This is a genomic window from Streptomyces sp. NPDC031418, assembly GCF_055581605.1.
In genome coordinates this window covers 1-57,671 of sequence record NZ_JBVIJC010000031.1, presented here as the reverse complement: position 1 = coordinate 57,671, position 57,671 = coordinate 1, and the positions used below count along the sequence as shown (strand labels likewise).

Genomic DNA, 57,671 nt, shown 5'->3' with positions numbered 1-57,671 from the left:
CGGTGAGCCCCAACTGGCAGTGCGGGACGGCAAGTTGCTGGTGCCTCGGTTGGTGCGGGTGACGGAGGCGGCGCCCGAGTCGACGCCCTGGTCGGCGGATGACACGGTGCTGGTGACTGGGGCGAGTGGCACGCTCGGCCGGCTGGTGGCGCGGCATCTGGTGGAGCGGCACGGGGTGCGTGCCCTGGTGCTGGCGTCCCGGCGGGGCGGTGACGCGCCCGGCATGGGTGAGCTGCTCGCCGACCTCGCGGAACTCGGCGCCTCGGCGCGGGCTGTGGCCTGCGATGTGGCCGACCGGGACGCGGTGGCCGCGCTGCTGGCCGAGCACCCGGTCACGGCGGTGGTGCACGCGGCCGGGGTGGTGGACGACGGTGTGGTCACCGGTCTCACCGAGGAGCGGTTGCGGGCGGTGCTGGCGCCGAAGGTGCTGGGTGCCCGCTGGCTGGACGAGCTGACCCGCGACCGGGACCTCACCCGGTTCGTGCTGTTCTCCTCCGCCTCGGCGACCCTCGGCAACGCCGGGCAGGCCGCCTACTCCGCCGCCAACGCGGCACTCGACGCCCTGGCCGCCCGGCGCCGCGCCGCCGGACTCCCCGCGCACGCGCTCGGCTGGGGCCTGTGGGAGCAGCGCAGCGGCATCACCGGAACATTGGCCGATGCCGACCTCGCCCGCATCGCCCGCAACGGCATCGCCCCGCTGCCCACCGAGGAGGCGCTGGCGCTGCTGGACACCGCCGTCGGGCTCGGCGATCCGGTCGTCCTGCCGATGCGGCTGGACACCGCCGCCCTGCACCGGATGGACCCGCTGCCCCCGGTCTTCGCGGGCCTGGTCCGGCGCCGCCGCCGCACCCGGCGGCAGCAGTCCGGCTGGGCCGACCGGCTGCGCGCCCTGCCCGCGCCGGAACGCCGCCGGGCCGCCCTGGACCTCGTCCGCACCCAGGCCGCCGCGGTCCTGGACCTGGCCGGGGCCGGGCAGGTCGGCGACGGCCAGTCCTTCGCCGACCTCGGCTTCGACTCGCTCACCGCGCTGGAACTGCGCAACCGGCTCGGCACGGCCACCGGACTGCGGCTGCCCGCCACCCTGGTCTTCGACCACCCCACCCCGGCCGCGCTGGCCGCGTTCGTGCTCGCCGAGGCCGGGGACCTGGACACCGCACCACTCGTGGCACCGACGGCCCCCGCGCCCGCGGCCGCGGCGGACGAGCCGATCGCCATCGTCGGCATGGCCTGCCGCTACCCCGGCGGGATCACCACCCCCGAACAGCTGTGGGACCTGGTCGCCGCGGGCCGGGACGGGATCTCCGGGTTCCCCGCCGACCGCGGCTGGGACCTCGGAACCCTGCCGGTCGGACGCGGCGGATTCCTGGCCGGCGCCGGTGACTTCGACCCCGGCTTCTTCGGTATCTCGCCGCGCGAGGCGCTGGCGATGGACCCGCAGCAGCGGCTGCTGCTGGAGCTGTCCTGGGAGGCGTTCGAACGCGCCGGGATCGATCCGCTCGGTCTGCGCGGCAGCCGTACCGGTGTGTTCGCCGGGGTGATGTACCACGACTACGCGACCAGGCTGGCGCACGTCCCCGAGGAGCTGGAGGGCTACCTGGGCAACGGCAACCTGGGCAGCGTCGCCACCGGGCGGGTCGCCTACACCTTCGGCCTCAACGGCCCGGCGGTCACCGTGGACACGGCCTGCTCCTCCTCGCTGGTCGCACTGCACCTGGCCGCCCAGTCGCTGCGCTCCGGCGAGTCCACCCTGGCGCTGGCCGGCGGGGTGACGGTGATGTCCAGCCCCACCCCGTTCCGTGAGTTCGACCGGCAGGGCGGCCTGGCCGCCGACGGCCGCTGCAAGTCCTTCTCCGCCGCCGCCGACGGCACCGGCTGGTCCGAGGGCATCGGCATCCTGGTGCTGGAGCGGCTGTCCCACGCGCGCGCCAACGGCCATGAGGTACTGGCCGTCCTGCGCGGCTCGGCCGTCAACTCCGACGGCGCCTCCAACGGGCTCACCGCGCCCAACGGCCCCGCGCAGGAACGCGTCATCCGCGCCGCGCTGAGCGCCGCCGGACTGTCCTCCGAGGACGTCGACATGGTGGAGGCGCACGGCACGGGCACCGCGCTGGGCGACCCGATCGAGGCCCAGGCGCTGCTGGCGACGTACGGCGCGGAGCGTGAGCGGCCGCTGTGGCTGGGGTCGGTGAAGTCGAACATCGGGCACACCCAGGCGGCTGCCGGGGTCGCCGGCGTGATCAAGGTCGTGGAGGCGATGCGTCGCGGGGTGCTGCCGCGCACCCTGCACGTGGACACCCCGTCCCCGCATGTCGACTGGACGGCCGGCCCGGTGCGGCTGCTCACCGAGGCGACCGACTGGCCGGAGACGGAGGTCCGCCGGGCGGCCGTGTCGGCGTTCGGGGTCAGCGGCACCAACGCCCACGTGATCATCGAGCAGGCCCCGGCCGCCGAGCCCGTTGCCGAGCCGCCTGCGGTCGCAGTGCCGGTGCCGGTGGTGGTGTCGGGTCGCAGCGAGGAGGCGCTGCGGGAGCAGGCGGCGCGGCTGTCGGAGCGGGTGGCGGCGGATGCCGAACTGAGCGTCTCTCAGGTGGCGTTCGCGGCTGCCACGACGAGGGCCGCGTTGGAGTACCGGGGTGCGGTGGTGGCCGCTGACCGGGCGGAGCTGTTGGCGGGGCTGGAGGGGCTGGCCTCCGGGGCGATCAGCGGGATGGCCGCCGGGCGTGGTGGTGGCACCGGGTTCCTGTTCTCGGGTCAGGGGTCGCAGCGCCCGGCGATGGGGCGTGAACTCGCCGAGCACTACCCGGTGTTCGCGGACGCCTTCGATGACGTCTGCGGGCGGTTGGAGGCGGTGCTGGGCCGTCCGGTGCGGGATGTGGTCCTGGGCGGCGGGGAGCGGCTGGATCAGACCTTGTTCGCGCAGTGTGGTCTGTTCGCGTTCGAGGTGGCGTTGTTCCGGCTGCTGGAGTCGTTCGGTGTGGTGCCGGACTTTGTGGTCGGTCACTCGGTGGGTGAGGTGGCGGCTGCGCATGTGGCGGGGGTGTTGTCGCTGGATGACGCGGTGGTGTTGGTGTGTGCGCGGGCTGGGTTGATGCAGGAGTTGCCGGCGGGTGGGGCGATGCTCGCGGTGAACGCGAGTGAGGATGAGGTTGCGGGCATCCTGTCGGGTGAGGTGGGGGTTGCGGCCGTCAATGGGGTGCGGTCGGTCGTGGTGTCGGGTGCGGTGGCGGCGGTGGAGGATGTTGCGGAGCGGGCGGGGGAGCGGGGGTGGCGGCACACGCGGCTGCGGGTGAGCCATGCCTTCCATTCGCCGCTGGTGGAGCCGGTGTTGGAACGTTTTCGTGCCGCGATAGCCGGTGTCGAATTTGCTGCCCCGCGTATTCCGTTCGTGTCGACGGTGGATGTCGGCGCGGTCCCGGTGGATGCCGACTATTGGGTGCGTAATGTCCGGGACACCGTTCGTTTCGCTGATGCGGTGGCTCATCTGCATGCGCAGGGTGTGACGCGGTTCGTGGAGGTCGGTCCGGACACCGCGCTCACTGCTGCGGGTCCGGGGTGTGTGCCGGAGGACAGTACGGCGGTGTTCGTGCCGTTGCTGCGCCGTGAGCAGCCGGAGGTGCGTGCGCTGGCCGCCGGGTTGGCCCGGTTCCATGTGCATGGCGGTACGGTCGACTGGGCGTCGTATCTGCCCCCCGCCCAGCCGGTCGACCTGCCTACCTACGCCTTCCAGCGCCGCCGCTACTGGCTCGACGACGCCGGACCGGTGCGCCCCGGCGGCCATCCGCTGCTGGACGCGGCCGTGGAGTTCGCCGAGGAGGACGGGTTCCTGCTGTCCGGCCGGCTGTCCACCCGGGCGCAGTCCTGGCTGGGGGAGCACACCGTGCTCGGCGCGAGCGTGGTGCCGGGGAGCGTGTTCGCCGAACTGGCCCTGCACGCCGCCGTGGTGGCCGGAGCCGGTGCGGTCGCGGAACTGTCCCTCCAGTCACCCCTGGTGCTGCCCGAGGACGGCACGGTCGAGGTGCAGCTGAGGGTCGGCGCGCCCGGCGCGACGGGGTACCGTCCGCTGACCGTGCACGCCCGTCCGGCCGCACCCGGCACTCCGTGGACCTGCTACGCCCGCGCCGAGCTGGGCCCGGCGGAGACCGCCGTACCCCAGGCCGAGCAGCTCGCCTGGCCGCCGCCGGACGCCACCGCACTCGACGTAACGTCGGCCTACGACGGGTTCGCCGCCGCCGGGCTGGAGTACGGTCCGGCGTTCCGGGGCCTGCGCGCGGCCTGGCGGCGCGGCGACGAGATCCTCGCCGACATCGCCCTGCCCGACCTCACCGACACCGGCCGCTACGGGCTGCACCCCGCCCTGCTGGACGCGGCGCTGCACGCCCTGCGCTGGCTGCGCGGGGACGCGGGCGACGACCGTACCCTGCTGCCGTTCGCCTGGACCGGGCTGGCGCTGCACCGCACCGGGGCGTCCGCGCTGCGGGTGCGGATCTCGCCGGTGGCCGCCGACACGGCCCGGATCGAACTGGCCGATGCCACGGGCGTACCGGTCGGGGTGGTGGAATCCCTCGCCGTACGGCCGGTCTCGGCCGGGCAGCTCGGCCGGCGGGCCGCGCTGTACACCGAGGAGCTGGTGCCCGCGCCCGCGTCGGCCGGACCGGAGCCCGCCGTACTGGTCTGCACCGATCTGGCCGAACTCACCGACCGGGAGGAGCTGCCCGGGGTGGTGGTGCTGCCGGCCGGGACCGAGGCCGACCCGGTCGCCGCGGCGGCGGGGGCGCTGAGCGCGGTGCGCGGCTGGCTGGCCGAGGACCGCTTCGCGGGTAGCCGGCTGGCGCTGCGCACCCGGGGAGCGCGCACCGATCCGGCCGCCGCCGCGGTCTGGGGCCTGGTGCGCTCGGTGCAGCAGGAACACCCGGACCGCTTCCTGCTGGCCGACATCGAGGACGACACCGAGGACGACACCGAGGTGCCCGCCGCCGCGTGGCAGGTGCCCGGCGGGCAGCTGGTGCTGCGCGACGGCGAGGTGCTCGTGCCACGGCTGGTCCCCGTCCCGGCGGCCCTCACCGACCGGAACGGCACCGGGCCGGACGGCGCCGAGCGGCAGGGCACCGACCGGGACCCGGGCGGCCCGGTGCTGATCACCGGCGGACTGGGTGCGCTCGGCGCGACCGTGGCCCGGCACCTGGTCACCGCGCGCGGGGTGCGTGAACTGGTGCTCACCGGTCGCCGCGGCCCGGACACCCCGGGCGCGGACGAACTGGCCGCCGAACTCAGGAAGTTGGGCGCCGAGGTGTCGGTGGTGGCGTGCGATGTGGCCGACCGGGACGCGGTGGCCGCGCTGCTGGCCGAGCATCCGGTGACGGCGGTGGTGCACGCGGCCGGGGTGGTGGACGACGGTGTGGTCACCGGTCTCACCGAGGAGCGGTTGCGGGCGGTGCTGGCGCCGAAGGTGCTGGGTGCCCGCTGGCTGGACGAGCTGACCCGCGGCCGGGAACTGACCGACTTCGTGCTGTTCTCCTCCGCCGCCGGGGTCCTTGGCGCGGCCGGGCAGAGCGCCTACGCCGCCGCCAACGCCGCTCTGGACGCGCTGGCCCGGGCCAGGCACGCGGCAGGGCTCCCGGCCACCTCGCTGGCCTGGGGCCTGTGGGAGCAGCGCAGCGGCATCACCGGCGCGCTGGCCGAAGCCGACCTCGCCCGTATCACCCGCAACGGGATACGGCCGCTGGACACCGCCGAGGCCCTCGAACTCTTCGACCTGGCCCGCGCCGTCGACGCACCGGTCCTCGCGCCGCTGCACCTCGACCGGGCCGCCGTCCGGTCCGGTGGGCCGGTCCCGGCGGTGCTGCGCGGCCTGGTCCGGGACACCGCCGCCCCGGCCGCCGCAGCGGCCCCGGCCCCGGCCCCCGGCGCCGCGCTCGCCGCGCTGACGGGACCGGACCGGGAGAAGGCGCTGCTGGAGCTGGTGCGCGCCGAAGCGGCCGGGGTACTGGCCTACGACTCGGCGGCCGCCGTGGCCGAACACCGCACCTTCGCCGAACTCGGCGTCGACTCACTGGCCGCGCTGGAGCTGCGCAACCGGCTCTCCGCGGCCACCGGCGTCCGGCTGCCCGCGGCGGTGGTGTTCGAGTACGCCACCCCGGCGGCGCTCGCCGCCCATCTGCACGCATCCATGCCCGCGGCGGACGGCGCGCCTTCCGCGCCGGTGCTCGCCGGGCTCGACCAGCTCGAAGCGGCCCTGGCCGACGCCGAACCCGGCGCCGTGGACCGGGCGAAGCTGCGCATGCGGCTCACCGCGCTGCTGGCCAAGTACGGCGGCGAGGAGCAGACCGCTGCCGCCGCGGAGCACGACCTGTCGTCGGCCTCCGACGACGAACTGTTCGGCCTCGTCGACGACCTCGGCGCCAGCTAGGGGCAGGGAAGGAAGACCGCGTGGCAAACGAGGACAAGCTCCGGGAGTATCTCCGGCGCGCACTGGCCGAGGCGCAGAGCGCCCAGCGCAGGCTGGCCGAGATCGAACAGGCCCGGCGCGAGCCGATCGCGATCGTGGGCATGGCCTGCCGCTACCCCGGCGGGGTCAGCACCCCCGAGCAGCTGTGGGAGCTGCTGGCCGCGGGCCGGGACGGGATCTCCGGGTTCCCCGCCGACCGCGGCTGGGACCTGACCGGACTGCCGGTCGGGCTCGGCGGGTTCGTCACCGGCGCCGGTGACTTCGACCCCGGCTTCTTCGGCATCTCGCCGCGCGAGGCGCTGGCGATGGACCCGCAGCAGCGGCTGCTGCTGGAGACCTCCTGGGAGGCGTTCGAACGCGCCGGGATCGACCCCACTTCGCTGCGCGGCAGCCGTACCGGTGTGTTCGCCGGGGTGATGTACCACGACTACGCGACCCTGATGGACAGCGTGCCCGAGGAGCTGCACGGCTTCATCGGCAACGGGAACGCCGCCAGCATCGCCACCGGCCGGGTCGCCTACACCTTCGGCCTCGAAGGCCCTGCGGTCACCGTGGACACCGCCTGCTCCTCCTCGCTGGTCACCCTGCATCTGGCGGTGCAGTCGCTGCGCTCCGGGGAGACGTCGCTGGCGCTCGCCGGCGGCGTGACCATCATGTCCACTCCGGGCACCTATGTGGAGTTCGACCGCCTCGGCGGCCTGGCCGCCGACGGCCGCTGCAAGGCGTTCTCCGCCGCCGCCGACGGCACCGGCTGGTCCGAGGGCGTCGGCATGCTGCTGCTGGAGCGGCTGTCCGACGCACAGGCCAACGGGCACCCGGTGCTCGCCGTCATCCGCGGCTCCGCCGTCAACCAGGACGGCGCCTCCAACGGGCTGACCGCACCCAACGGCCAGGCACAGCGCCGGGTCATCGTCGAGGCGCTGACCAACGCGGCCCTGTCCCCCGAGGACGTCGACGCGGTGGAGGCGCACGGCACGGGCACCGCGCTGGGCGACCCCGTCGAGGCACAGGCACTGCTGGCGACGTACGGCGCCGACCGCGACCGGCCGCTGTGGCTGGGGTCGGTGAAGTCCAACATCGGACACACCCAGGCGGCTGCCGGGGTCGCCGGTGTGATCAAGGTCGTGCAAGCGATGCGCCATGGGGTGCTGCCGCGCACCCTGCACGTGGACACCCCGTCCCCGCACATCGACTGGTCCGGTGGCCCGCTGCGGCTGCTCACCGAGACGACCGACTGGCCGGAGACGGAGGTCCGCCGGGCGGCTGTCTCCGCGTTCGGGGTCAGCGGCACCAACGCCCACGTGATCATCGAACAGGCCCCCGCCACCGAGCCCGTCGCCGAGCCGCCTGCGGTCGCGGGGCCGGTGCCGGTGCTCGTGTCCGGTCGCAGCGCCGACGCCTTGCGCGCGCAGGCGGCGCGGTTGCGGGACCACCTGCTCGCCGAACCCGCGCCCACCGTCACCGAGGTGGCCCGCACGGCGGCGCTGTCCCGGGCCGCTCTGGAGCACCGCGGTGCCGTGGTCGCCACCGACCGCGAGGAGTTGCTGGCGGGGCTGGCCGCGCTGGCCGACGGCGCCTCCGGGGTGATCAGCGGCGTCGCCGGGCGCGGCGGTGGTACCGGGTTCCTGTTCTCGGGTCAGGGGTCGCAGCGCCCGGCGATGGGGCGTGAACTCGCCGAGCACTACCCGGTGTTCGCGGACGTGTTCGGTGATGTCTGCGGGCGGTTGGAGGCGGTGCTGGGCCATCCGGTGCGGGATGTGGTCCTGGACGGCGGGGAGCGGCTGGACCAGACGTTGTTCGCGCAGTGTGGTCTGTTCGCGTTCGAGGTGGCGTTGTTCCGGCTGCTGGAGTCGTTCGGTGTGGTGCCGGACTTCGTGGTCGGTCACTCGGTGGGTGAGGTGGCGGCTGCGCATGTGGCGGGGGTGTTGTCGCTGGATGACGCGGTGGTGTTGGTGTGTGCGCGGGCTGGGTTGATGCAGGAGTTGCCGGCGGGTGGGGCGATGCTCGCGGTGAACGCGGGTGAGGATGAGGTTGCGGGCATCCTGTCGGGTGAGGTGGGGGTTGCGGCCGTCAATGGGGTGCGGTCGGTGGTGGTGTCGGGTGCGGTGGCTGCGGTGGAGGATGTTGCGGAGCGGGCGGGGGAGCGGGGGTGGCGGCACACGCGGCTGCGGGTGAGCCATGCCTTCCATTCGCCGCTGGTGGAGCCGGTGTTGGAGCGGTTCCGTGCCGCGATAGCCGGTGTCGAGTTCGCTGCTCCGCGTATTCCGTTCGTGTCGACGGTGGATGTCGGTGCGGTTCCGGTGGATGCCGACTATTGGGTGCGTAATGTCCGGGACACCGTTCGTTTCGCTGATGCGGTGGCTCATCTGCATGCGCAGGGTGTGACGCGGTTCGTGGAGGTCGGTCCGGACACCGCGCTCACTGCTGCCGGTCCGGACTGTGTGCCGGAGGACAGTACGGCGGTGTTCGTGCCGTTGCTGCGCCGTGAGCAGCCGGAGGTGCGTGCGCTGGCCGCGGGGCTGGCCCGGTTCCATGTGTATGGCGGTACGGTCGACTGGGCGTCGTATCTGCCCCCCGCGGCCCGCGTCGAGCTGCCCACCTACGCGTTCCAACGCCGCCGCTTCTGGCTGGAGTCGGCCTCCGGCGGCAATGTCGGCGCCGTCGGGCTGCTTCCGGCGGGCACCCCGCTGCTCGGCGCGGCCACCGCGCTGGCCGGGTCCGACGCCTACCTGCTCACCGGCCGGCTGTCGGTGCCGTCCCAGCCCTGGCTGGCCGACCACCGGGTCTCCGGCGCGATCGTGCTGCCCGGCGCGGCCTTCCTGGAACTCGCCCTGCAAGCCGCCGACCGGGTCGGCTGCGACCGGGTCGAGGAACTCGTCCTGCGGGCGCCGCTGTTGCTCACCGACACCGGCGCGGTCCGGCTGCAACTGGCCGTCCGCGAGGCACAGGACGACGGCCGTCGCGCCGTGGAGATCTACTCGCTGGCCGAGGACGCCTCCGAGGACGAGCCGTGGACGCTGCACGCCACCGGCACCCTGACCGCCGACACCCGTACCGGCGCGGCGGCCACCCTGACGGCCTGGCCGCCGCAGGGCGCCGTACCGCTGGCCGTGGACACGGTGTACGACGGTCTCGCCGCCCGCGGACTGGGCTACGGCCCGGCGTTCCAGGGGCTGCGCGCGGCCTGGCGGTGCGGCGCGGACATCCTCGCCGAGGTCGCCCTGCCCGGCGAACACCGCGACCGTGCCGGCCGGTTCGGGCTGCACCCGGCGCTGCTGGACGCAGCGCTGCACGCGCTCGCGCTGACCGACGACACCGGCACCGCGCGGCTGCCGTTCTCCTGGGCCGATGTCCGGCTGCACGCCGCCGGAGCGGCCGCCGCCCGGGTCCGGCTCACGCCCACCGGTGAGGGCACCGTCGCGCTGGACCTGTTCGACGCCTCCGGTGCTCCCGTCGCCTCGGTCGGCTCGCTCACCCTGCGTGCCGCCACCGGCCCCGACACGAACGGACCGCTCCACGACGCGCTGTTCCGGCTGGACTGGGACGGCATCCCGGCCCCCGACCGGCCCGTCGCCGGCCCCTGGTCGGTGCACGGGGAGCTGCCCGAGCCGCTGGCCGGCGAGCTGCGCGCCGCCGGAACCGACCTCACCGGGGACGGCGGTCCCGCCGACGTCACCGTGCTGGCCGTCGCGCCGGGGCAGCCCGTCGAGCAGGTCACCACGGCCGTGCTGGGCCAGGTGCAGGACTGGCTGGCCGGCAGCGCGGCGCCCGCCCGGCTGCTGGTCGTCACCACCGGCGCGGTCGCCACCGGACCCGCCGACGGCCCCGCCGATCCGGGCGGCGCGGCGGTGTGGGGGCTGCTGCGGGCCGCGCAGGCCGAACAGCCCGACCGGATCCTGCTGGCCGACCTCGACGGCACCCCCGCGTCCCGGCGCGCACTCGGCGCCGTACCGGCCGCCGGGCGGCCCGAGGTGGCGGTGCGTGACGGCGCGCTGCTCGCCCCCCGGCTGGTCCGGCCCCAGCTGGTGCCGCCCGCCGACCGGCACTGGCGGCTGGCCGTCACCCGGCCGGGCACCCTGGACCACCTCGCGCTGGTGCCCGCCCCGGCCGCGGCCGGCCCGCTGGGACCGGGGCAGGTGCGCATCGCGGTGCGCGCGGCCGGGCTGAACTTCCGCGATGTGCTCATCGCGCTGGGCATGTACCCGGGCGAGGTGGCGCTGGGCGGCGAGGGCGCCGGTGTGGTCACCGAGGTGGCCGCCGATGTCACCGACCTCGCCCCGGGCACCCGGGTGCTGGGCCTGTTCGGTGACGCGTTCGCCCCGGTCGCGGTCGCCGACCGGGCCGCCGTGGCACCGATCCCGGACGGCTGGACGTTCGAGCAGGCCGCCGCCATGCCGATCGCCCATCTCACCGCCCACCTCGGGCTGGTCGGGCTCGCCGGGCTGCGGGCCGGCGAGTCGGTGCTGATCCACTCCGCGGCGGGCGGCGTCGGCATGGCCGCCGTACAGCTCGCCCGGCACCTGGGCGCCGAGGTCTATGGCACCGCCAGCCCCGGCAAGTGGCAGGTGCTGCGCGACCTCGGGCTGGACGACGCGCACATCGCCTCCTCCCGCGACACCGCCTTCGCCGAGAAGTTCGGCCCCGTCGACGTCGTACTCAACTCGCTGTCCGGTGAGTTCGTCGACGCCTCCGCGCAACTGCTGCGCCCCGGTGGCCGGTTCCTGGAGATGGGCAAGACCGATCTGCGCGACCCGGCCGCGTTCCCGGAGATCGTCTACCAGCCGTTCGACCTGATGCAGCTGGCGCCGGACGAGATGCGGCAGTTGCTGGCCGCGGTGCTGGAGCTGTTCGCCGCCGGCGCGCTGACCCCGCCGGAGCCGTCGGTGTGGCCGGTCGCCCGGGCCGCGGACGCCTTCCGGTACCTCAGCCAGGCCCGGCACACCGGCAAACTGGTGCTCACCCTGCCCCGCCCGCTCGACCCCGACGGCACCGCGCTGATCACCGGCGGCACCGGCACGCTCGGCGCGCTGGTCGCCCGGCACCTGGTGCGCGAGCACGGCGTACGGCATCTGCTGCTCACCGGCCGCCGCGGCCCCGACACCCCGGGCGCGCGTGAACTGACCGACGAGCTGGCCGCGTCGGGCGCCCGTGCCGAGGTGGTGGCCTGCGACGCCGCCGACCGGGAGGCGCTGGCCGCGCTGCTGGCTGGCATACCCGAGGAACACCCGCTCACCGCCGTGGTGCACGCGGCCGGGGTCGCCGACGACGGGCTGTTCACCGCGCTGACCCCGGAGCGCCTGACCGCGGTGCTCCGGCCCAAGGTGGCCGCCGCACAGCACCTGGACGAGCTGACCCGCGGCCACGACCTCGCGGCCTTCGTGCTGTTCTCCTCGGCCACCGGCACCCTCGGCGGCCCCGGCCAGGCCAACTACGCCGCCGCCAACGCCTGCCTGGACGCGCTGGCCGGCCGGCGGCGCGCGGCCGGGCTGCCCGCCCAGTCGCTCGCCTGGGGTCTGTGGGCCCCGCCCAGCGGCATCACCGGGGAGCTGTCCGCGGCGGACCTGGCCCGGATGGCCCGCGCCGGAGTGCAGGCGCTGTCCGCCGAGGAGGCGCTGGCCCTGTTCGACACGGCGCTCGCCGTGGACGAGCCGGTGCTGCTGCCCGCCAAGGTCCGGGTGCGCACCGCCGACCCCGCGCTGCTGCCCCCGCTGTTGCGCGGCCTGGTCCGCGCCCCCCGCCGCCGGGCCGCCGCCGCGACCGGGCCCGAGGCGGCCAGCGGGCCGGCCGCCCGCACCGCCGAGGAGCTGCTGGCGCTGGTGCGCGCCGAGGCCGCCGCCGTGCTCGGCCACACCGACGCCGACGCCATCGACCCGCAGGCGGAGTTCCGCGCGCTGGGCGTGGACTCGCTGTCCGCGGTGGAGCTGCGCAACCGGCTCACCGCGGCCACCGGCACCACCCTGCCCGCCACCCTCGTCTTCGACTACCCGACCCCCGCCGCCCTCGCCGCCCATCTCGGCGCGGACGAGCCCGCGCAGGCCGCGCCGGTCGCTTCCGGCGTCGTCACCGACGAGCCCATCGCGATCGTCGGCATGGCCTGCCGGTTCCCGCCCGAGCTGCGCTCCCCGGAGGAGCTGTGGCGGTTCCTGCTGGACGGCGGCGACGGCATCACCGAGTTCCCCACCGACCGCGGCTGGGACCTGGACGCCCTGTTCGACGCCGACCCCGACCGGCCCGGAACGTCGTACACCCGGCACGGCGGATTCCTGCGCGACGCCGCCGGGTTCGACGCCGAGTTCTTCGGCATCAACCCGCGCGAGGCGCTCGCCACCGACCCGCAGCAGCGGCTGCTGCTGGAGACCTCCTGGGAGACCTTCGAACGCGCCGGGATCGACCCGGCCACCGTGCGCGGCAGCCGCACCGGCGTGTTCGTCGGCGTGATGCGCCAGGACTACGGCCCGATGCTGCACCGCGCCGCCGAGGGCGTGGAGGGCTACCGGCTCACCGGGAACGCGGCCAGCGTCGCCTCCGGCCGGCTCGCCTACGCGTTCGGACTCGAGGGCCCCACCCTGACCGTCGACACCGCCTGCTCGTCCTCGCTGGTGGCGCTGCACCTGGCCGCCCAGGCGCTGCGCCGCGGGGAGTGCGACCTGGCGCTGACCGGCGGCGCCACCGTGATGGCCACCCCGGGGCTGTTCGTGGAGTTCTCCCGGCAGCGCGGCCTGGCCGCCGACGGCCGGGTGAAGGCGTTCTCCGCCGCCGCCGACGGCACCGCGTGGTCGGAGGGCGCCGGCATGCTGCTGGTGGAGCGGCTGTCCGACGCGCGCGCCGCCGGTCACCCGGTACTGGCCGTGGTGCGCGGCTCCGCCGTCAACTCCGACGGCGCCTCCAACGGGCTCACCGCGCCCAACGGCCCCTCCCAGCAGCGGGTGATCCGCACCGCGCTGGCCTCGGCCGGACTGACCCCGCAGGACGTCGACGCCGTCGAGGCGCACGGCACCGGCACCACCCTCGGCGACCCGATCGAGGCCCAGGCGCTGCTCGCCACCTACGGCCAGGACCGCGACGGCGAACCGCTCTGGCTCGGCTCGGTCAAGTCCAACATCGGGCACACCCAGGCCGCCTCCGGCGTCGCCGGGATCATCAAGACCGTCCTCGCCCTGCGGGCCGGGCTGCTGCCCCGCTCCCTGCACATCGCCGAACCCAGCCCGCACGTGGACTGGACCGCCGGCGCGGTGTCCCTGCTGACCGAACCGCGCCCCTGGCCAAAGACCGGCCGGGCCCGCCGCGCCGCCGTCTCCTCCTTCGGCGTCAGCGGCACCAACGCACACATCATCATCGAGCAGGCCCCGCCCGGGGAGCCGGCGCCGGCCCCGGCCCGGCCGGCGCTGCCGCTGCCGGTCGTGGTCTCGGCCCGCACCGAACCGGCGCTGCGCGCGCAGGCCGCCGCCCTGCTGACCCACCTCACCGAGCACCCGGCCCTCGAACCGCACGTCGTCGCCCACTCGTTGCTGACCACCCGCGCCGCACACCCGTACCGGGCCGCCGTCCTCGCCGACCCGCACCGCGGGCTGGCCGCGCTCGCCGCGGGCACCCCCGACCCCGACGTCGTCACCGGCCGCGCCGCCGACGCCGGGAAACTCGCCTTCCTCTTCCCCGGCCAGGGCTCCCAGCGGCTCGGCGCCGGCCGCGCACTGGCCGCGGAGTTCCCCGCCTACGCCGAAGCGCTCGACACGGTGTGCGCGGCACTCGACCCGCATCTGCCCCGGCCGCTGCGCGAGGTGCTGTACGCCGCCGAGGGCAGCCCCGAGGCCGCGCTCCTCGACCGCACCGACTTCACCCAGGCGGCGCTGTTCGCCGTGGAAGTCGCCCTGGTGCGGTGTGCGGAGAGCTGGGGCCTGCGCCCGGACCTGGTGGCCGGCCACTCGGTCGGCGAGATCGTCGCCGCGCATGTCGCCGGGGCGCTGACCCTCGCCGCCGCCGCCACCCTGGTCACCGCCCGCGGCCGGCTGATGGCGCGGGCCACCCAGGGCGGCGCGATGGTCGCCGTCGAGGCCACCGAGGACGAACTCGCCCCCCAGCTGGCCGAACACACCGGCCGGGTCCGGCTGGCCGCCGTCAACGGCCCCCGCTCGGTGGTGGTGTCCGGCGACGCCGACACGGTCGCCGGGATCGGCGCCCACTGGCGTGCGCAGGGCCGCCGTACCCGGCAGCTGCGGGTCACCATGGCCCCGCACTCCCCGCACGTGGACGGCATCCTCGCCGAGTACCGGGAGATCGTCGCCGGACTGCCGATCGGCGCGCCGCGGCTGCCGGTCGTGTCCACCGTGACCGGGGCGCCGCTGACCGAGCGGGAGATCACCGACCCCGAGCACTGGGTCGCCAACGTCCGCGACAGCGTGCGCTTCCTGCCCGCGGTACGCGCCCTGGCCGAGGCCGGAGCCACCGCGTTCGTCGAGATCGGCCCGGGCGCCGCGCTGACCTCGATGGCCCGGGACTGCCTGGCCGCCGAGGCCGGGGAGGAGACCGGGCGGGGCGTGGAACGGGTGGTGCTGCCCACCCTGCGCGACGGCCGGGACGAGCTTCCGGCCCTGCTGGACTCCCTGGCCCGGCTGCATGTGCACGGCATCTCCGCGGACTGGACCGCGCTCACCGAGGGCCGCGCCCCGGCGCCGGTCCCGCTGCCCACCTATCCGTTCCAGCACCGCCGGTTCTGGCTGACCGGCGAGAGCGCCGCCGACGCCGGGGCGATCGGCCTCGGCCCGGTCGGGCACCCGCTGCTCGGCGCGGCCGTGGCCCTCGCCGACGGCGCCGGAGTGCTCTTCACCGGACGGCTGTCCCTCGCCACCCAGCCCTGGCTCGCCGACCATGTGGTGGCGGGCCGGACCGTGCTGCCCGGCACCGCGTTCCTCGACCTCGTCGCCCGCGCCGGGGCGGAACTGGGCTGCGGCCGGATCACCGAACTCACCCTGGACACCCCGCTGGTGCTGGCCGAGCGGGGCGCCGCCGCCCTGCAACTGGTCCTCGGCGCGCCCGACGAACAGGGCCGCCGCGCGGTGAGCGTGTACTCCCGTACCGAGACGGGACTCGCCGAGGAACCGTGGACCCGGCACGCCACCGGCACCGTCGAACCGCCCGCCGGCACCGCACCGCAGCCGGCGGACTGGTCCCCGGCCGACGCCGACGGCGCCGAGACGGTCGAGACCGAACCGGCCGAGCTGTACGAGCTGCTGGCCGACCGCGGGCTCGCCTACGGCCCGGTGTTCCGCGGGCTGCGCGCCGTGCGGCGCCGGGACACCGCCACCGGCACCGAGCTGTTCGCCGAGGTGACCCTGCCCGCCCCGGCCGAACCCGGCGGCTTCGGGGTGCACCCGGCGCTGCTGGACGCCGCGTTGCACGCGCTGGCCACCGACCCCGGAGCGAGCCGGGCCGCGCTGCCCTTCGCCTGGTCCGGGGTGACCCTCTGGCAGGGCGCCGCCCCGACGACCCTGCGGGTACGGCTGACCCCGGCCGACGGCGCGGTCGCGATCACCGCGTACGACGGGCAGGGCGCCCCGGTGCTCACCGTGGACGGCCTGGCACTGCGCCCGGTCCCGGAGGGGCTGCACACCGCGGACCCCGCGACCGAGGCGCTGTACACGCTGGGCTGGACGCCGCTGCCCGGCGGACCCACGCCCGCCGACCTTCCCGAGCTCACCGACCTCGGTACCGGCCTCGACCTCGCCGCCGTCACCGACCCGCCCGGACCGTGGCTGCTGGCCCCGCTGCCGGCCACCGCGGACGACCCGGCCCGGATCGCCGCCGCCACCCACCGGGTCCTGGCTCTCACCCAGCGGTTCCTGGCGGACGAGCGGTTCACCGGCAGCACGCTGGTGCTGCGCACCTCCGGCTCCACCGACGGCACCGACCTGGGCGCCGCGGCCGTCTGGGGCCTGGCCCGCTCGGCCCAGTCGGAGCACCCGGGCCGCATCGTGCTGCTGGACAGCGACGGCAGCCTGCCCGACGCCGCCGCCCTCGCCACCGGCGAGCCCCAACTGGCCGTCCGAAACGGCGCGTTGCTCGTGCCGCGGCTGCTCCGAGGGGCAGCACACCGTGAGCCTGCCCCAGGGGACCGCGAGGCATGGGACCCGGAAGGCACCGTACTGATCACCGGCGGCGCCGGGGCACTCGGCTCGGTACTGGCCCGGCACCTGGCCGCCGAGCACGGCGTACGGCACCTGCTGCTCGCCGGGCGCCGCGGACCGGACACCCCGGGCGCGGCCGAACTGGTCGCAGAACTCGCCGAGTTGGGTGCCGACGCCCAGGTGGTGGCCTGCGACGTGGCCGACCGCGAGGCGCTGGCCGCGCTGCTGGCCGGGATCCCGGCCGAGCGCCCGCTGAGGGGCGTGGTGCACGCCGCCGGAGTGCTGGACGACGGGATGCTCGCCGCCCAGACCCCCGACCGCATCGACCGGGTCCTCGGGCCCAAGGCGGCCGCCGCGCTGCACCTCGACGAGCTGACCCGCGGTCACCACCTCACCGCCTTCGTGCTGTTCTCCTCGGCCGCCGGGATCCTCGGCAGCCCCGGACAGAGCGGCTACGCCGCCGCCAACGCCGTACTCGACGGCCTGGCCGCCCGGCGGCGCACGGCCGGGCTGCCCGCCGTGTCCCTGGCCTGGGGCCTGTGGAGCGGCGCGGGCGGCATGGGCGACACCGCGGACGGCGCCGCACGGCAGCGCATCGAACGGCTCGGTGTGGTGCCGCTCGAACCCGCCGAGGGGATGCGGCTGTTCGACACCGCCGTCCCGGCCGGCACCGCGCTGGCCGTCCCCGTCCGGCTGAACCTGCCCGCGCTGCGCGAGCAGGCCCGCACCGTGCCACCGGCCCCGGTGCTGCGCGGCCTGGTCCGCGTCCCCGCCCGCAGCGCCGCCGGCACCGGCGCCCTCCGGGCCGCACTGGCCGACCGCGACGAGGCCGCCCGCCGCAGACTGGTCCGCGACACCGTGCGTACGGCGGTGGCCGCCACCCTCGGCCACGACAGCGCGGCCGGACCCGGCGACCGGCGCGCCTTCACCGACCTCGGCTTCGACTCGCTGACCTCGGTGGAACTGCGCAACCGGCTGGCGGCGAGCACCGGACTGACGCTGCCCGCCACGCTGGCCTTCGACCACCCGAGCATCGAGGCCACCGCCGAGTACCTGCTCGGCAGGCTCACCGAGGCCGCCACCCCGGCCCGCACCACGCCCCGCCGCACCGGCCCGGCCGACGAGCCGATCGCCATCGTCGGCATGGCCTGCCGCTACCCCGGCGGAGTGCGCTCCCCGGAGGACCTCTGGCGGCTGGTGACCGGGGACGGCGACGGCATCTCCCCGTTCCCCACCGACCGCGGCTGGGACACCGACCGGCTCTACGACCCCGACCCCGACCGGGCCGGACACACCTACCTGACCAGGGGCGGCTTCCTGCACGACGCCGCCGAGTTCGACGCGGGCCTGTTCGGCATCTCGCCGCGCGAGGCGCTCGCCATGGACCCGCAGCAGCGGCTGCTCCTGGAGACCTCCTGGGAGGCGCTGGAACGCACCGGCATCGACCCGCTGTCGCTGCGCGACACCGACACCGGTGTGTTCGTCGGCGTCATGTACCACGACTACGCCACCCGGCTGCCCAGCACACCGCAGGACGTCGAGGGCTACCTCGGCGCGGGCACCGCGGGCAGCGTCGCCTCCGGCCGCATCGCCTACACCTTCGGTCTCCAGGGGCCCGCGGTGACCGTGGACACCGCCTGCTCCTCCTCACTGGTCACCCTGCACCTGGCGGCGCAGGCGCTGCGCGCGGGGGAGTGCTCGCTGGCTCTGGCCGGCGGCGCCACCGTGATGGCCACGCCGGGCACCTTCATCGAGTTCTCCCGGCAGCGCGGCCTGGCCGCCGACGGCCGGGTGAAGGCGTTCTCCGCGGACGCGGACGGCACCGTCTGGTCCGAGGGCGTCGGCCTGCTGGTGGTCGAGCGGCTGTCCGACGCGCGCCGCAACGGCCACCGGATCCTCGGCGTGCTGCGCGGCTCGGCGGTGAACCAGGACGGCGCCTCCAACGGGCTCACCGCCCCCAACGGCCCCTCCCAGGAACGGGTCATCCGCTCCGCGCTGGCCGCCGCCGGTCTGTCCCCGGCCGAGGTCGACCTGGTGGAGGCGCACGGCACCGGCACCGCGCTCGGCGATCCGATCGAGGCGCAGGCCCTGCTCGCCACCTACGGCCAGGGCCGCGAGGACGACCCGCTGTGGCTCGGTTCGGTCAAGTCCAACCTGGGCCACACCCAGGCCGCCGCCGGCGTCGCCGGGGTGATCAAGGTCGTGGAGGCGCTGCGGCACGGCGTGCTGCCGCGCACCCTCCACCTCGGCGAACCCACCCCGCACGTCGACTGGTCGGCCGGCGGGGTACGGCTGCTCGACGAGGCCCGGCCCTGGCCGGAGCGCGAGCGGCCGCGCCGCGCCGCGGTGTCCTCCTTCGGCATCAGCGGCACCAACGCGCACGTGATCATCGAACAGGCCCCGCAGCCGCCCGCCCGGCCGGCGGAGCCGCAGCGGGTCGTCCCGGTGCCGCTGTCCGGCGACACCCCGGCCGCGCTGCGCGCCCAGGCCGGCCGGCTGCGCGGCTGGCTGGCCGACCGGCCGGACATCGCACCGGCCGAACCGGCCGCCGCCCTGGCCGCCGGGCGCGCCGCACTCACCCATCGCGCCGTGGTCGTCGCCTCCGGACGCGACGACCTCCTCACCGGGCTGACCGCGCTGGCGGCCGGCGAGCCCGCCCCGCACGTCGTCACCGGCACCGCCGGCGATGTCGGCCGTACGGTGTTCGTGTTTCCGGGGCAGGGGGCGCAGTGGGCGGGGATGGCGGTGGAACTGCTGGACTCTTCCCCGGTGTTCGCGGCGCGGATGGCGGAGTGTGCGGAGGCGTTGGGGGAGTTCGCGGACTGGTCGCTGCTGGGTGTGTTGCGGGGGGAGGCGGGTGAGCCGGGTCTTGACCGGGTGGATGTGGTGCAGCCGGTGTCGTTCGCGGTGATGGTGTCGTTGGCGGCGTTGTGGCGGTCGTTCGGGGTGGAGCCGGATGCGGTGGTGGGGCATTCGCAGGGGGAGATCGCGGCGGCCTGTGTGGCGGGGGCGCTGTCCCTGCGTGACGCCGCCGCGGTGGTCTGCGTACGCAGCGGACTGATCGCCGAGGAACTCACCGGCCACGGCGGGATGGTGTCCGTGGCGCTGCCCGCCGACGAGGTGACCGGTCTGCTGCCCGCCGACGGCGGGGCGACCGTCGCCGCGGTCAACGGCGCCGCCTCCACGGTCGTGTCCGGCGCCCCCGAGGCCCTGGAGCGACTGCTGGCCGACTGCGCCGAGCGCGGCGTACGGGCCCGCCGGATCGCGGTCGACTACGCCTCGCACTCCGCCCAGGTCGAACGCATCGAAGCCCGGCTGGTCGAGGCGCTGTCCGGGATACGGCCCCGGCAGGCGACGGTGCCCCTGTTCTCCACCGTCACCGCCGACTGGGCCGACCCGGCCGCGCTGGACGCCGGCTACTGGTACCGCAACCTGCGCCGGACCGTCCGCTTCGCCGACGCCGTGCGCGCCCTCGCCGAGCAGGGCCACCGCGCCTTCGTCGAGGTCAGCCCCCACCCGGTGCTGGTGCCCGGGATCGACGGCACGCTGGACGAGGTGACCGTCGTCGGCTCGCTGCGCCGCGACGAGGGCGGCCTCGACCGGTTCCTGCACTCCGTCGCCGAGGCCCAGGTCGCCGGGGTGCCGGTGCGGCTGGCCGCCGCCTTCGACACCTCGCGGCCCGCCCCGGCGGACCTGCCGACGTACGCCTTCCAGCGGCAGCGCTACTGGCTCGCCGCCCCGGAGCCCACCGGCACCGGCACCGGCACGATGGACGGCGCGTTCTGGACGGCGGTCGACGGCGCCGACCCCGACGACCCCAAGGCGCTGGCCGACCTGCTCGGCGTCCCGGCGCAGCCGCTCGCCGAGGTGCTGCCCGGCCTGGCCGCCTGGCGCGCCGCCAGGGAGGCGTCCGCCACCGCCGACGGCCGGCGCTACACCGTGGGCTGGCGACCGGCCGACCCGCCCGAGGCCGTACTGGCCGGCACCTGGCTCGTGGTCGCCCCCGACGGCCTGCCCCTCGCCGAGGAATGCGCCGCCGCCCTCACCCGCGCCGGCGCCGAGGCCCACGTGATCGGTCCCGAGGCGGTACGCGCGGTGGTCACTGGCAATGCGGTAACCGCCGTTGCAGGGACAGGAGTTGCTCCGTTCGGCGGATCGGGATCGGACGCCTTGTCTGCTGGGTCGGGCTTGGACGTCGGCCCGGGCGGGCCGGGATCGGACGCCCTCCTCGCCGCGTCGGAATCGGACGCCGTGTCTCCCGGGAACGGCCCGGGCGCTGTGCCACCCGGCACCCCTTCCTTGGCCGACCCCACCGGCACCGCACCGGCTGCCGCCGACACCGGCACCGCATCGGTCGCCGACCGCACTGGCACCGCACCGGTCGCCGCTGACACCGGCACCGCACCGGCTGCCGCCCACACCGGCACCGCACCGGGCAGCACCCCTACGTCCGCCCTGTCCCCTGGCACCGCACCCGGTGTCGTACCGCCCGCAAGCGGGCCGGTGCGGGGGGTCGTCTCGTTGCTGGGGTTGGTCGACGGGCCGCATCCGGAGGAGGCCGCCGTGCCCGCCGGGCTGGCCGCCACCCTGGAGCTGGTGCGGGACCTGGCCGGCACGGACACCGCGCTGTGGCTGGTCACCAGTGGGGCGGTCGCCGCCACCCCGGCCGACCGGGTGCCGCACCCCGAACAGGCCATGCTCTGGGGCCTCGGCCGCACGCTCGCGCTGGAACACCCGAAGCTCTTCGGCGGCATCGTCGACCTGCCCGAGGATCCGCGCCGCGGGCTGGACCGGCTGGCCGCGCTGCTGGCCGGAGCCGAGGACCAGGCCGCGGTGCGCGACACCGGAGTGCTGGTGCCGCGCCTGGCGCACGCACCGCTCGCCGGGCGCACCCCGGCCCGGCAGTGGCGGCCCACCGGCACCGTCCTCGTCACCGACGGCCTCGGCCCGATGGGGCTGCCGGTGGCCCGCTGGCTGGCCGGGAACGGCGCCCAGGCGCTCGTCCTGACCACCGACGACCCCGCCGCCACCGCACCCGACGACCTCGGCGTCCCGGTCACCCTGAGCACCTGCGACCCGGCCGACGAGACCGCCCTGGCCGAACTCCTCGCCGGGATACCCGCACAGCTGCCGCTGACCGCGGTGGTGCACACCGCGGGCACCCTGCGCTCCGGCCCGCTGACCGGCACCGGTCTCGCCGAGGTCGCCGCCACCCTCGCCACCAAGGCGCGCGGCGCGGCCAACCTGCACCGGCTCACCGCCGACCTGGACGCGTTCGTGCTGTTCTCCTCCGTCGCGGCCACCTGGGGCGGGAGCGAACAGGGCGCGTTCGCCGCCGCCAACGCCTACCTCGACGCGCTGGCCCGGCACCGGCAGGCCCGCGGGCTGCCCGCCACCGCCATCGCCTGGGGCCCCTGGCAGGGCGCCGGGCTCGGCGCGGCGGACGCCGGCGTCGAGGCGCAGCGCCGCGAACAGCTGCGCCGGCGGGGCGTGCTGGCCCTGGACCCCGAGCAGGCGCTCGCCGCGCTGGCCGACGCCGTCCGGCACGCCGACACCGCGGTGACCGTGGCCGACGTGGACTGGGCCGTCCTCGCCCCCGCGTTCACCGCCGCCCGGCCCAGCCCGCTGCTGAGCGAGCTGCCCGAGGTCCGCGCCAGCCTCACCACCGACGCGGGCGGCACCGGCGGCCCCGGCGACCCGGAGGAAGCCGCGGACGGCTCCGCCACGGCGGCCCGGCTCGCCGCGCTGCCCGAGGCCGACCAGCGCCGTGAACTCGTCGCGCTGGTACGCCGGGAGGCCGCCGTCGTCCTCGGCCACGACGACCCCGAGGCACTGCCCACCGGGCGGCCCTTCACCGACCTCGGCTTCGACTCGCTGGCCGCGGTCAACCTGCGCAACCGGCTGCGCGCCGCCACCGGCGTACGGCTGTCGGCCACGGCGGTGTTCGACCACCCCACCCCCGACGGGCTCGCCGACCATCTGCGCGGGCAGCTGGCGGCCCCCGCCCCGGCGGCCGTCGGCTCGCTGGACGAGGAACTCGACCGGCTGGCCGGCGTCCTGGCCGAGGTGTCCGACGAGGACGACCGGCGGCGCGCACTGGCCCGGCTGCAAGCCCTGGTGGGCCGGCTGGCCCCGGAGCCGGACGCGGGCCACGCGTCGGCGGAGTCGGTCAGCGAGCAGCTCGCGGACGCCGACGACGAAGAGATCTTCCGGTTCATCGACTCGGAGTTGAGCTGATCATGAGTGATGCCGACCGTCTCCGCGACTACCTGCGCAAGGTCACCGTCGACCTGCACGAGACCCGGCAGCGGTTGCGCGCGTACGAGCAGCGCGACACCGAGCCGGTGGCCGTCGTCGGCATGGCCTGCCGCTTTCCCGGCGGCATCGGCTCGCCCGAGGACCTGTGGGAGGTGGTGGCCGACGGCCGCGATGTGATGGCGGCCTTCCCCACCGACCGGGGCTGGCCGCTGGACCGCCTCTTCGACCCCGACCCGGACCGGCCCGGCACCACCTACGTCAAGGAGGGCGGGTTCCTCTACGACGTGGCCGACTTCGACGCCCCGTTCTTCGGGATCTCGCCGCGCGAGGCGCTGGCGATGGACCCGCAGCAGCGGCTGCTCCTGGAGACCTCCTGGGAGGCGCTGGAGCGGGCCGGGATCGACCCCACCTCGCTGCGCGGCAGCCGCACCGGCGTGTTCGTGGGCAGCGGCGCGCAGGACTACGGGATGCTCGCCGCGCAGGCCGCCGAGGACCTGGAGGGCTATCTGCTGACCGGCAACGCGATCAGCGTGCTGTCCGGGCGGCTGTCCTACACCCTCGGCCTGGAGGGCCCCGCGCTGTCCGTGGACACCGCCTGCTCGGCCTCCCTGGTCGCCCTGCACCTGGCCCGCCAGTCCCTGCTCCGCGGCGAGTGCTCGCTGGCGCTGGCCGGGGGAGCCTCGGTGCTGTCCACCCCGGCCGGGTTCGTGGAGCTGTCCCGGCAGCGCGGTCTGGCGCCCGACGGCCGTGCCAAGGCCTTCGCCGCGGCCGCCGACGGCACCGCCTGGGGCGAGGGTGCCGGGATGCTGGTGCTGGAGCGGCTGTCCGACGCGCGCCGCAACGGACACCGGGTGCTGGCCGTGGTGCGCGGCTCGGCGGTCAACCAGGACGGCGCCTCCAACGGGCTCACCGCCCCCAACGGCCCCTCCCAGGAACGGGTCATCCGCGCCGCGCTCGCCGACGCGGGCCTGGCCGCCGCCGACATCGACGCGGTCGAGGCGCACGGCACCGGTACCGCGCTCGGCGACCCGATCGAGGCCAACGCGCTGCTGGCCACCTACGGCCGCAACCGGCCCGCCGACCGCCCGCTGTGGCTGGGCTCGCTGAAGTCCAACCTCGGTCACACCGGCGCGGCCGCCGGGGTCGGCGGTGTCATCAAGATGGTGATGGCGCTGCGCGGCGACCGGCTGCCGCGCACCCTGCACGTGGACGCGCCGACCCCCGAGGCGGACTTCGCCTCCGGCGGGGTGGCGCTGCTGACCGAGCCCCGCCCCTGGCCGGAGACCGGCCGCCCGCGCCGCGCCGGGGTGTCCGCGTTCGGTATCAGCGGCACCAACGCCCACGTACTCCTGGAACAGTGCGAGGAGTTCGCGCCGGCCGAAACCCCGGCGACCTTCGAAGCCTCGAAGACCTCCGAGACCTCCGAGACCTCCGAGACCGATGGTCGTACGACCGCCCCCGCCGCCCCCGCCCCCCTCGCCCCCGTCCCCCTCGCCCTCTCCGCCCGCACCCCCGAAGCGCTGCGGGCGCAGGCCGAGCGGTTGCTGCCGCTCGTGCAGGCCGGGACCCCGTTGCCGGATCTCGCCGGCGCCCTGCTGCGCTCCCGCGCCCTCTTCGACCACCGTGCCGTGGTCGTCGCCGACGCTCCGGACACCGCCGCCGAGGCACTGCGCGCCCTGGCCGAGGGCAGGCCGCACGACGCCGTGACCGGCGCCACCGCCGCGCCCGTCGACCGGGTCGTGTTCGTCTTCCCCGGCCAGGGCTCCCAGTGGGCCGGCATGGCCGCCGGACTGCTGGACTCCGCGCCCGTGTTCGCCGCCCGCGTCGCCGAGTGCGACACCGCGGCCCGCGCCTTCGTGGACTGGTCGATCGTCGACGTGCTGCGCGGGGCGCCCGGCGCGCCCTCCATGGAGCGCATCGAGATCCTGCAACCGGTGCTGTTCGCGGTGATGGTGTCCCTCGCCGAACTGTGGCGCTCCTACGGCCTCACCCCGGCCGCGGTGGTCGGCAGCAGCCAGGGCGAGATCGCCGCCGCCTGCACGGCGGGCGCGCTGTCCCTGCACGACGCGCTGAAGATCGTCGTACTGCGCAGCCGGCTGTTCGCCGAGGAACTGCTCGGCCGTGGCGCGGTCGTGTCGGTGGCCGCGTCCGAGCAGCAGGTCCGCGCCCGGCTGGCCGCCCAGGGCGACGCGCTGCACATCGGCGGCGTCAACGGCCCGAACGCGGTGACCGTGGTCGGCGCGACGGACGCGCTGGAACGGTTCGTCGCCGAGGCCACCGCCGACGGGCTGCGCGCCCGGCTGGTCGGCTCCACCGTCGCCTCGCACTGCGACCAGGTCGACCCGCTGCGCGAGCGCATCCTGGACCTGTTCGCCGACGTACGGCCCACCGCGGCAGAGGTGCCGTTCTGCTCCACCGTCACCGGAGGCTTCACCGACACCGCCGGCCTGGGTGCCGCGTACTGGTTCGAGAACGCCCGCCGGCCGGTGGCCTTCGACCCGGCCGTGCGCACCCTGCTGGCCGCCGGCTACCGCTTCTTCGTCGAGGTCAGCCCGCACCCGGTGCTGGTCACCGCGGTGCAGGACATCGCCGAGGACGCCGGGGCCGAGGCCGCCGCCGTCGGCTCGCTGCGCCGCGACGAGGGCGGCCTCGACCGCTTCCTGCGCTCGGTGGCCGACGCGCACACCCGCGGCGCCCCGGTCGACCTCGGCGCCGCCCTGGCCGGCCGGGACCCCGCCTGGGTGGATCTGCCCACCTACCCCTTCCAGCGGCAGCGCTACTGGCCCGAGCCCGACCCGGCCGCCGTACCCGGCACCGCGGACCCGGTGGAGTCCGCCTTCTGGACCGCGGTGGAGAACGCCGACCTGCCCGGCCTCACCGACGCCCTCGACCTGGCCGCCCCGGAGGCCGAACCCCTGGCCGCCGTGCTGCCCGCGCTGTCGGCCTGGCGGCGGCGCCGCCGCGAGCGGTCCGTCGTGGACTCCTGGCGCCACACGCTTCAGTGGCGGCCGGTGCCCGACCCGGCGAGCGCGCGGCTGACCGGCGACTGGCTGGTCGCCGTACCCCCCGGGCACACCGGACCGGAACCCGGCGCGCTGGACCGGCACGGCGCCCGGGTGATCCGGGTCGAACTCACCGGGGACTCAACGGACGTGGCGGAGCTGCGGGACGCGCTGGCCGGCGTCCGGCCCGCCGGGGTGCTCGCCCTGCTGGGCTGGCCGGCCGCCGTGACCCTGGTCCGCGCCCTGGCCGAACTGGGCGTGGCGGCCCCCCTGTGGTTCACCACGACGGAGGCGGTGGCGCTGGACGCGGCGCCGGACGGCGACCCGGACCGGGCCGCGCTGTGGGGCCTGGCCCCGACGGTGTCCCTGGAACACCCCGACCTCGCCGGCGGCATCGTCGACCTGCCTGCCCGGCCCGACGAACGGGCGCTGACCCGCTGGTGCGCGGCGCTGTCCGGGCGCACCGGCGAGGAACAGCTCGCCGTCCGCCCGGCCGGACTGTTCGCCCGCCGCCTGGTGCGCAGCCCGCTGACCGAACTGACCGGCGACACCTGGCGGCCCACCGGCACCACCCTGGTCACCGGCGCGGACACCACGACGGGCGCGGCCGTGGCCCGCTGGCTGGCCGCCGCGGGCGCCCCCGCGCTGCTGCTCACCGCCGCACCCGGCGGCGCGGTGCCCGAGGAGACGGTCGTCGCGCTGCGCGCCGAGGGCACCGAGGTGCACACCGCCGTCTGCGACCTGACCGACCCGGCGGCGGTGGCCGCGCTGCCGGCGTCGCTGCCCGCCGGGCAGCCGCTCAGCGCCGTGGTGCACACCGCCGTACCGCTCACCGAAGCCCCGCTGACCAGCCTCGACGGCGCCGCCGCCGCGGCCGCCCTGAACCCCGGCGTCACCGCCGCCTGGCAGCTGCACCACCTCACCCGGGAGCTGCCGCTCACCGCGTTCGTGCTGTTCTCCTCGGTCTCCGGCACCTTCGGCGGCGTCGGCCAGGCCGGTTACGCCGCGGCCACCGCCGCGCTGGACGCGCTCGCCGAGCACCGCGCCGCGGCCGGGCTGCCCGCCCTGTCGGTGGCCTGGGCGCCCTGGGCCGACCCCGACGACACCAGCGGCGTGGCGGCCACCCGCCGGGACCGGCTGGCGAGCCGGGGCATCGCCGTACTGGACGAGCAGCGCGCCCTCGCCGCGCTCGGCACCGCGCTCACCGCGGGGGACACCCGCCTGCTGCTGGCCGAGGTGGACTGGCCGCGGTTCCACGCCGCGTACACCCTCACCGGCCCGCGCCCGCTGATCGCCGAGTTCGCCCCCGACCGCGGCCGCCGCGAGGCCGGCGGCCCGGCCGTGCCGGGCGCCGGCGCGCTGGCCGGGCTGCCCGCCGCCGAGCGGTACGGCGCGCTGCTCACCGCGGTCACCGGCCAGGCCGCGGCCGTCCTCGGCTTCCCGGACGGCTCCGCGCTCGACCCGGCCCGCCGCTTCCTGGAACACGGCTTCGACTCGCTGACCACCCTGGAGCTGCGCAACCGGCTGTCCGCGGCCACCGGGGTACGGCTGACCGCGGCCACCCTGTTCGAGCACGACACCCCGCAGGCGCTGGCCCGCTACCTGAACGGCGAACTCGGCCCCGACCCGGCCGCCAGCGCCGCCCCCGGCGTGTTCGAGGGCCTGTACCGGCAGGCGGCCGAGGCCGGGAAGACCGGCGCGTTCGTGGAGCTGCTCGGCGCCGCCGCCCGGCTGCGTCCCGGCTTCGCCGAGGGGGCCGGCGGCCCGCTGCCCGAACCGGTGCCGCTGACCGCGCACGAGGACGGCCCGCTGCTGGTCTGTCTGCCCACCGTGCTGGCCACCTCCGGCCCGCACCAGTACGCCCGGTTCGCCGCCGCGCTGCGCGACCGGCGCGCCGTCACCGCCCTCGCCCTGCCCGGCTACCTCGACGGCGAACCGCTGCCCGCCGACCGGGCCGCCGCGCTGGAGGCCGTCACCCGCCAGGTGCGGCAGGCGGCGGGGGAGCGGCCGGTGGTGCTGGTCGGCTACTCCTCGGGCGGCCTGCTGGCCGACGGCGTCGCCGCCCGGCTGGCCGCCGAGGGCCGCCCGGCCGCCGCGCTGGTGCTCATCGACACCTTCCTGTTCGGGCCCGAACTGACCACCAACGGAACCGCCTTGTTCGAGCAGATGTTCGCCCGCCTGGCGGAGGGCGGCGGGGTGACCGACGCCCGGCTCACCGCGATGGGCGGCTATCTGCCGCTGCTCACCGACTGGCGGCCCGCCGACTCCACGACCCCGCTGCTGGTGGCCCGTACCACCGAACCCCTCGCCGGATTCGACCGTCCCCCGGCCGACTGGCCCCGCCCGCACGATGAGGTGGAGCTGACCGGCGACCACTTCACCGTCCTCGAGGAACACGCCGAGCGCACCGCCCAGGCGGTGCACGAGTGGTTGGAGAAGCGATGACACGGCGTACGACGGTCCTGGTCGTCGGCGCGGGCCCGTGCGGCCTTGCCATGGCCGCACAGCTGAGCAGGCTCGGTGTGCAGGTCACCGTGGTGGACGCGGCGGACCAGCCGCACACCGGCTCCCGGGCGATCCTGCTGTGGCCGCCGGTGCGGGAGGTGCTCGGCGAACTCGGCCTCGCCGAGCGCGCCGCCCGCGAGGCCATCCAGCCCGTCGCCCTCCACTACCACCTGGGCTCCGGGGGCAGCGTGCGGGTGCCGCTCAGCGACGTCAACGCCCCGCTGGTGCTGCCCCAGGAGCGCACCGGCCGGCTGCTGGCCGAGGCGCTGGCCGACCGCGGCGTCGGCGTCGAGTGGGGCACCCGGGTCACCAAGGTCGTCCCGGACGAGCACACGGTCACCGTCACCGCGACCCGGGCGGACGGCAGCACCACCGAGTTCGAGGCCGACTGGCTGGTGGGCGCGGACGGGCTGCACAGCCGGGTCCGCGCCGAGCTGGGCATCGACTTCACCGGCGCCCGCTTCCCGGCCACCTTCCTGCTCGCCGAGGGACGCATCACCGGCGAGCCGGGCACCGGGTGGAGCGCGGACGAGGTGCACTACTTCCTCGGCGACACCGGCACCGCGGTGCTCGCCCCGCTGCCCGGCGGCGAGTTCCGCATCTCCGGCGCCGTACCGGAGGGCACCCCGGCCACCGCCGAGCAGGCCCAGGTGCTGCTGGACGAGCGCGGCCCCGGCGGGCTCCGCTTCACCGAGGTGCGCACCGTCACCCTGTTCTCCAGCGACGAGCGGGTGGCCGGCGCGCTGCGCTCCGGCCGCTGCTTCCTCGTCGGCGACGCCGCGCATGTGCACAGCCCGATCGGCGGCCAGGGCCTCAGCCTCGGCATCCCGGACACCCGCAACCTGGCCTGGAAGCTCGCGGGCGTGGTGCACGGCCGGCTGAACCCGTCGATCCTGGACAGTTACGACCCCGAGCGGCGGGCCGCGATCGCCCAGACCCTCCAGGCCACCGGCCGGATGGCCCGGCAGGCCGTGGCCGGTCCGGCGGCCCGCCGGGTCCGCGACCTCAGCTGGCGCCTGCTGGGCGCCTCCGGCGCGCTGGCCCGCGGCTACGCACCGCTGCTCGCCGGCTGGCGCAGCCGCTACCCCGACGTGCTGTTCGGCACCGGGCCGGCCGACCGCCCGCAGCGCTCCCGGCCGCGCCCCGGCACCCGCGACCCCCGCTGGCTCCCGCACCCCTCCGACGAGCTGGCCGGCCGCTTCCAGCTGCTCACCTACGGCGGCCCGCACAGCCGACTCGCGCAGGACGCCGCGGAGTTGGCCGGCAGCCTGCCCGGCCTGGTCGCGCACTTCCCGCTGACCGGCCCGCGGCAGCGGTTCGTGCTGCTGCGGCCGGACGGCCATGTGGCCGCCTCCGGCGAGGCGGGCCGGTTCCCCGCCGTCGCCGCGCGGCTCGCCGCACTGGCCGCCACCCCGCCGTCCCCGTCGTCGGGCACCCCCTGACGACGGAGCACCAACCCCGCACCAAGGAAAGGAAACACACGTCATGCCGAACCCCGACGCAGACGTGGCCACCGGCTGCCCCGCGCACGCCGGCGCCACGGCGGGCCCCCGCCCCTGGGCGCCCGGGCTGCCCGAACCCGGCCCGGTCGAACAGCTGCTGCTGCCCGACGGCAACCCGGTGTGGATGGTCACCCGGTACGAGGACGCGCTCGCCGCGCTGACCAACCGCAAGCTGAGCAAGAACCTCGACAACGCGCTGCCCGAACTGTGGCCCTCCCTCGGCTACGACGGCCGCAAGTCCATCCTCAACCAGCACATGAACCTCGCCGACCCGCCCGAGCACACCCGGCTGCGCCGACTGGTGTCCAAGGCGTTCACCCCGCGCCGGGTCGCCGACCTCGGCACCCGGATCCAGCAGATCAGCGACGAACTGCTCGACGCCGTCGCCGAGAAGGGCACCGCCGACCTGAAGGAGGCGTTCATCTCGCCGCTGATCTCCACGGTGCTCTACGAGATGCTCGGCGTCCCGCTGGCCGACATCGAGGAGTTCGAGCGCAACACCTACATCTTCGTCGGCCTGGGCAACTCCTCCAGCCCGGAGGAGGTCGTCGCCTCGGTCGGCTGGTTCGAGACGTACCTGACCGACCTCACCGCGCAGCGCCGGGCCCACCCCGGCGACGACCTCATATCCGGTCTGGTGCAGGCCAACGAGGACGGCGACGCCCTCGCCGACCTGGAGATCCGCTCCACGGTCATGCTGCTGCTCCTCGCCGGCGCGGAGACCACCATCAACCTGCTGTCCAACGGCATCCTCGCGCTGCTGCGCCACCCCGAGCAGCTCGCCGAGGTCAAGGCCGACCCCGAGCTGCTCGGCCCGGCCGTCGAGGAACTGCTCCGGCTGACCAGCCCGGTCTTCACCGTGGTGTACCGCTTCGCCACGGAGGACATGGAGCTGGGCGGCGCGAAGGTCAGGGCGGGCGAGCACGTGATGATCTCGCTGGCCGCGGCCAACCACGACGCCGCCCAGTTCGGCGACCCGGAGACGCTCGACATCCACCGCGACGCGTCCCGGCACCTGGCGCTCGGCCACGGCACGCACTTCTGCATCGGCGCCCCGCTGGCCCGGCTCAAGGCCCGGATCGCGCTGCGCACCCTGTTCGACCGCTTCGACGACCTCCGGCTGGCCGTTCCCGAGGAGCAGCTGACCTGGACGCCGAGCCTGGTGGCCAACAGCCTGGACCAGCTGCCGGTGGCCTTCACCCCCGTCGCCGTGGGCTGACCCCCGGCACGCACCCGACACCCCCCACACCCCCCCTCGAACCGAGACGAGAGACGTCCCGCGCGGCGACCGTGTCCCGCGCGGAGTTGGGAACCGCCCGCCATGACCGAAGCACCCCAGCTCGACCCGGCCTTCATCGCCCAGCTGCTGCCCTTCGACCCCTTCGACCCGGCCTTCCTGGCCGACCCCTACCCGGTCTACGCGCAGATCCGGGAGAAGGGCCCGGTGACCCGCACCCCGCTGGGCCTGTGGGCGGTGACCGGGCACGAGGCGTGCTCGGCCGTGCTGCGCGACCAGCGGTTCGGCTGGGGCGACGGCGCCACCGTCGCCGACCACTTCCGTCACGAGGCCGACGGCTCGGTGGTCCGGCCGTTCATCTTCGCCGACCCGCCGGAGCACACCCGGATCCGCGCCCTGGTGAGCAAGGCGTTCGCGGCCCGCCAGGTGGACCGGATGCGCGCCACCGCCGAGCGGATCGTCCGCGAGCTGATCGAGACCGCCCGCGCCGAGGCCGGCGACGGCCCCGTCGACCTGATGCGCGCGGTGGCCCACCCGCTGCCCGGCCGGATGCAGAACGCGCTGCTGGACGTCCCCGCCGAACACGCCGCCCGCTTCGACGAGTTGTCCGCCGACATCGCCCGCGGCCTGGACCCCAGCTTCCTGCTCGGTCCGGAGGAGGTCGCCCGGCGGGACGCCGCCCGCGCCGAGCTGTACCAGTACATCGGCGAGCTGGCCGAGCAGCGCCGCGCGGCGCCGGGCACCGACCTGATCAGCGAGCTGGTCGCCGCCGAGGAGGGCGGGGACACGCTGACCCCGCACGAGCTGGAGGTCACCTGCACCCTGCTGCTGTCGGCCGGTTACGCCACCACCGTCAACCTGATCGGCAACGGCATGTTCGCCCTGCTGAGCCGCCCCGACCAGCGGGACTGGCTGCGCGCCCACCCGGAGCAGGTGCCGGGCGCGGTGGAGGAGATGCTGCGCTTCGACGCGCCCGTGCAGATGATCTCCCGGGTCGCCCTGGCCGAGGCCGAGATCGCCGGGCAGACGGTCCAGCCGGGCGAGCAGGTCATGCTGTTGATCGGTGCGGCCAGCCACGACCCGGCGGTCCACGAGGACCCCGACGAGCTGAGGCTGGACCGGCCGGCCGGCCGCAATCTCGGCTTCGGCCTGGGCATCCACTTCTGCGTCGGCGCGCCGCTGGCCCGGCTCACCGCCCAGGCCGCGGTCTCCGCCCTGACCGCCCTGGACATGGAGCTGCTGACCGAGGCACCGCCCCGGGTGCCCAACATCGTCATGCGCGGCCTGTCCGAACTGCCCGTCCGGATCACCGGCTGAGGCACCCGCTCGCAGCACTGCGCCCCGCCGGACGGCCGGCGGGGCGCAGCGGACAAGATGGTGTCAGGGGTTACTTGGTGAAGGCGGCGACACCGTTGGGGGTGCCGAGACCCGTCGGGCCGTCGTAGCCCTTGCCCGCCTTGCACAGGTAGGTGTCGCAGGACCCGTTGGCGCCGTCACCGACGTCGTTCAGCTGGTCCGGGTGGGCGTAGGGGTAGGAGGCCGGGGTGTCACCGGAACCCGGGGTGCCCGCGAGGGCGTAGACACCGGCGATGAACGGCGCGGAGGCGGAGGTGCCGCCGTACACGTTCCAGCCGCCCGACTGGTAGGTGTCGTAGACGGCGAGACCGGTGGCCGGGTCCGCCACGGCCGCGACATCGGCGACGCTGCGCTTGCCGCAGCCGGTGTCCTTCTGCCAGGACGGCTTCGCCTCGTACTGCGAGCAGCCGGAGCCCGCGCCGTCACCGCCGGCGGAGGTGCCCCAGACGGACTCGGACCAGCCGCGGGTGCTGCTGTCCTTCTTGAGCGAGGTGCCGCCGACGGCGGTCACGTACGGGGACGCGGCCGGGTACTCGACGCCGTAGCCGCTGTCGCCGGAGCTGACCGTGATGGCGACACCGGGGTGCTTGAAGTACGAGTCGTCGGCGGTGGCGTCGTCGGACGCCTCGCTGCCGCCGTAGCTGTTGGAGACGTACTTGGCGCCCTGCTTGACCGCCTGGTTCACGGCCGCGCCGAGGTCCTCCATGTTGGCGGACTTGGCCTCGACGAGCAGGATGTGGCACTGCGGGCAGGCCGCGCTGACCATGTCCACATCGAGGGATATCTCACCGGCCCAACCGGCGTCCGGGGCCGGGTAGTTGGTGCCGCCGTCCTGGTCGATCTTCTTGAAGCAGCCGTTGCCCGTGGTGCACTCCGGAAGGCCGTACTGGGAGCGGTAGGCCGCGAGGTCCTTCTCGGCGTTCGGGTCGTCGTTGGCGTCCACGATCGCGACGGTGGCGCCCTTGCCGCCGTCCTTGGGCAGGTGGTAGGCGGACTGGAGGTCGGCCGGGCCGAAGCCCTTGGGGGTGTCGTGGCGGCCGAGGGTCCTGTTGGCCTTCAGGTCGGTGCGCACCACCGCCTCGCACGCCATGTAGCCCGGCTTGCTCGGCTCGGAGCAGAGCCGGTGGGTGTGCGCGGTGGCGACGGCGGCGGTCGTGGTCGACGTGGTGCTCGTGGTCGCGAAGGCCGACGACTGGGCGGCGACGGCGAGGCCGCTGGTGATCAGGGCCGCCGCGGACAGCAGCGCGGGCGCGCTGCGGTGGATCGGCTTCCTTCTGCGCTGAGAACGCAATGAACTGCCCTCCGTGGGGGGATGGGTGACTCCGCACCGACGGCCGGATCGCAGTGTCATGCGCATGACAACCGCTTACCGTTGGGGGTGGCCGGGCGGAGTCGGATTCGGGCTTGGTGCTTGGTGCTTGGTGCCACCCCGGTCAGTGGTGGCTATGAGGAGCCTATGGACACTTCGCCGGTGAGAACAGGGCCAGTTGGTAAAACCTTGGCCTGGACGTCACCGCGCCGACGGGTACCTTGTGCAGCCATGGAGCTGGAGGACACCACCGTCAACGACCTGATGTCGCTGGGCCTGCCCCGGTACGAGGCACGGGTCTACCTCACACTCATCAGACGCGGCACCTACACCGCCGCCGAGGTGGCACGCGAGGCCGACGTGCCACGCCAACGCGTCTACGACGTACTGGACGCGCTGGTACGCAGACAACTGGCCACCGCCCACCCCGGGCGCGTGGCCACCTACTCGGCCGTCACACCGGAGCTGGCGCTGTCCCGGCTGATGACCGTTCAGCGGGAGTCGGTCGAGCGGCTGGAACGGGTCTCGCAGGGGCTCGCCGGCCTGCTGCAACCCCTGTGGTCGCAGGGGCGGGCGCACACCGATCCGCTGGACTACATCGAGATCCTGCGCGACCCGAAGGCCATCGCCGAACGCTTCGCCGACATCCAGCGGCAGGCCCGGCACGAACTGCTCACCTTCTGCAAACCGCCGTTCGTCGCCCCCGCCGAGAACACCGAGGGCATCGCGGTGGTCCGCCGACTGCACCGGGCGGGCGGCACGGTCCGGGCGATCTACCTCGACGAGGCGCTGACCGACCCCGGAACGCAGGAGCACGTGAGCCGCTTCGCCGCCGCCGGGGAGGAGGCCCGCTTCGCCCCCGACCTGCCGCTGAAACTCGTCATCGCCGACGCCTCCCTGGTGCTGTGCGACATGCCGGACCCGGTGGCCGGCGCCGGCACCACCACCACGCTCTTCATCGAGCACCCGGCCCTCGCGACCTGCCTGCGCCTGGCCTTCCACACGGTGTGGCAGGACGCCAGGCCCGCCCCGGAGCCCGCCGGCTGATCCGGGCGGAGCGGTTCGCGGGTGCGTACGGCGTCGCTCAGCGGACCCGGGCCGCGCCCCCGTCCTCCCGACCGGCCTGTGATCATGAGCGCGGACGTGCGCCCCGCGGGCCGCCGGTTCCATGAAGTCCCTGTGCCGGCACGGCCGTACGACGAGGAGAGCGCGCGTATGACAAGCCGAGTGGTGTTGATCTCACCCGCCATGAACGCGGACCTGCGCGAGGCCCGGTTCGACGACTCCGGCCCGCTCGACCCGGCCGCGGCGGACCGTGCCCGCGCGGCGGCGGCCGCCCTTCCTCGCGCCGAGCGTGCGCTGGTGTCCCCCTCCGGGCGCTGCCGGCACACGGCGGCCGCACTCGGCCTGGACGCTACCGAGACCGCCGAACTGGCCGGTGCCGGCATGGGCCGCTGGCGCGGCCGGACCCTTCAGGAGGTGACGGCCGCCGAACCGGACGCGGTGGCCCGGTGGCTGACCGACCCGGCGTCCGCCCCGCACGGCGGGGAGTCGGTGCACGAGCTGTGCGCACGGGTCGGCGCCTGGCTGGACCGGGCCGCGGACTTCACCGGCCGGACCCTCGCGGTGGTCGAACCGGACGTCGTACGCGCCGCGACCGTCCGGCTGCTGGCAGCCCCCGAGTCCGCCTTCTGGCGGATCGACGTACGCCCCCTGCACACGGTCGAGTTCACCGGCCGCGCCCACCGCTGGAACCTCACCCTGGGCCGCCCGCTCACCTGACCCCCGGGGCGGCCGGGGATGATCGGAGGGGAGGCAGAATGCCCGCATGACCATCCACTGTGCCGTGCTCGACGACTACCAGGGCGCTGCCCTGAACCTGGCCGACTGGAGTCCGCTCGCCGACCGGGTCGAGGTGCGCACGCTCCGCGAGCACATCACCGACCGGGACGAACTCGTCGCCGCACTCGCCGACTGCGAGATCGTCGTGGCCATGCGGGAGCGCACCCCCTTCGACGCGGACCTGCTGGACAGGCTGCCCCGGCTGCGCCTGCTGGTGACCACGGGCATGCGCAACGCCTCCATCGACCTCGCCGCGGCCGCGGCCCGGGGAGTGACGGTCTGCGGCACCGCCAGCAGCCCCACCCCGCCCGTCGAGCTGACCTGGGCCCTCCTCCTCGGCCTCGCCCGGCACCTCACCGCCGAACACCGGGCCCTGCGCGAGGGCGGCCCCTGGCAGTCCACCGTCGGCCAGGACCTGCACGGCCGCACCCTCGGCCTGCTCGGCCTCGGCAAGATCGGCTCCCGGGTCGCCCGCGTCGCCACCGCCTTCGGCATGGACGTCCTCGCCTGGAGCGAGCACCTCACCGCCGAGCGCGCCGCCGACGCCGGGGCCCGGCTCGCCGACAGCAAGCAGGACCTGCTGGGCCGCAGCGACTTCGTCTCCGTCCACCTCGTGCTGTCCGACCGCACCCGCGGCCTGATCGGCGAGCCGGAACTGCGCGCCATGCGCCCGCACGCCTACCTCGTCAACACCTCCCGCGCCGCCATCGTCGACCGGCAGGCCCTGCTGCGCGCCCTGCGCGAGGGCTGGATCGCCGGAGCCGGTCTCGACGTCTTCGACACCGAGCCGCTGCCCGCCGACGACCCCCTGCACTCCCTGCCCAACGTGCTGGCCACCCCGCACCTCGGATACGTCACCGAGCGCAACTACCGCACCTTCTACACGCAGGCGGTGGAGGACATCGCCGCCTTCCTCGCCGGTACACCGGTGCGGTCGCTGACACACGACTGATCATCAAACCCCTTCCTCTGGCAGGAAGTTGACAGGACGCGCCGCCCGACGCGACGGCGGGGTGCCGCCGGAGAAGATCCGTTACGATGCCGAAGGCGCCCCGCCGTCCACCCCGCACCGTCCACCGACCCCGGTCGCCCGGCGCCCCGCACCTGCCCGCTCCGAGACCCCGCGCGACGCCCCGCAACCCCCGGGCGGTGTCGAGGCCCAGCCGCCATGCCCCCAGCGCGTCGCCGCCCCTGCCCATGGCCGCGGCAGCGGCCCGACCCATCTGGAGGACAGGACCATGACCGCTCCCGACCCGCAGCAGCCGCTCGTCTGGGACACCCCCGACGCGGCGGCCGCCTACCGCGACCGCGACATGCGCCTGGCCCGGCAGCTCATCTTCCCCACCGTGCTGGACCGCGTCGGCCCCTGTCCGGGCCCCGGCGCCACGGTGCTGGACATCGGCTGCGGCACCGGCGCGCTCTCCCTCGAACTGGCGCAGGCCGGCAACTGGTCGGTGCAGGGCGTCGACCCCTCGGCACACATGCTGGACATCGCCCGCGCCGACCGCCCCCACCCGCGCGTCGACTACCGCCGCTTCGACGGCCGTTCCCTGGACTGGATCCCGGACGCCAGCATCGACGCGGCCGTGTGCTGCCTGGTCTACTGCACCGACGCCGACTCCGCCCGGCTCGCCGCACTGACCGCCGAGATCCACCGCGTGCTCCGGCCGGGCGCGCCCTATGTCCTCGCCGACCTCAACCCCGCCGCGGTGGGGGAGGAGTTCTCCACCCTCCGGTACGGCGACGCCGGCGTCTCCTACGCCGAGGGCGACCCCGTGCCCACCGTCCTGCGCCAGCTCGACGGCACCCCCGTCACCACCGGCTGCTACTACCGTCCGCTGTCCGCCTACACCGAGCTGTACACCAAGGCCGGCTTCCCCGAGCCCGTCACGGACACCCCGGCCGCCCCGGAGGCCGAGCGGGTCAGCGCGTCCGCCCTCGCCCCGTACATGATCCTCAGCTCCGCCCGCCGGGCCTGAGCCTTCCGACACCCCCGCGGACGCCGCCCGGCACGGAAAACCGGTACGCGGCGTCCGCTCCTTTTTCCTAGACTCGGCGAAGTACCGCGCAGCCCCGGCCCGTTCACACCCCGGCGTCGCGCATCAGACCAGTCGAGGACCGAGGGGAGCCGGACGTGCGTGACCGTACCGTCGTCGTCGTTCCCCCTTCGCGGTCCGAGGTGATCCTGGTGTCCTCGGCCCTCCGGTGCCCGCTGCGCGGCCGGCACCGGATTCCCGTGCCGCCGCACTGACCTTCCGGCGACCTTTCGGCGACCTTACGGCGTTCGCCGTACCGTCACCTTCCGCCACCCGGCCACGGGACATCGCGCTGTCCCTTTCCAGCACCACCCTTTCGAAAGGCACCGCGCCGTGCGTACGCACACCAGCACCCTCGCCACCGTCCGCAACCTCGGCATCCTCGCCCACGTCGACGCCGGCAAGACCACCGTCACCGAGCGGATCCTGTACGCGACGGGCACCACCCACAAGCGGGGCGAGGTGCACGACGGCACCACCGTCACCGACTTCGACCCGCAGGAACGCGACCGCGGCATCACCATCTTCGCCGCCGCGGTGAGCTGCGCCTGGGACGGCCACCGCATCACCCTCATCGACACCCCCGGACATGTCGACTTCGCCGACGAGGTCGAGCGCTCGCTGCGGGTCCTGGACGGGGCGATCGCCGTCTTCGACGCCGTCGCCGGGGTCGAGCCGCAGAGCGAGTCGGTGTGGCGGCAGGCCGAGCGGCACGGCGTACCGAGGATCGCCTTCGTCAACAAGCTGGACCGCGCGGGCGCCGACCTCGACCGGGCCGTCGCCTCGATCCGCGACCGGCTGCACCCCGCCCCGCTCCTCGTCCAGCTGCCGATCGGCGCGGAGGACGGCTTCACCGGCGTGGTGGACCTGGTCCGGATGCGCTCCGTGGTCTGGCCCGCGGGCGAGGGTACGGCGGTGCGGGGTCCGGTGCCCGAGGAACTGCGGGAGGAGGCGGTACGACGGCGCCGGGCGCTGGAGGAGGCGGTCGCCGAACGGCACCCGGCCGCGCTGGAGGAGTTCTGCGACCGCGAGACCCTCTCCGCCGCCACCCTCACCACCGCCCTGCGCGACCTCACCCGCAGCGGCGACGGCGTGGTCGTCCTGTGCGGCTCCGCCTACCGCAACCGCGGCATCGAACCACTGCTGGACGCGGTCGTGGACTATCTGCCCTCCCCGCTGGACGTGCCCGCCGTACGCGGTGAACACCAGGGCACCGAGCAGCGGCGGGCCGCCGACCCGCGAGCGCCGTTCGCGGGGCTGGTGTTCAAGGTGAACGCGCACAGCACCGGGCGCCTGGCCCATGTGCGCGTCTACTCGGGCACGATCGAACAGGGGGACACCGTGTGGGACCCGGGCACCGGCCGCACCGAACGCGTGGCGCGGATCCTGCGCGTCATGGCGGACCGGCACGACCGGCTCGAACGCGCCGTCGCCGGGGACATCGTCGCGCTCGCCGGGGTGAAGACGGCCCGGGCCGGCGCCACGCTCTGCGACCCCGGCGCGCCGCTGCTGCTGGAACCGCCCGCGGCCGCCGAGCCCGTGGTGTCCGTGGCCGTCGAGGCGCGCCGCAGCACCGACACCGGCCGGCTCACGGCGGCGCTCGCGCGGCTGGCGGAGGAGGACCCCTCGCTGGTGGTGCGCACCGACGGGGAGACCGGGCAGACCGTGCTGTCCGGCCGGGGGGAACTCCATCTGGAGGTCGCGGTGGAGAAGATCCGCCGGGACGGCGGCCCGGACGCCGTCGTCGGCCGGCCGCGGGTCGCCTTGCGCGAGACCGTCGTGCGCGGGGTGCGGGGATTCGTGTACCGGCACGTCAAACAAGACGGCGGGGCAGGGCAGTTCGCGCATGTCGTCCTCGACGTGGAGCCGCTCGGCCCGGAGGCCGGCGTCACCGGGTTCGCGTTCCGGTCGGCGGTGGTCGGCGGCCGGGTGCCGCAGGAGTACATCCGCGCGGTGGAGGCCGGATGCCGGGACGCGCTCGCCGAGGGACCCCTCGGCGGGCACCCGGTGACCGGGCTGCGGGTCACCCTGACCGACGGCTCCACGCATGTGAAGGACTCCTCCGACACGGCCTTCCGCACCGCCGGCCGGCTCGGGCTCCGCGCCGCCCTGCGCGACTGCGCGGCGGTCCTGCTGGAACCGGTCGCGGACGTCACCGTCAGCGTGCCGGAGGACGCGGTCGGCGGGGTCCTCGGCGACCTGGCCGCCCGCCGCGGCCGGGTCACCGGCTCCACGACCCGCGCCGGTACGGCCGTCCTGACGGCGCGTGTCCCCCTGGCCGAGCTGTTCGGCTACGCCACCCGCCTACGCAGCCGCACCCAGGGCCGAGGCACCTTCACCACCCGCCCAGCGGGCTACACCCCGGCGCCGGGCCCGGCGCCGGTCCGGTAGGCGGGTGCCGCTCCGCTGCCGCCGGCCGGGCTGGAGGCAGCGGGCGGCTACCCGGTGGGCCGTACCGGCGCTGCCGCCGGTGGGCTCTGGCGGGTGGCTGCGGGTGGTCGGCTGCGGGTGAGCTGGTGGGCTGTGTCCCGGTGCCAGGGGCGATGCCGGTCCGGTGGGCGGGCTGGTCCGGTGGTTCGTCCCAGGTGCCGCTGCGTTGTGGCCCGCTGGGCCTGAGGCGGCGGCCGGTTACGTCGGCGGTCTGTGTCGGCGTGGGTGGGCGGCGGGCTGCGGCCCGGTGCCAGGAGCGGTGCCGGTCGGGTAGGCGTGGTTCGTGTCACGTGCCGTTCCGCTGTCGCCCGCCGGGTCTGGCCGAGGCGGTGGTCGGCCACCTCGGTGAGCCGTGTCGGCGTCGGTGGTGCCGGGGTTTGGGGGTAGCCGCTCGCGGGCGGCGCAGGGTGTGGCGGCCGTCGTGTGCCGGTGTTCTGCGGGACGCGGATCGCCGCCGTTCGGTCGGGGATGGTGAACGGCCGGGAGCTGCCCTGCGTATCAGGCGACCGTGGGAGGATGCCTCGTCATGAGCGCGTCGCCGGCGGTGAGAGCCCTGCGCGCCGCGGTGTTCGCCGCGGTGTGCGTGCTGCTCGCTGTCGCCGGGCACGGCCTCGCCATGGGCGACCTGCCGCCGCTCGGTGCCGACGCGGCCGCCTTCGGCGCGGTGTTCGGGCTCGGCTGGACGCTCGGTGGACGGGAGCGGTCCCTGCCCGGCATCGGCGCGGCCATGCTGCTCACCCAGGCGGGGCTCCACCTTGGCTTCGACGCCGCCCACCGGGGCACGGGCGCCACCCCCATGGCCCCCATGCACGCCCACACCGCCGTCGCCCACGCCACCGCCGCCCATCTGCTCGCCGCGCTGGCCGCCTCCTGGTGGCTGTGGCGGGGCGAGGCCGCGCTGTGGTCGCTGCTGCGCCGGGCCGGCACGCTCCTTCCCGGCCTCGTCGCCTGGTGGCGGGACGCCCCGCTGCCCACTGCCCGCGGGCCCGTGCTGCGCGCGTTCGCCGGTCCCGGGCCCCTGCGCCGCCTCCGGCTGCGGCACACCGTGCACCGCCGCGGGCCCCCGGCCCCGATCCCGTACCCGGTCTGACCAGACACCTCACCCGACACCCGTACGGAGATCGATCCCCCATGCCCGCAAGCCGTATCACCCTCCGCCGGGCCGGCACCGTGACCGCCCTGGCCGCCGGCGCGGTCCTGTGCGCCGCCGGTGCCGCCGCCGCGCATGTCACCGTGCACCCCGAGAGCTACGCCAAGGGAGCCACCGACGGGCTGCTCACCCTGCGCGTGCCCAACGAGGAGGACACCGCCGCCACCACCAAGGTCCAGGTGTTCCTGCCCACCGACCACCCCGTCCTCGGTGTCCTGGTGCACCCGCAGGACGGCTGGACCGCCAAGGTCACCACCAGCAAGCTCAAGAAGCCGGTCAAGACGGACGACGGCACCATCACCGAGGCCGCCTCCGCGATCACCTTCACGGGCGGCAGGATCGGCCCCGGCCAGTACGAGGACTTCGACGTCGCCTTCGGCCGGCTCCCGGACGACACCGGCACGCTGGTCTTCAAGACGCTGCAAACCTACTCCGACGGCAAGGTCGTCCGCTGGATCGAGGAGCCGTCCGGCGGCGACGAGCCGGAGAACCCGGCGCCGGTGCTGAAACTGACGGCCGGTGACCCGAGCGCCGCCCCCGCGCCCGCCCGGACCGCCGCCGCCCGGGCCACGGCGTCCGGCAGCAGTGACTCCACCGCCCGCGGGCTGGGCATCGCCGGTCTGATCGCCGGTGTGCTGGGCCTCGCCGGCGCGGTCTTCGCGATCGTACGGACCCGGTCCGCGCGGCCGTGACACCGGCTGCCGGACGGTAGCAGGCGGCCGGGCCCGTCCCCTCGCAGGAGGGAACGGGCCCGGCCGTCGCCGTCGGACTCAACGCGCCGCAGGCACCAGCGGTTCCAGGCAAGGCTCCGGGGCCGACGCTCGGACCGCTGCCCGGGAGGTCCGCCACAGCCAGCGCACATCCCGGCCGAAGGACCACACCAACGAGCCCAGCGCCAGCAGCACGACCGCGAGGTTCACCGCCCGCGGCAGCAGCTCCGCGCCCGCCAGCAGCAGGCAGACGCCCTGGACGGCCGCGACGGTCTTGCGGGCGAAGGACGGCGGCAGCGGGGCGTTCAGCCAGGGCGCCACCCGGGCCGCGGCGACGAACGCGTACCGCATCCCGCCGATCAGCAGCACCCACGGGCCGAGCTGCATGGCGACGTACACGCTCAGCACCAGGATCAGGAACGCGTCGACCTCCATGTCGAAGCGCGCGCCGAGCGCGGTCGCGGTGCCCGTGCGCCGGGCCACCTTGCCGTCCACGCCGTCGAGCAGCAGGGCCACGGCGGTCAGGGCGACCAGCAGCGTCACCGGCGGTGCGCTCTCGAAGGAGTCCGCGACCAGCGCGGTCACCCCGCCGACCAGCGTGGCCCGGCCGAGGGTGACCCGGTTCGCGGCGCCGAAGGAGCTGAGCCGGGACCGGTGCAGCGCACGGGAGAGCACCGCCCAGGTGGCGAACGCGAACGCCAGCCCCGTCAGCCAGCCGGCCGGCCCCATGCCGATCGCCGTGCCGAGCAGGGCCAGCAGCAGGATCTGGACGCCCGCTCCCACCGCGGTCTCCTGCTGCGACCTCGCGTCATATGTGTTGTTCAGGGCCACCGCACACCCTCCGGCCGAGTGACAGAGTCGATCAACGCCGCGTACTGTGCGCGGCCTGTGCACTTCTCGGTACGTGAACCACTTCCCGATCGTTCAGGAGACACCGATGAACCGTTGCGGAGAACGCCGGTGAACCGTACGGCCCGCGCCTTCTGGCTCCGCTCGCCGGGCCACGGCGAGCTGCGCGACCTCACCCTCGAGGCGCCCGCGGCGGACCAGGTCCTGGTCCGCACCCTGTACTCGGGCGTCAGCCGTGGCACCGAGACGCTCGTCTTCCGCGGCCAGGTGCCGGAGAGTCAGCACGCGGCGATGCGCGCCCCGTTCCAGGAGGGCGACTTCCCCGGCCCGGTGAAGTACGGCTATCTCAGCGTCGGTGTGGTCGAGGAGGGCCCGGCCGCGCTGCTCGGCCGTACCGTCTTCTGCCTGTACCCGCACCAGAGCCGGTACGTCGTCCCCGCGAGCGCCGTCACCGTCGTACCCGACGCCGTGCCCGCCGAACGGGCCGTGCTCGCCGGGACCGTGGAGACCGCCGTGAACGCCCTGTGGGACGCCGCGCCCCTGATCGGCGACCGGATCGCGGTGGTCGGCGGCGGCATGGTCGGCTGCTCGGTGGCCGCGCTGCTGGCCCGCTTCCCCGGCGTACGGCTGCAACTCGTCGACGCCGACCCGGCCCGCGCCGCGACCGCCGCGGCACTCGGCGTCGACTTCGCCGCCCCCGCCGACGCCCTCGGCGACTGCGACCTCGTCGTCCACGCCAGCGCCACCGAGGCCGGCCTCGACCGCGCCCTGCAACTCCTCGCCCCCGAGGGCACGGTGGTGGAACTGAGCTGGTACGGCGACCGGCGCGTGACCCTGCCGCTCGGCGAGGCATTCCACTCCCGCCGGCTCACCGTGCGCAGCAGCCAGGTCGGCACGGTCTCCCCGGCCGCCCGGCCCGGCCGCGGCTACGCCGAGCGGATGGCGCTCGCCCTCGACCTGCTCGCCGACCCGGCGCTGGACGCGCTCATCACCGGCGAGAGCGGCTTCGAACAGCTCCCTGAGGTGCTGCCGCGGCTCGCCGCCGGCGAGATCCCCGCCCTGTGCCACCGCATCCGCTATCCAGGGGCGGCCTGACCTCGCCGAAGAGCAGCGCCTGACCTGAGGAAAAAGGGTGAGAGAGGCTGAACACGGGGAAGCGAAGAGCCGTACTACACGGCATCCCCCGGCGGGCAAGGGCAGGGGGACCAGACGCGCCGCACCTGGAGGGTCGTCCGTTGTTCAGCATCACCGTCCGCGATCACCTCATGATCGCCCACAGCTTCCGCGGCGAGGTGTTCGGGCCCGCGCAGCGACTGCACGGCGCCACGTTCCTCGTCGACGCGACCTTCCGCCGCGCCCAGCTGGACGAGGACGGCATCGTGGTCGACATCGGCCTGGCCACGAAGGAACTGGGCGCGGTCGTCGCCGAGTTGAACTACCGCAACCTGGACGAGGAGCCCGCGTTCGCCGGGGTCAACACCTCCACCGAGTTCCTCGCCAAGGTCATCGCCGACCGGCTCGCCGAACGCGTCCACAAGGGCGCCCTCGGCGAGGGCGCCCGGGGCATCGCCGGCCTCACCGTCACCCTGCACGAGTCGCACATCGCCTGGGCGAGTTACGAGCGTGCCCTGTGACCGACCTGACCGTACGGCGGCCGGCGCCGCCCCGCCCGCACGCGCGGCCCCCCGCCGCCCAGAACCCCGGGATCATCCCGATGTCCCTGCGCACCGTGCACTTCGTGCTGCCCGGCGGCGTGGACGACCCGGCCGCGCCCAGTGGCGGCAACGTCTACGACCGCCGGGTCTGCCTGGACCTGCCCGGCTTCGGCTGGCAGGTCACCCGGCACCCGCTCCCCGGCGGCTGGCCGCGCCCGGACGGCCCCGCCCGCGAGCGGCTCGCCCGCACCCTGCGGGAGCTGCCGGACGACTCGGTCGTGCTGCTCGACGGGCTGGTCGCCTGCGGTGTGCCGGAGCTCGTCGTGCCCGCGGCCGAACGCCTGCGCCTCGCGGTCCTCGTGCACCTCCCGCTCGGCGACGAGACCGGCCTGGACCCGGCGGTCGCCGCCGAACTCGACACCCGCGAGCGGGCCGTGCTGCGCGCGGTCCCCGCCGTCGTCGCCACCAGCGACTGGGCGGTCCGCCGCCTCGTCGCCCACCACGGGCTCGCCCCCGACCGGGTGCACCTGGCCGCGCCCGGCGCCGACATCGCCCCCGTCGCCCCCGGCACCGACGGCGTCTCCCGGCTGCTGTGCGTGGCCTCCGTGACCCCGCGCAAGGGCCAGCACCTGCTGATCGAGGCGCTGGCGACGGTCCGCGACCTGCCGTGGACCTGCGAGTGCGTCGGCGGCCTCGGCCACGACCCCGAGTACGTCGCCCGGCTGCGGACCCTCATCGACCGGTACGGCCTCGCCGGCCGGCTGCGCCTCACCGGCCCGCGCGCCGGCGCCGACCTCGACGCCCACTACGCCGCCGCCGACCTGATGGTGCTCCCCTCGCACGCCGAGACCTACGGCATGGCGGTCACCGAGGCGCTCGCCCGCGGCATCCCGGTGCTCGCCACCGACGTCGGCGGACTGCCCGAGGCGGTCGGCCGCGCCCCCGACGGCGGTGTGCCCGGCATCCTCGTCCCGCCGGCGGACCCCGGCGCGCTCGCCGCGGAACTGCGCGGCTGGTTCGGCGAGCCCGACGTACGCCGCCGGCTGAAGCAGGCCGCCCGCGGCCGTCGTTCGGCCCTCGGCGGCTGGGCCGCCACCGCGCGCAGCCTGGCCGGAGTGCTCGGCCACCTCCCCACCAGCCCGAGGAGGGCCGCATGAACACCCCGAAGACCGAGGTCGTACCTCTGGAGCCGCCGGTCGTCGCGGGCGCCGGGCCGGTGCCCCGCACCGGCGAGCGGGAGACCGTACGACTGCGGGACAGCGCCCCCGACGAGCCGCCGCGGTACGCCCCCGAGTGGCTGCGGCTGCGCGAACCGGCCGACGCCGCCGCCCGGGCGCCGGAACTGCTCGACCTGCTCCGGGACCGGCCGGCCGCCGGGCCCGGCGGGAGCGGCGGAGCGGCCGTGCACGACCTGGGCTGCGGCACCGGCTCGATGGGCCGCTGGCTCGCCCCCCGCCTCGCCGGCGCCCAGCACTGGATCCTGCACGACCGCGACCCCTACCTGCTGCACTTCGCGGCCGTGGCCACTCCGACCGCGGCGGCCGACGGCAGCCGGGTCACCGTCGAGACCCGGCTCGCCGACGTGGCCCGGCTCACCCCGGAAGCGCTGACCGGAGCCTCGCTGGTGACCGCCTCCGCGCTGCTCGACGTCCTCACCCGGGACGAGCTGGACACCCTCGCCGACGCCTGTACGGCGGCCGGCTGCCCGGCGCTGCTCACCCTGTCCGTCGTGGGACGCGTCGAACTGACCCCCGCCGACCCGCTGGACGCCGAGATCACCGAGGCGTTCAACGCCCACCAGCGGCGCACCGGGATGCTCGGCCCGGACGCGGTGACCGCGGCCTGCGAGGCGTTCGCCGAACGCGGCGCGACGGTCCATCTGCGGCCCAGCCCCTGGCGACTCGGCCCCGAACACGCCGCGCTGACCGAGCAGTGGCTGCGCGGCTGGGTGGGCGCGGCCGTGGAACAGCGCCCCGAGCTGCGGCAGCGGGCGGAACGTTACCTCCAGGCCCGGCTGGCGGCGTGCGCGGCCGGCGAGCTGCGGGCCGTGGTCCACCACAGCGACCTGCTGGCCCTGCCCCGCCCGACGGACGGCACGCCATGAGCACGCGGACGGCGGTGGCGAGCCACCGCACCGTGGCAGCGGCACCGCACGGCGAGCGGCGCCCCGAACCGGCCGCACCCCGCCGGTCTCTGAACAGCCGTACGCTGCGCCGGCACCTCGGCACCACCGTCGGCCTGGCCCTCGTCACGCTGCTGCTGTGGCGGCTCGGCACCGGACCGCTCCTCGACGGCCTGCGCCGCATCGACCTCGCCACGGTGCTGGCCGCCCTCGGCATCGGCGCGCTCACCACCGTGTGCAGCGCCTGGCGCTGGCAGCTGGTCGCCCGCGCCCTGGGCATCCGGCTGCCCCTGGGACCCGCCGTGGCCGACTACTACCGCGCGCTGTTCCTGAACGCGGCCCTGCCCGGCGGCATCCTGGGCGATGTGCACCGGGCGGTACGGCACGGACAGAGCGCCGGCGACCTGCGGCGCGGGGTGAAGGCGGTGGTACTGGAGCGGGTCGCCGGACAGCTCGCGCTCACCGTGGTCGGCGCGACGGTGCTGCTGACCCTGCCGTCCCCGGTCCGCGCCACCGCCCGCGGCCTGGCACCGCTGCTGGCCCTGGCCGCCGCGGGCGCCCTCGCCATCGTCCTCGCGGTACGGATGAACCGCTCCCCCGGCCGTCGTGGCGGAGCCGTGCGCAGCGCGCTGAGCGAGGTGCGCCAGGGGCTGCTGTCCCGGCCCGGCGGACCCTGGGTGGCCCTCGCCTCCGCGGTCGTCCTGGCCGGACATCTGGCGGTGTTCGTCGTCGCCGCCCGGGTCGCCGGCTGCGCCGCTCCGGTCGTGGTGCTGCTGCCGCTCGCCGTCCTCGCCCTGGCCGCCATGGGCCTGCCGCTGAACGTCGGCGGCTTCGGCCCCCGCGAGGGCGTCACCGCCTGGGCGTTCGGCGCCGCCGGGCTCGGCGCGAGCACCGGCGTCGCCGTGGCCGTCGTCTACGGCGTGCTCAGCCTGGTGGCGAGCCTGCCCGGCGCCGGCGTCCTCCTCGCGCGCTGGTACGGCGGACTGCGCCGCTATTCCACCGTCCCGTCCGAGCCGGCGGCCGACGGCGCCGTGAGCAACGCGAAATACGGCGCGAACGATTCGGCGAGGCTCGCCAGCAGTTCCTTCCCCTTTTCCGCGGATCCCAGCGAAGGACGGCCGATGACACCCGACGCGGTATAGCCGGACATTCCCACGGTGAGCAGATGACGCCGGTCGTCGGCGGTGAAATCGGCGGACTCGTAACCAGGACGGACGAATTCGGGATGAGCGTGCAGCAGAATGGACGTCTCGATTTCCCCGGCATGCATGTCGGTGAGCAGCGAGGTGACCACCCCGGCCCGCTCCCGTGCCGTCTCCCAGTCCTCCGCCGCCGGGAACAGCGCCGCCTTCTCGCCCCGCGCGGAGGCCTCCTGGACGACGTTGCCGAGCACGTAGTTCCCGCCGTGCCCGTTGACCACGACGAGCGCCTCGACGCCCGAGCGGCGCAGCGAGTCCGCGATGTCCCGCACCACCGCGTGCAGGGTCACCGCCGAGATGCTGACCGTTCCCGGCCAGCCGGCGTGCTCGTGCGAGCAGCCGACGGTCACCGGAGGAAGGAGGTGCACCGGGTACGCGGCCGCGATCTCCCGCGCCACGGCACACGCGACCAGCGTGTCCGTCGCCAGCGGAAGGTACGGGCCGTGCTGTTCGTAAGCGCCGACGGGAAGGACGGCGACCTGTGCTGAGCCGCCCGCCCCCCGCGCCCGTACGTCCTCGGTGGTGTCCGTCGGCAGCACCCCGTACGCCGCCCCGTCTGCCGCCCGCGCGCCCGAACCACTCATCTTCTTCACGGCCTTTCGTCTCTGCTTAGGAATCAGATCATGACAGAAAACACCGGTGTCACCCTCGGCGTCCTCAACGCGAAGTCCCCGCGGCGTTCCGGAGCGGAACGCGTCGTGAATGCGCCCCTGCCCACCGCGTACGGGAAATTCCAGGCGATCGGCTACCTGGACCACGACCGCGGCGACGAACAAGTCGCGCTGGTGTACGGCGAGATCGGCACCGAGAACGTGCTGACCCGGCTGCACTCGGAGTGCCTGACCGGGGACGCGTTCGGCTCCCGGCACTGCGAGTGCGGGGACCAGCTGGAGGCGGCGCTGCGCGCGGTGGTGGCCGAGGGCAGCGGCGTCGTCGTCTACCTGCGGGGCCACGAGGGCCGTGGCATCGGACTGCTGGCCAAGCTGCGCGCCATGGCGCTCCAGGCGGAGGGCCTGGACACGGTGGAGGCGAACCTCGCCCTCGGCCTGCCGGTCGACGCCCGCGACTACGGCGTGGCGGCACAGATCCTGCACGACCTCGGGGTGCGCTCGGTGCGGCTGATGTCCAACAACCCGCGCAAGCGGGAGGCGTTGGTGCGGCACGGGGTCCAGGTCGCCGAGCAGGTGCCGCTGCTGATCGAGCCGTGCGAGAGCAACATCACCTACCTGCGGACCAAGCGGGAGCGGATGGACCACCATCTGCCGCACCTGGACGCGGTCGGCCACGGTTCCTGACCCGGTGCGCCGGTTCGGGGCGCGCCCGGCGGGACAGGATCCCTGGACGACAGCGATCCGCGCGGTGAAGGAGGCGGCGTGAAGCCCAGAGCCCGGGTGGTCATCGTCGGCGGCGGGGTGATGGGCACGAGCATCGCCTACCACCTCGCCCGCGCCGGAGTGCCGGACGTCGTCCTCGTGGAGCGGGACGAACTCGCGGCCGGCTCCACCTCCAAGGCCGCGGGCGGGGTGCGGGCGCAGTTCTCCGACGAGCTGAACATCCGGCTCGGCGCCCGCAGCCTGGCCGCCTTCGCCCGGTTCGAGCGGGAGACCGGCCAGGACATCGGACTGCACCGGGTCGGCTATCTCTTCCTGCTGTCCACGCCCGAACAGGTGGCGTCGTTCGAGGCGGGCGTGCGGTTGCAGAACTCCCTCGGGGTGCCGAGCCGGCTGATCACCCCCGAGGAGGCCCGCCGGCTGTCCCCGCTGATCCGCACCGACGGGCTGCTCGCCGCCGCCTACTCACCCGACGACGGCCACTGCACCCCGGAGGCCGTCGTCCACGGGTACGCCACCGCCGCCCGCGTTCGCGGCGCCCGCGTCCTGCGCCACACCGAGGTCACCGGCATCGAACTGCGCGGCACCACGATCACCGCCGTCGCCACCACCCGCGGCCGCATCGAGACCGGCACGGTGATCTGCGCCGCCGGCGCCTGGTCGCGGGCGCTCGGCGCACTGGTGGGGGTCGAACTGCCGGTACGGCCGCTGCGCCGGCAGATCGCCGTCACCGAGCCGGTGCGGGACCTGCCGCCGACGCTGCCGATGACCATCGACTTCACCACCAGCCTCTACTTCCACCGGGAGGGCCCGGGCCTGCTGCTCGGCATGTCCGACCCGGACGAGACACCGGGCTTCGCCACCGGCACCCACGACCGCTGGATCCCCGGGCTGTGCGCGGCGATGGAGCAGCGCGCCCCCGCCCTGCTGGAGCTGCGCCGCACCGGCGGCTGGGCGGGCCTGTACGAGGTGACGCCCGACCACAACGCCCTGATCGGCGAGGCGGGTTCGGTCTCCCGCTTCCTGTACGCCACCGGCTTCTCCGGCCATGGCTTCCTCCAGGGCCCGGCCGTGGGCGAGCTGGTCCGCGACCTCTACCTGGGCCGCACCCCGTTCCTGGACGTCCGCCCGCTGAGCGCCGACCGGTTCGCGGCCGGCGCCGCACGCCCGGAGACCAACGTGGTCTGACGGCCGGCCGGGGTCAGTCCCGTACCGCCGCGTGCACCAGCCGCCGCAGCTCCGGGAAGACCTTGAGGCCCTTCGGCCGCAGCTGGGTCATGAACTGCACGGTGAGATCCTGGCGGGGCGCGACCCAGAACGCGGTGGTGGCCGCGCCGGTCCAGCCGTAGGTGCCGGCACTGGACGGGGCCAGGGTGCGGGCCGGGTCGATCACGACGGAGACGTTGAAGCCGAAGCCCAGCCCGTCGTTGCCGGGTTCCCGGTGCGCGGGGGCGCCGAACTCGCGCAGGACGGCGTTGCCGGGCAGCCGGTTGCCCGTCATCAGGGCGAGCGTGTCCGCGGACAGCAGCCGCACACCGTCCAGTTCGCCGCCCCGGCGCAGCATCTCCATGAACCGGTGGAAGTCGTACGCCGAGGAGACCAGACCGCCGCTGCCGGACAGGAACCGCGGCCGGCCGTGCACCGGCAGCCCCGCCACCGGGGTGATCCCGCCCTCGTCGGTCTCCCGGTACAACTCGGCCAGCCTGTCCGCCTGTTCCGGCACGATGTGGAAGCCGGTGTCGGTCATGCCGAGCGGGCCGAGGATCCGCTCGGCGAAGAACGCGTCCAGCGGCTGCCCGGTGACCACCTCGATCACCCGGCCCAGCACATTGGAGGCCACCGAGTAGTTCCACTGCGTCCCCGGGTCGAACTGCAACGGCATCTTCGCGTACACCTCGACGGTCTCGGCGAGGTCCGCACCCGGCGGCACCGAGTACTCGAGCCCCGACTCCCGGTAGAGGGCGTCCACCGGGTGCTTGTAGTAGAAGCCGAAGGTCAGGCCCGCGGTGTGGGTGAGCAGGTGCCGGATCAGGACCGGGCCGGCGGCCGGCCGGGTGCGCATCCCCGCGCCCTCCCCGCCGTCGTACACCCGCGGGGCGGCGAAGGCGGGCAGATGCTTCTCCAGCGGATCGTCCAGGCCGAGTCTGCCCTCCTCCACCAGCAGCAGCACCGCCACGGCGGTGACCGGCTTGGTCATCGAGTAGATCCGCCAGAGCGTGTCCGCCTGCACCGGCAGCCTTGCCGCCACATCGCGCTGTCCGTACGTGGTGAGGTGGGCGACCCGGCCGCCGCGGGCCAGGGCCAGCAGATAGCCGGGCAGCCGCCCCTCGTCGACGTGGCGGGCCAGGTGCTGGTCCAGGCGGTCCAGCGCCTGCGGGTCCAGCCCCGCCTCACCCGGATCGACTTCCTGCCGCAGCTGTGCCATCGCTCTCCTCCGCTCACGTCGTCCGCGGTGCGCCCCGGCGTGACCGCCGGAACGCACACGGTGCTCATCGTCGCGCAGGAACCCCCTCCGACACCCGCTCATCAGTGGTGTGTGTGATCGACACGACGCCGTCGCGGCCCGGCAGCGCCCACGCCAGCGGCACCCCGAGCGCGGCCACGGCCGCCAGCACCCCCAGCGCCGTCCCGCTGCCCGCGCCGGTCAGCGCGGTCGCCGTGGCCACCCCGACGGCCGGCCCGGCATTGAGCGCCGTCTGCTGGAGACCGCCCGCCACCCCGGCCACCGCCACCTCGGCCTGCCGTACGACCACCTGGGTCGCCGCCACCATCACCGTCCCGAACCCGGCGCCCAGCAAGGCGAATCCGCACGCCAGGGCAGGCGGGCCGGCGGACCCCGCCAGCACCAGCACGCCGAGCGCGAGCACCGCCGCCGCCACCGCGGTGGTGACCCGCGCCCCGAAGCGGCGCAGAGCCACCGGGCACAGCGCGGCGGACGCCACCATCAGCACCGCCAGCGGCAGGCTGCGCACCGCGCTCTGGAACGCGTCCAGGCCGAGCCGCCGTTGCAGCACATAGGTGGCGGTGAACAGGGTGCCGGACAGGGCGGCGGACACGACGACCAGGACGCCCAGCGCCGCCGCGGCCGGCCGGGAACCGAGCACCGAGGGCGGCAGCAGCGGGCTCGCCGTACGCCGCTCGTGGACCACCAGCACGGCGGTGGCCAGCGCCGCGGCGAGCGGCCACACCACGGAACCGGGCCGCCCGCCGGGCAGGTGCAGCAGACAGGCCAGCGCCACCGCGAGCAGCACCGCACCCGGCAGGTCCAGCGCCGTCCCGGCGCCCGGCGGACGCCGCTTAGGGCCTCTCTTTCGGATCTTGCCGGCGTCGCGGGCCCTGGCACGCACATCTGCTGCGATGTCGTCCCTCGCCGACTCCCCCACGCTCGGCTTCGCTCGCGCGGGGGGACCCCCATCGCGTCGACTCGGTCCTCCGCCTTGCATCTGCACGCTCCCCCAAGCTCTCGACTCCTCCCCCACTCTCGGCTCCGCTCGAGCGGGGGGACCCCCATGAGCAGGGGGCACCCCCATGACCCCGCTCGGGTCGGCCGGAATGGCGCCGGCGCCGCAGCCGACCTGATCCGAAAGAAAGGCCCCAGCCCGCACCAGCGCGGGCAGGCCGAAGAGCAGCGCGGGCGGCACGTTGAGGAAGAACACCGCCCGCCAGCCCAGCCCGGTCACCAGCGCCCCGCCCAGCAGCGGACCCGCGGCCGCCGCCAGCCCGATCGCGGCGGTCCGCACCGCGAGCGGCGTCGCGAGCCGCTCCGGCGGGTACGCGGCGCGCAGCATCCCCAGCGTGGCCGGCTGGAGCAGCGCCCCGCACACGCCCTGCACCACCCGCAGTCCGATCACCCAGCCCACCCCGGGAGCCAGCCCGATCCCGGCGGACGCCAGGCCGAACCCGAGCATGCCGAGCGCGAACACCCGACGCTGGCCGTACCGGTCGCCGAGCCGCCCGGCGAACACCAGCAGACTCGCCACCGCCACGAGATACCCGGTGCTGGTCCACTGCACCTGGGCGTACGAGGCGTGCAACTCCCGTTGCAGGCTGGGCTGGGCGACGGTGAGGACCGTACCGTCCAGCGCGACGACCACCGCGCCCGCGACGCTGCTCGTCAGCGTCCAGCGCGGCGTCACCGGCTCTCCCGCGGACCGAGATGGGCGGTCAGCACGCTGTCGAGCAGGGCAGCCAGGTCCTCCTGGCCGGTGGCCAGCTGGAGGCTGCGCCAGCGCCACAGCTGGGCGAGCCCGTGCAGGTTCGCCCAGAGCGCGCCCGCCACCCGCCGGGCGTCGCCCTCCGGCCGTACCTCGCCGACCAGCCCGGCGAGCAGGCCGAACAGCGGCAGACTCGTCTCGCGCAGTCCCAGACGGCCGCTCTCCAGCAGGTCGTGACGGAACATCAGCTCGTACATGCCGGGGCGGTCCAGCGCGAAGTCCAGATAGGCCCGCGCCAGTGCGGTCACCCGGGCGCGCGGTCCGCCGGTCTCCCCGTCGAGCGCCGCCCCGGCCCGCCCGGCCAGCTCGGCGAAGCCCCGCCGGGCGATGGCCGACAGCAGCTCCAGATGGGTCGGGAAGTAGCGGCGCGGCGCCCCGTGCGAGACCCCCGCGCGCCGGGCGATCTCCCGCAGGGTCAGCGCCTGCGCGCCCTCGGTGGCCAGCAACTCCACCCCGGCCTCGACCAGCCGAGCCCGCAGCCCCGTGTCGTCCTCATGCATAGACAGTGTCTACCAAGAGGGAGTAGACACTGTCTACTCAGGTGAGGTGCGGGGAATGCGCGGGCGGCGCGGCGCCGTTGACGTCCTTATGACTCAGGACACCTCACAGGACGCCCTTCTCCCGCTGCTCTCCGCCGGACACGCCGGCATCCTGGTGACCCTCAAACGCGACGGCCGGCCCCAGCTGTCCAACGTCAGCCACGCCTACGACCCCGACGAGCGGACCATCCGGATCTCCGTCACCGACGACCGCGCCAAGACCCGCAACCTGCGCCGCGACCCCCGCGCCTCCTACCACGTCACCAGCGCCGACCGCTGGGCGTACACCGTCGCCGAGGGCACGGCCGAGCTGACCCCGGTCGCCCGCGACCCGCACGACGACACCGTCGAGGAACTGGTCCGCCTCTACCGGGACGTCCAGGGCGAACACCCCGACTGGGACGACTTCCGGGCCGCGATGGTCCGCGACCGGCGGCTGGTGGTACGACTGCGCGTGGAACGCGTCTACGGCGTCCCGCGGCGCTGAGGAACCGGCGCACCCCGTCGGAACGGCACTTAGAGTGGAGGCGGCGAGAAAGCGGAGGTCGGCCATGGGGGAGACGCGGCGGGGACCGCGGGAGCGGATGGTCTCCAGCGCGGCCCAGCTCATCCGGCGCGACGGCGTCGCCGCCACCGGGATGCGCGAGGTCGCCGCGCACGCCGCCGCTCCGCGCGGCTCCCTCCAGCACTACTTCCCGGGCGGCAAGCAGCAGCTGGTCAACGAGGCCGTCGGCTTCGCCGGGCGGTACGCCGGCCAGCGCATCGGGCGCCTTCTCGAAGGGCTCGCCGAGCCGACCCCGAGCGCGCTGTTCGCGGCGATGGCCGACCAGTGGACCGACGAGTACACGGCCGACGGCTTCGTCGCGTGCTGCCCGCTGGCCGCCGCCGTGGTCGAGTGCGCGGCCTCCGACGGGTCGGCCCGTGAGGCGGTGGCCGCCGCGTTCGCGGCCTGGCGGACTCCGCTGGCCGAGGCGCTCACCGGTATGGGTGTCCCGGCCGGCCGTGCGGACGCGCTGGCCGCGCTGATGATCAGCACGCTGGAGGGCGCGCTCATCCTGGCCCGGGCCGAGGCGGACGTCCGGCCACTGACCACGGCGGCCCGCGAACTGGGCCCGCTGCTGGACGCCGCCGCGACCGGCGGCTGAGAGGCGGGGGGCGGGTCAGGAGCCGAGGGCGGCGGCCTGGTCGCGGAGTGCGTCCAGCACCATTTGCAGCAGCGGATGACCTTCGCTGCCGCTGCGTACGGCCGCGAACACCCGCCGGGTCGGGCGGACGCCGCTGAGCGGGCGGATGGCGGCGCCCTTGAAGGTGATGCCGTGCAGCGCGGAGCGGGGCACCAGTGCCACCCCGGCACCGGCGGCCACCAGGGCGCACACCGCCCGGGAGTCGTCGGCCAGGCACTCCGACCGCGGATGGAATCCGGCCTCCTCGCAGGCCCGCAGCACCACGTCGTGCACCGGGTTGCCCGGCCAGGGCGTGACCCAGGGATCCTCGCTCAGCTCGGCCAGGGCCAGCTCGGGTGCGGCCGCCTGCGGATGCCCCGAGGGCAGTACGACGTCGAAGGGCTCGGCGTAGAGCGGTTCGAGCAGCAGCTGCTCCCCGCTCTGGCCGACGAGGTCCCGGTGTTCCACGGCGAGGGCGATGTCCACCGCGCCGTCGACGAGCAGCCGGCGGCTCGCGTGCCCCTCGGCGTCCTTCACATGGATGCGCACCTGCGGGGCGCGGTCCCGCAGCCGGGCCATCGACGGCGCCACCACCTCGGTGATGGCACTCGCGAACGCGGCGATGGCCACCTCGCCGGCCAGGCCGGTCGAGCAGGCGGCCATGTCGGCCTCCGCCTGCTCCAGCTGTGCGGCGATGCGGCCGGCGTGGGTGGCCAGCACCACGCCCGTGGGGGTCAGCCGGACCGTCCGCCCCCGCCGCTCCAGCAGCATGTGCCCGACCTCCGACTCCAGCGCGGCCAGCTGCTGGGAAGCCGCCGACGGGGACATGTAGAGGGCCTCGGCCGCGGCGGTGACGGTGCCGTGCTCGGCCAGCGCCCGCAGCACCCGGAGTCTGCGCGGATCAATCACAGGAGAAGTACACCAGGCGCCCACCCTCCCTGTGAAGCGGAGCTTCACAGCGCATCCCGCAAAACCCCGATGGATTTAAAAGTCCCGGTCGTACAGAGTGGTCTCCCGTGACCGCGGCGGCCCTGGCCGGCGCCGCCTCACCCCACGGTGCGCCACCGCGTCCCGCGCGGCTTTCCGGTGTTCTCGGCTTCCGAGCATTCCCACAAGGATTTGTTGTGTCCATGACTGTCCGCACCCGCAGCGAGCACGACCTGCTCGGCGACCGGGACGTACCCGCCGACGCGTACTGGGGCATCCACACCCTGCGCGCCACGGAGAACTTCCCCATCACCGGCACCCCCATCTCGGCGTACCCGCACCTCATCGACGCCCTGGCCGCCGTCAAGGAGGCCGCCGCGCTCGCCAACGAGGAACTGGGGCTGCTGGCACCCGAGAAGGCGGCCGCGATCGTCGCCGCCTGCCGCGAGATCCGCTCCGGGAAGCTGCACGAGCAGTTCGTCGTGGACGTCATCCAGGGCGGCGCCGGCACGTCGACCAACATGAACGCCAACGAGGTCGTCGCCAACCGCGCGCTGGAACTGCTCGGCCACGCCAAGGGCGACTACCGGCACCTGCACCCCAACGAGGACGTCAACCTCAGCCAGTCCACCAACGACGTCTACCCGACCGCCGTGAAGATCGCCACGGTGTTCGCGGTGCGCGGGCTGCTCCGCGCGATGGCCGTCCTCCAGGACGCCTTCGCCGGCAAGGCCGTGGAGTTCCGGGACGTCCTCAAGATGGGCCGCACCCAGCTCCAGGACGCGGTCCCGATGACGCTGGGCCAGGAGTTCTCCGCGTTCGCGGTGATGATCGAGGAGGACCGCAGCCGGCTCGCCGAGGCGGTAGAACTGATCCACGAGATCAACCTGGGTGCCACCGCCATCGGCACCGGCCTGAACGCCCCGGCCGGATACACCGAGGCCGCCCGCCGGCACCTCGCGGCGATCACCGGCCTGCCGCTGGTCACCGCGGCCAACCTGGTCGAGGCCACCCAGGACTGCGGTGCGTTCGTGCAGATGTCCGGGGTGCTCAAGCGGATCGCGGTCAAGCTCTCCAAGAGCTGCAACGACCTGCGGCTGCTGTCCTCCGGGCCGCGCGCCGGTCTGGGCGAGATCAACCTGCCGCCGGTGCAGGCGGGCTCCTCGATCATGCCGGGCAAGGTCAACCCGGTCATCCCCGAGGTCGTCAACCAGGTCGCCTTCGAGGTGATCGGCAACGACGTCGCCATCACCATGGCCGCCGAGGCCGGCCAGCTCCAGCTGAACGCCTTCGAGCCGATCATCCTGCACTCCCTGTCGGAGTCCCTCACCCACCTCGAGCGCGCCTGCCACACCCTGGCCGACCGGTGCGTGTCCGGCATCACCGCCAACACCGAGCGGCTGCGCGCGACCGTGGAGAACTCCATCGGCCTGGTCACCGCCCTCAACCCGCACATCGGCTACACCGCCGCCACCGACATCGCCAAGGAGGCCCTCGTCACCGGCCGCGGCGTCGCCGAACTCGTGCTGGAGAAGGGCCTGTTGCCGGCCGAGAAGCTGGCCGACCTGCTGCGCCCGGAGAACGTCGCCGGGACCGCCGCCTGATGCCGGGCGGCCGGCGGGCCGCGGGCAACGACACGATATGAAGCACCGAAGGAGTAACCCGTCCATGGCTACGGCGCCCAGCGTCTCCTACTCGATGACCATCCGGCTGGAGGTGCCCGCGAGCGGAACGGCCGTCTCGCAGCTCACCACCGCGGTGGAGTCCTC

At 75.2% G+C, this 57,671-nt stretch carries 27 protein-coding genes and 3 pseudogenes (1 of these 30 running past the window's edge); 23 read left to right on the top strand and 7 right to left on the bottom strand.

Annotated features, from left to right (window positions below; genetic code table 11):
- The 6 genes and pseudogenes from ACZ5CZ_RS34595 to ACZ5CZ_RS34570 form a co-directional block, all read left to right on the top strand.
- A pseudogene (locus ACZ5CZ_RS34595) lies at positions 1–6,148 on the top strand (SDR family NAD(P)-dependent oxidoreductase) (its annotated part extends 3,926 nt beyond the left edge of the window); the annotation flags it as partial.
- A gap of 278 nt (positions 6,149–6,426) precedes the next feature.
- The gene (locus ACZ5CZ_RS34590) at positions 6,427–22,803 is read left to right on the top strand and encodes an SDR family NAD(P)-dependent oxidoreductase (RefSeq protein WP_468948532.1); all 16,377 of its coding nucleotides are present in this window, start codon (positions 6,427–6,429) and stop codon (positions 22,801–22,803) included.
- Positions 22,804–22,805: 2 nt separating this feature from the next.
- Positions 22,806–28,244, top strand: a pseudogene (locus ACZ5CZ_RS34585) (type I polyketide synthase); the annotation flags it as partial.
- Between the two features lie 23 nt (positions 28,245–28,267).
- The gene (locus ACZ5CZ_RS34580; protein WP_468948530.1) at positions 28,268–29,773 is read left to right on the top strand and encodes an FAD-dependent oxidoreductase; all 1,506 of its coding nucleotides are present in this window, start codon (positions 28,268–28,270) and stop codon (positions 29,771–29,773) included.
- Positions 29,774–29,816: 43 nt separating this feature from the next.
- Positions 29,817–31,052 carry a cytochrome P450 family protein gene (locus tag ACZ5CZ_RS34575; RefSeq protein WP_468948528.1) on the top strand — a complete coding sequence of 412 codons (1,236 nt, stop codon included), beginning with the start codon at positions 29,817–29,819 and terminating at the stop codon, positions 31,050–31,052.
- Positions 31,053–31,154: 102 nt separating this feature from the next.
- Positions 31,155–32,387 carry a cytochrome P450 gene (locus ACZ5CZ_RS34570; protein ID WP_385842822.1) on the top strand — a complete coding sequence of 411 codons (1,233 nt, stop codon included), beginning with the start codon at positions 31,155–31,157 and terminating at the stop codon, positions 32,385–32,387.
- A gap of 70 nt (positions 32,388–32,457) precedes the next feature.
- Here the strand turns inward: ACZ5CZ_RS34570 and ACZ5CZ_RS34565 are convergent, their stop codons facing one another.
- On the bottom strand, positions 32,458–33,717 hold the full coding sequence (locus ACZ5CZ_RS34565) for a S53 family peptidase (RefSeq protein WP_385842821.1): 1,260 nt from the start codon (positions 33,715–33,717) through the stop codon (positions 32,458–32,460).
- A 249-nt stretch (positions 33,718–33,966) separates the two neighbouring features.
- Between ACZ5CZ_RS34565 and ACZ5CZ_RS34560 the strand changes: the two genes are divergently transcribed.
- The 7 genes from ACZ5CZ_RS34560 to ACZ5CZ_RS34530 all read left to right on the top strand — a co-directional run bounded on the left by ACZ5CZ_RS34560 (position 33,967) and on the right by ACZ5CZ_RS34530 (position 41,885).
- Positions 33,967–34,782, top strand: coding sequence for a TrmB family transcriptional regulator (locus ACZ5CZ_RS34560; RefSeq protein WP_385842820.1), 816 nt, complete (start codon positions 33,967–33,969; stop codon positions 34,780–34,782).
- A gap of 168 nt (positions 34,783–34,950) precedes the next feature.
- On the top strand, positions 34,951–35,517 hold the full coding sequence (locus ACZ5CZ_RS34555) for a histidine phosphatase family protein (protein WP_385842819.1): 567 nt from the start codon (positions 34,951–34,953) through the stop codon (positions 35,515–35,517).
- 46 nt (positions 35,518–35,563) lie between these two features.
- Complete coding sequence (locus ACZ5CZ_RS34550) at positions 35,564–36,529, top strand: D-2-hydroxyacid dehydrogenase family protein (protein ID WP_385842818.1); 966 nt, start codon at positions 35,564–35,566, stop codon at positions 36,527–36,529.
- 286 nt (positions 36,530–36,815) lie between these two features.
- On the top strand, positions 36,816–37,556 hold the full coding sequence (locus ACZ5CZ_RS34545; RefSeq protein WP_385842817.1) for a class I SAM-dependent methyltransferase: 741 nt from the start codon (positions 36,816–36,818) through the stop codon (positions 37,554–37,556).
- A gap of 390 nt (positions 37,557–37,946) precedes the next feature.
- Positions 37,947–40,004 (top strand): elongation factor G, encoded by a 2,058-nt coding sequence (fusA, locus tag ACZ5CZ_RS34540; protein WP_468948523.1) that lies wholly within the window; start codon positions 37,947–37,949, stop codon positions 40,002–40,004.
- Between the two features lie 565 nt (positions 40,005–40,569).
- A complete protein-coding gene (locus tag ACZ5CZ_RS34535; RefSeq protein WP_385842815.1) occupies positions 40,570–41,133 on the top strand; it encodes a hypothetical protein in 564 nt (187 codons plus the stop codon).
- Positions 41,134–41,174: 41 nt separating this feature from the next.
- A complete protein-coding gene (locus ACZ5CZ_RS34530; protein WP_385842814.1) occupies positions 41,175–41,885 on the top strand; it encodes a YcnI family protein in 711 nt (236 codons plus the stop codon).
- Between the two features lie 78 nt (positions 41,886–41,963).
- Here ACZ5CZ_RS34530 and ACZ5CZ_RS34525 read toward each other — a convergent pair whose 3' ends face one another.
- Complete coding sequence (locus ACZ5CZ_RS34525) at positions 41,964–42,734, bottom strand: CDP-alcohol phosphatidyltransferase family protein (protein ID WP_385842813.1); 771 nt, start codon at positions 42,732–42,734, stop codon at positions 41,964–41,966.
- A gap of 129 nt (positions 42,735–42,863) precedes the next feature.
- Between ACZ5CZ_RS34525 and ACZ5CZ_RS34520 the strand changes: the two genes are divergently transcribed.
- The 5 genes and pseudogenes from ACZ5CZ_RS34520 to ACZ5CZ_RS34500 form a co-directional block, all read left to right on the top strand.
- The gene (locus ACZ5CZ_RS34520; RefSeq protein ID WP_468948520.1) at positions 42,864–43,847 is read left to right on the top strand and encodes a zinc-dependent alcohol dehydrogenase; all 984 of its coding nucleotides are present in this window, start codon (positions 42,864–42,866) and stop codon (positions 43,845–43,847) included.
- Positions 43,848–43,987: 140 nt separating this feature from the next.
- The gene (locus ACZ5CZ_RS34515; protein ID WP_450786225.1) at positions 43,988–44,386 is read left to right on the top strand and encodes a 6-pyruvoyl trahydropterin synthase family protein; all 399 of its coding nucleotides are present in this window, start codon (positions 43,988–43,990) and stop codon (positions 44,384–44,386) included.
- Positions 44,383–45,564: a glycosyltransferase family 4 protein gene (locus ACZ5CZ_RS34510; protein WP_468948518.1), complete on the top strand. Its 1,182-nt coding sequence runs from the start codon at positions 44,383–44,385 to the stop codon at positions 45,562–45,564. Before ACZ5CZ_RS34515 ends, ACZ5CZ_RS34510 begins: the two co-directional genes overlap by 4 nt.
- Positions 45,561–46,511, top strand: a complete 951-nt coding sequence (locus ACZ5CZ_RS34505) for a hypothetical protein (protein WP_468948516.1) — start codon at positions 45,561–45,563, stop codon at positions 46,509–46,511. Before ACZ5CZ_RS34510 ends, ACZ5CZ_RS34505 begins: the two co-directional genes overlap by 4 nt.
- Positions 46,508–47,464 (top strand): annotated as a pseudogene (locus ACZ5CZ_RS34500) (lysylphosphatidylglycerol synthase transmembrane domain-containing protein); the annotation flags it as partial. The gene ACZ5CZ_RS34505 and the pseudogene ACZ5CZ_RS34500, both read left to right, overlap by 4 nt.
- 56 nt (positions 47,465–47,520) lie before the next feature.
- On the opposite strand, the gene ACZ5CZ_RS34495 reads toward ACZ5CZ_RS34500, so the two are convergent.
- Entirely contained in the window at positions 47,521–48,312 is a 792-nt protein-coding gene (locus ACZ5CZ_RS34495) for a creatininase family protein (protein ID WP_385843019.1), read from the bottom strand.
- 39 nt (positions 48,313–48,351) lie between these two features.
- Here ACZ5CZ_RS34495 and ribA point away from each other — a divergent pair, with 39 nt between their 5' ends.
- Both ribA and ACZ5CZ_RS34485 read left to right on the top strand, forming a co-directional pair.
- Entirely contained in the window at positions 48,352–49,023 is a 672-nt protein-coding gene (gene ribA, locus ACZ5CZ_RS34490; RefSeq protein WP_385842808.1) for a GTP cyclohydrolase II, read from the top strand.
- Positions 49,024–49,101: 78 nt separating this feature from the next.
- Positions 49,102–50,247 carry an NAD(P)/FAD-dependent oxidoreductase gene (locus tag ACZ5CZ_RS34485; protein ID WP_385842807.1) on the top strand — a complete coding sequence of 382 codons (1,146 nt, stop codon included), beginning with the start codon at positions 49,102–49,104 and terminating at the stop codon, positions 50,245–50,247.
- Between the two features lie 13 nt (positions 50,248–50,260).
- Here the strand turns inward: ACZ5CZ_RS34485 and ACZ5CZ_RS34480 are convergent, their stop codons facing one another.
- The 3 genes from ACZ5CZ_RS34480 to ACZ5CZ_RS34470 all read right to left on the bottom strand — a co-directional run bounded on the left by ACZ5CZ_RS34480 (position 50,261) and on the right by ACZ5CZ_RS34470 (position 53,773).
- Positions 50,261–51,484 (bottom strand): serine hydrolase domain-containing protein, encoded by a 1,224-nt coding sequence (locus tag ACZ5CZ_RS34480; RefSeq protein ID WP_468948513.1) that lies wholly within the window; start codon positions 51,482–51,484, stop codon positions 50,261–50,263.
- A 64-nt stretch (positions 51,485–51,548) separates the two neighbouring features.
- Positions 51,549–53,195 carry an MFS transporter gene (locus ACZ5CZ_RS34475; protein ID WP_468948511.1) on the bottom strand — a complete coding sequence of 549 codons (1,647 nt, stop codon included), beginning with the start codon at positions 53,193–53,195 and terminating at the stop codon, positions 51,549–51,551.
- A complete protein-coding gene (locus ACZ5CZ_RS34470; RefSeq protein ID WP_468948509.1) occupies positions 53,192–53,773 on the bottom strand; it encodes a TetR/AcrR family transcriptional regulator in 582 nt (193 codons plus the stop codon). Before ACZ5CZ_RS34470 ends, ACZ5CZ_RS34475 begins: the two co-directional genes overlap by 4 nt.
- An 88-nt stretch (positions 53,774–53,861) precedes the next feature.
- Between ACZ5CZ_RS34470 and ACZ5CZ_RS34465 the strand changes: the two genes are divergently transcribed.
- Positions 53,862–54,299 (top strand): PPOX class F420-dependent oxidoreductase, encoded by a 438-nt coding sequence (locus ACZ5CZ_RS34465; protein WP_385848515.1) that lies wholly within the window; start codon positions 53,862–53,864, stop codon positions 54,297–54,299.
- Between the two features lie 64 nt (positions 54,300–54,363).
- Positions 54,364–54,957, top strand: a complete 594-nt coding sequence (locus tag ACZ5CZ_RS34460; protein ID WP_467550588.1) for a TetR/AcrR family transcriptional regulator — start codon at positions 54,364–54,366, stop codon at positions 54,955–54,957.
- Positions 54,958–54,972: 15 nt separating this feature from the next.
- On the opposite strand, the gene ACZ5CZ_RS34455 is transcribed toward ACZ5CZ_RS34460, so the two are convergent.
- Complete coding sequence (locus tag ACZ5CZ_RS34455; protein ID WP_450786240.1) at positions 54,973–55,884, bottom strand: LysR family transcriptional regulator; 912 nt, start codon at positions 55,882–55,884, stop codon at positions 54,973–54,975.
- Between the two features lie 221 nt (positions 55,885–56,105).
- Between ACZ5CZ_RS34455 and aspA the strand changes: the two genes are divergently transcribed.
- Positions 56,106–57,506: an aspartate ammonia-lyase gene (gene aspA, locus ACZ5CZ_RS34450; protein ID WP_450786241.1), complete on the top strand. Its 1,401-nt coding sequence runs from the start codon at positions 56,106–56,108 to the stop codon at positions 57,504–57,506.
- Positions 57,507–57,671 lie beyond the last annotated feature (165 nt).

Coding starts and splice junctions, on each gene's coding strand:
- ACZ5CZ_RS34580 (WP_468948530.1), top strand. CDS start 28,268: ATGACACGGCGTACGACGGTCCTGGTCGTCGGCGCGGGCCCGTGCGGC.
- ACZ5CZ_RS34575 (WP_468948528.1), top strand. CDS start 29,817: ATGCCGAACCCCGACGCAGACGTGGCCACCGGCTGCCCCGCGCACGCC.
- ACZ5CZ_RS34570 (WP_385842822.1), top strand. CDS start 31,155: ATGACCGAAGCACCCCAGCTCGACCCGGCCTTCATCGCCCAGCTGCTG.
- ACZ5CZ_RS34560 (WP_385842820.1), top strand. CDS start 33,967: ATGGAGCTGGAGGACACCACCGTCAACGACCTGATGTCGCTGGGCCTG.
- ACZ5CZ_RS34555 (WP_385842819.1), top strand. CDS start 34,951: ATGACAAGCCGAGTGGTGTTGATCTCACCCGCCATGAACGCGGACCTG.
- ACZ5CZ_RS34550 (WP_385842818.1), top strand. CDS start 35,564: ATGACCATCCACTGTGCCGTGCTCGACGACTACCAGGGCGCTGCCCTG.
- ACZ5CZ_RS34545 (WP_385842817.1), top strand. CDS start 36,816: ATGACCGCTCCCGACCCGCAGCAGCCGCTCGTCTGGGACACCCCCGAC.
- ACZ5CZ_RS34535 (WP_385842815.1), top strand. CDS start 40,570: ATGAGCGCGTCGCCGGCGGTGAGAGCCCTGCGCGCCGCGGTGTTCGCC.
- ACZ5CZ_RS34530 (WP_385842814.1), top strand. CDS start 41,175: ATGCCCGCAAGCCGTATCACCCTCCGCCGGGCCGGCACCGTGACCGCC.
- ACZ5CZ_RS34505 (WP_468948516.1), top strand. CDS start 45,561: ATGAACACCCCGAAGACCGAGGTCGTACCTCTGGAGCCGCCGGTCGTC.
- ACZ5CZ_RS34495 (WP_385843019.1), bottom strand. CDS start 48,312: ATGAGTGGTTCGGGCGCGCGGGCGGCAGACGGGGCGGCGTACGGGGTG.
- ribA (WP_385842808.1), top strand. CDS start 48,352: ATGACAGAAAACACCGGTGTCACCCTCGGCGTCCTCAACGCGAAGTCC.
- ACZ5CZ_RS34480 (WP_468948513.1), bottom strand. CDS start 51,484: ATGGCACAGCTGCGGCAGGAAGTCGATCCGGGTGAGGCGGGGCTGGAC.
- ACZ5CZ_RS34470 (WP_468948509.1), bottom strand. CDS start 53,773: ATGCATGAGGACGACACGGGGCTGCGGGCTCGGCTGGTCGAGGCCGGG.
- ACZ5CZ_RS34465 (WP_385848515.1), top strand. CDS start 53,862: ATGACTCAGGACACCTCACAGGACGCCCTTCTCCCGCTGCTCTCCGCC.
- ACZ5CZ_RS34460 (WP_467550588.1), top strand. CDS start 54,364: ATGGGGGAGACGCGGCGGGGACCGCGGGAGCGGATGGTCTCCAGCGCG.
- aspA (WP_450786241.1), top strand. CDS start 56,106: ATGACTGTCCGCACCCGCAGCGAGCACGACCTGCTCGGCGACCGGGAC.